The sequence below is a fragment of the Pseudomonas aestuarii genome, from assembly GCF_027988105.1.
Taxonomy (GTDB): domain Bacteria; phylum Pseudomonadota; class Gammaproteobacteria; order Pseudomonadales; family Pseudomonadaceae; genus Aquipseudomonas; species Aquipseudomonas aestuarii.
The window spans coordinates 112,919-168,286 of sequence record NZ_JAQJZJ010000008.1 but is presented as its reverse complement, the minus strand read 5'-3'; the positions used below and the strand labels follow the sequence as shown (position 1 = coordinate 168,286).

Sequence of the window (55,368 nt, the reverse complement as noted above, 5' to 3'; positions counted from 1 at the left end):
CGCTGGTGTTCCTCGACCTCGACAACTTCAAGAATGTAAATGACCTGTATGGCCATCAGGTCGGTGATGAGCTGCTGTGTCAGGTGGCCGAGCGCTTGCGCCATAGCCTGCGTGAGCGCGATACCGTGGCCCGCTTGGGAGGCGACGAGTTCGTCATCATGCTCGAAGGGCTGGAGGCCCGTACCGAGGAAGCCGCCTCCCAGGTCGAGCACCTCGGCGCCCAGGTGCTCGACGCCCTGCGCCAGCCCTATCTGGCTGGCGGCCATCGCCTGTTCAGCAGCGCCAGCCTGGGTGTGGTGCTGTTCAACGACGATCAGCATTCTGTGGATGAACTGATGCAGCGCGCCGACTTGTCGATGTACACGGCCAAGGCCGCGGGCAAGAACGCCCTGAGTTTTTACGATGCGCAGATGCAGGAAGCGGTCAGCGCTCGCCTGCAGCTGGAGGAGGACCTGCGCCGGGGGCTGCAGACCGGCGAATTTATTGTCTATCTGCAGCCGCAGGTGGATCAGCTGGGCTGCCTGAGTGGTGCCGAGGCACTGGTGCGTTGGCAGCATCCGCGGCGCGGATTGCTGGCGCCTGGCGCCTTCATCACCATCGCCGAGCGCTGTGGGTTGATCGAAACCCTGGATATGCAGGTGCTCGGCGCCGCCTGCGCGTTGCTCGCGCAGTGGGCACAACAGCCCTATAGCGCCGGCTTGAGTCTGTCGGTAAACCTCAGTGCGCGTCTGCTCTATCGGACGGACTTTGTCGACGCCGTGCAACAGACCCTGCGGCACAGCGGGGCCAACCCCCAGCTGCTCAAGCTGGAACTGACCGAGTCATTGCTGCTGACAGACATGGACGAAGCCATCGTGCGCATGCAGACGCTGAGAGACATGGGCATCCGTTTCTCCATCGATGACTTCGGCACGGGTTATTCGTCCATGGCCTATCTGCAGCAGTTGCCGCTGGATCAGCTGAAGATCGATCAGTCGTTCACGCGTGAGTTGCCGGACAATCCCAGCAGCCTGGCCATCGTCCGCGCGATTATCGCCCTGGCGCACAGCCTCAAGCTGGAGGTGCTTGCCGAAGGCGTGGAAACCCAAACGCAGCGCGACAGCCTGCTGAACAATGGCTGCCTGCATTACCAGGGCTACTTTTATGGCCGGCCCATGGCCGTGGCGGATTTCGCCGCCTCCGATCTGTTGCGATTCAGGCAGAACGAGGCGGTGTCCGAGGCTTGAGCGCTATCAGTCTCAGGCGCTGCTGGCGTCGGCCGGCCTGGGCCACTGCTCGAGCCTCTGTGCCGGTTCCGGTTTGCCGAACAGATAGCCCTGAAAGCGCTGGCAGCCCAGGCGCAGCAAGGCATCGCGTTGCGCCAGGGTTTCCACGCCTTCGGCGATCACCTGCAGATCCATGCCGGCGCCCAGGGCAACTATGGTGCGTACGATGGCCTCGTCGTCGGAGTCGCTGAGCAGGTCGCGGACGAAGGATCGGTCGATCTTCAGCTGGTCCAGCGGCAGTCGCTTGAGGTAGCTGAGCGATGAATAGCCGGTGCCAAAGTCGTCCAGCGCGAAACGCACGCCGCGCGCCTTGAGCTGATCCATCTTGACGATCATGGCTTCCACATCCTGCACCAGGTGGCTCTCGGTCAGTTCCAGCTCCAGGCGTTGCGGGTTGGCCCCGGTTTCATCGAGCACGGCGAGCACGTCGTTGACGAAATCAGGGTGGTGGAATTGCCGCGCGCTGACGTTCACCGCCATGGTCAATTGCTCGCGCCCGGAATCTGCGGCCCAGGTCACCAGTTGCTGGCAGGCGCTGTGCAGGATCCAGCGGCCCAGGGGCAGGATCAGGCCGGTGCTTTCCGCCAGCGGGATGAACTCGCCGGGGGCTACCAGGCCGCGACTGGGATGCTGCCAGCGCACCAGGGCTTCGGCGCCGAGCAGTTGGCCCTGGGCGTTGACCTGCGGCTGATAGTGGAGGACGAACTGGCGTGCGCTCAGGCTCTGGCGCAGGTCGTTTTCCAGGGTGGTGCGGGCGCTGACTTCGGCCTGCATCTCGGGGTTGAAGAACCTCAGGGTGTTGCGTCCGGCGGCCTTGGCCTCGTACATGGCCAGATCGGCGCGCTTGAGCAGTTCATCCATCGTGCCCTGGGCCTCGGAAAACAGCGCGATGCCGATGCTGGCGGTGCTGGTGTGGCTGCGCCCCTGCAGCACATAGGGTTCGCCCAGGACCTGGATCAGCTTGCTCGCCACCGTTTCGATCTGGGTGATCGACTCGGGGAGCTGCAGCTGCAGCCCTTCGAGCATGAGGACGAACTCGTCACCGCCGAGGCGGGCCAGGGTGTCCTCCTCGCGGACATGGCTGCTCAGGCGCAAGGCGACCTGTTGCAGCAGTTGGTCGCCCATGTCGTGGCCGAGGGTGTCGTTGATGTCTTTGAAGTTGTCCAGGTCGATGAACAGCAGGGCGCCGTCCAGTTGGCTGCGGCCACGCTGCGCCAGGGCATGCTGCAGGCGGTCGAGCAGCAGGCGGCGATTGGGCAGGCCGGTGAGCAGGTCGTAGAAGGCCAGGCGATGGATCTGCTCGAGGTTCCGCTTGTGCTCGCTGATATCGGTGGAGATGCCGCACAGGGCATAGATACTGCCGTCCGGGTGGCGCAACGGCAGCTTGACCGAGAGATAGGTCTGTTCGAGGGCGCCGTCCGGGCTGCGATTGATTTCCTCGGTCTCCACCCGCTCGCCGAGCAGCAGCACGCGGCGATCGTTCTCATGCAGGCTGGCCACAGTGGCGGCGTCGAAGAAGTCTTGGTCGGTCTGCCCCACCACCTGCGCCAGTGGCACGCCGAACAGTTCGCAGACCTTGCGGTTGGCGTACTGGTAACGCAGCTCATGATCCTTGATGTAGATATGGGCTTCGACGCTGTCGAGAATGGTGTTCAGGCGCTGCTCGCTGGCCTTCAGGTGGCGGGTCTTCTCGGCGACCTGGCGGCGCAGCAGCAGGGCGCCGCCGAGCGCGGTCAGCAGCAGGCCGGCCAGGATGGCCAGGCCCCACCAGGCGGCGGTAGGTACCAACAGGCGGGGGCGTTCGCCGCCCCAGCGCTGCAGGGTCTGGTAGTAATAGGATGAGGGCGAGTCTCTCCACTCACGCAAATGGCGGTCGATGCTGCTCAGCAGCTCGCTGTTGGAGCCCTTGCGGGTGGCATAGAACAGCTGCACGGGCTGGAACATGATCGGTGTGCTGCGTAGCTGGTAGTGCGGCGCATGGAAGTCGCCGAATTGCTGGTTGGCCACTACCGCTTCGGCCTGCTGCTTGGTCACCAGTTCGAAGCCCTCGGCCAGGCTTTGCACAGGAATCAGCCGGGCCTGCAGGCCAAAGCTGTCGAGCAGCATTTGCAGGTAATTCTGTTGAATGGAGCGGTCCAGCACGGCGATACGTCGATCCTTGAGATCGAGGATCGACTGAAGGTTGGCCTCCTCGCGGCTATACAGCTGCGACCAGCTATAGAGTGAGGGCTGCTGGTGAAAGTCCAATAGCCGCGCGCGCGCTTCGCTGAAGGCCACATCCGGCAGCAGGTCGATGGTGCCGTTCTGTGCCAGATCCAGGCAGGTCTGCCAGTCGCAGGGGGTCGGGATCAGTTGCCAGCTTTCCTCACGGGCGATTTCATTCAGCAACTCGCCGAGGATCCCGGAGATTTGCCCGTCCTGGCCCATCAGGATCTTCGGCTCATTGGCGTAGACGCCGACGCGCACCTGGCGCTGCTGCGCCCAGATCGGTGAGGCGCAGACCATGCACAATGCCAGCAAGCCAGCCAGGCAGGTGTAGCGGGATGGGCGTGTTGAGGGTGGCTTCATGCGCTGACCGCTTTCGATCCAATGAAATGTTCCTGCAACCATGGACAGCATACGGGGTGATTGCCTCGCAGAGAAAGTACTAATGCCCTGGTGTGGCGGAGTCACTGCGCCCAGCCACGATCGACGAAAGTCATGGGCTGGGGCCCTTTCAGCTAGCCCGGCTGCATCTGGGCGATGGTGAAGGCGCCAGCCTTGAACAGCGCAGGAATGTCGCGATTGAGGTGACAGGCCTCGGCCAGGGGTTTCCTGTAGGGCGACAGGCGATTCTTCCGGCGCTCCACGGGGGTATCCGGGGCCAGGCCGAGTTCGCCGAACACCAGGCGGCCGCCGGGTTTCAGTACCCGCCGCGGCTCTTGCCGCGCGGCCACGGCGTCCGGGATGGTGCGCAGGGTAAAGATACAGACGATGCTGTCAAAGCTGGCCTCGGCGGCCTGAATCTGGCCCGGTTCGAGGGCGATCATCTCGACCGGGATGGCGATCCGCGCGATGCAAGTAAGGGCCAGGTGCTGCATGTCGGCAGCAGGGTCGACGCCGACGATCGCGCTGACTTTTTCAGCATCGTAGAACGCCAAGTTCCGTCCGCTACCGATGCCGATCTCCAGCACCCGTCACTCGGCCAGCGGGACGATTTGCGCGCGGACCTTCATCACTTCACCCAGGCCGCAGGCGAAGACGATCAGCTGCGGCAGGATGTAGCGATCATCGAGTCGCATGGCACGCTCCGCGGGGATCAGTCGTTGCTGGCTTCGGCGTCGTCGCTGTCGAGATTGTCGCCGCTGATCGCCGCGTAGCATTTGATCCGGTGCTCTGCGTCGCCATCGGTCAGGTGCCAGCTGTCCGTCTCGGCATCGAAGCGCGCCGCGCTTACTGCGGCAAGGGAGAACTGCCAATGGCGGCGAGCGCTGCCGTCGACGCAGTCGATGCTCAGCAGGGGCTGGTTCTTGCTGTCGGCACTGGCCGAGCCGGCGCTGACCTGGGCCAGCAGCTCCTTGTCCAGGTTGAAGTGCCAGGCGTAGAGGTCGTCGATTTCAAGCATGTCGGCGGCTTCGAGGGCTTCGATCAGGCTGCTGTGGGTTGTGCTCATGGGCTGACTCGCTAGGGGGTAAGGGGATCAGCGGCCGAGGCGGCGCAGCCGGTCGGACTCGATGACGCGCAGGCCGCGGCCTTCCTCCAGGGCCAGGCGCCAGAGGGCGCGGGCCAGCACGGTGGCTTCGATGCCGTGGTATTTGCCGGGTAGCCAGCGCGCCAGCGGCGCGGCCAGGCGTTCGCCGAGGCGGAATTCGTTGCGCGGGCCGAGCAGCAGGGATGGCCGTACCAGGGTCAGCTGCGGCCAGTCCTGGGCTTGCAGCGCTTGCTCCATCTCGCCCTTGACCCGGTTATAGAATACCGTTGACTTGGCCTCGGCACCGAGGGCGCTGACCACCAGCAGGTGACGGGCACCGAGCTCGCGGGCACGCTGGGCGAAGGTCACGACCAAGTGATGGTCGACGGCGCGAAAGGCCTCCTGCGAACCGGCTTGTTTGATCGTGGTGCCCAGGCAGCAGAAGGCCGTGTCGATGGGGCCGTTGAGCTGGGGCAAGAGGTCGAGCAGTTCACCCACCGGGTTTTCCAGGTGCGGGTGTTCGGCCAATGGCCGGCGGCTCGGCGCCAGCACGCGCGCGACCGTAGGTTCGTTGAGCAGGCGATCAAGCAGGTGTTCACCGGTCAGGCCGGTGGCACCCGCGAGGAGGATGTGCTGGGGCGTCAAATACATAATCGTGGGGTCTCCGCTGATATCAATCAGCTTAACAGGCCGTTGAAAAACTACTGCGTGCTGCGCTGGTTACTTTGTTCGATAGGCGGGGCAGGGCGAGCGGCGCTGTCGTCGCCGGGTGCTGCGCGCAACGCCTGGCGCGCCTGTTGCTCGCGCAGGGCGCGCCAGTGTCGCAGGACCGCCTTGGCTGGCCAGATTTGCGGCTCGGAGGCCTCGAAGCCTTCGGCTTGTTCGCGCTCGGCAACTTTTGCCTTGGCCAGCTCGAAGGCGCGCTGCAGGTCATCGGTCTCGTTGAGGGCTTCGGCGAACAGCGCTCGGCCAAAATAGGTGAAGTCGTTGTCCTCGGAACAGCCGAAGGACACCCGGTCGGCGCGGGCGGCGGTCATCACCAGGGTCTGGTCGTCTTGCAGCGGGGGGATGAAGCCGCCGGAGTAGCAGGCCGAGATCACCACCACCTTGTGTCGCGCGTGCAGCGGCTGCAGCAGCGCGGCCAGTTCGCTGGCCGGCAGGTCGCTGAGCTGCAGGCGCGGTTGATCGAGGCTCAGCTCATGCCGGCGCGAACCGTGACTGGTCAGGTAGATGAAGATCAGGTCTTCCGGCCCGCTGCGTTCGGCCAGGGCCTGCACCGCCCGGGTCAGGCTTTCACGGGTAGCCAGTGGGCGGTCGGCGAAGTGATCGCGGTGGTTGGTCAAGGTGATACGGCCATAGGCGGCGAAACGCTCGCCAAGCAGCTTGGCGACGTAATCGGCTTCGCGCAGGAACACGCTCTGCTCGCCGTCACCGGCCAGGGTCAGGGCGTACAGTTCGATGGCGGGGGTGGAGGCGGGCAGCTCGGCGATGGCCTCATCGAGCAGCCGGCCCTGGATCAGCAGGCCGAGCTCCAATGGGTCGGGCAGCATGCGACCCTGTTCGTCACGCAGGCGCTGGCCGTGCAGCCAGGTGCCGCTCTGCTGGTCACCTGAGGCGAGGGTCAGGGTGCCGTTACCCGAGTACTCGCCATTCTCGAAGTGACCCTCATAAAGGCTGCCATCAGCCAGCTGCAGGCGGCCTTGGCCGTGGTAACGCCAGTCGCGGAATTCGCCGCGGTAGCGCTCGCCGTCCGCGCCCTGGAACTCGCCCGCGCCGTTGAGAGCGCCCTCGACAAACTGCCCGCTCCAGACTTCGTCCTCGACACTCTGGTAGCGACCTTTGCCATGGAACTGGTTGTCACGGAAGTCGCCGCTATAGAGATCGCCGTCAGTGTTTTTGAAACTGCCGGGGCCTTGCAGCTGGCCCTGGTCGAACTGGCCGCTGAACTGGTTGCCGTACTCGTCGTGGCGCACGCCCTGGCCGTGCGCCACGCCTTTGCGGAACTGGCCGTGAAAGCTGCTGCCATCTGCGCGTTCGAGGGTGCCCAGGCCATCGAACAGGTCGTTTTTGAATGTGCCGCGATACACCAGGCCGTCCTGCTGGAGCGTGCCTTCGCCGGCAAACCGGCCGGCGGCGAAACCGCCCTGGTAGCTGCCGCCGTCAGGATAGTGGAGAGTGCCCTGGCCGTGAAAGGCGCCTTGCTCGAACTCGCCGACGTAGTGCTCGCCATTCGCGCCTTGCCATTCGCCGGGGCCTTGCCACTGGCCATCCTTGAAGGTGCCGACGAACCAGCCGCCATTGCGGTAATCCAGGCGGCCGGGACCTTGCAGCAAGCCGTCGATCACCTCGCCGCGATAGCGCGCGCCGTCGGGCAGTGTCGCATCCGCGGGTAGCAGGGGTTCGCCGTCGCCGCAGGCGGCAAGCAGCAGGGCGAGGCTCAGGGGAGCCAGGTTGGCGAGGCGGTGCATGGCAAACATCCAGATCCAGGTGTTGCCGGAGTATGCCGTAAACCATTGGCTCTGCGCTGCCGCGCCGCACAGTGCCAGTGCATAACCGGCGTTCGCTCGGTCGAACGAACGCCGGTTATGCCGGCGCAGATCAGACGAAGCAGAGGGTCAGGGGTTCGGCCACATAGGCCGGTTTGTCCTGGCCTTCGATTTCCAGTACCGCGCGGGCCTTGAGCAGCCACTGGCCGGGATTCTTCTCGGTGGCGTCGGTCAGGGTCACCACCAGGCGTACCCTGGAGTCGACCTTGACCGGCTGGATGAAGCGCACGCTGTCCAGGCCATAGTTGATCGCCATTTTCAGGCCCTCGGGCATGAGCATGATGTCTTCCATCAGCATGGGGATCAGCGACAACGACAGGAAACCGTGGGCGATGGTGCCGCCGAAGGGGGTGTGCTTGGCTTTTTCCGGGTCGACGTGAATGAACTGGTGGTCGCCGGTGCATTCGGCGAACTGATTGATGCGTTGCTGATCGATGATCAGCCAGTCGGAGCGTCCCAGTTCCTTGCCTACGTAATTGCTGAGCTCTGCTACGGGTACTGACGGCATAGTTCCTCCTTGAGGAGACGGTGGTGTTGTTTTTCGAGTCGAACCGCTTGGGCCCTAGATCATCATGGGGCGCATGCCGGGTCAAGTCTGCAATGGCTTGCTGAATAGTGGCTTATACAGACCGGGTGAGCACGGCTGCCCTCGGTGATGCGGCGTTGAACAACAGCTTGGACAAGCAGCGTGCTGTCTATGCGCTCAAGCGCGTCATGCCGCTTCCGCACTTGCGTGCGCGTCCGGTTCGTTTGACTCACTGCGCTCGCTTGGCCGGCCAGTGGCCGGCAGTCACTTCGTTGCACTACGGCTGGCAGCGGTGGTTGCCTCGCCTGACCTTTGCTCGCGGCCTTCTCACGCGGTCTTTTTCGGCGGGCGCTTTGCCTGCCTATAATGGCCGCGGTACGCCCTGGCCTGAGGCCATGGCGCTATGCTTGTGCGGTCACTGCTGGTCGCTTGTGCCGCCGCGACGCTGCTCGTCACTTCAATTGGAGATTCACCTCATGCTGTTACGCGGCTTGTCCTGGCTGGTGCTGTGCCAGTTGCTCGGCACCGGACTCAACGTCTTGTTACTGCCGATGTTGCCAGGGCCTATTATCGGCATGCTGTTGCTGTTGCTGTTCCTCCTGGTGCATGGCGAGGTCAGCGAACCCCTGAGCCTGGCCTCCAGCAACCTGCTCAAGTACCTGCCGCTGTTGCTGGTGCCGCCTGCGGTTGGCGTAATGGCCTATGCCGATGCGATTGCCGCGGACTTCTGGGCGGTGATCGGGGCGCTGGTGTTGTCACTGGTGCTGTCGGTGGTATTCGCCGGCTGGATGATGCAAAAGCTCATCGAGCGCCAGCAGCGTCGGCGGGGTGACCTATGAGCCTCGACTGGTACGGTGCCTGGCAGGCGCTCACCCATCATCCGTTGTTTGGCGCCGGGATTACTCTGGGTGCTTACCAGTTGTCCATCGCCGCCTACGAAAGGACCCGCTGGATGTTCCTGCAGCCGGTGTTGGTGTCGATGGTGATCGTTATCGGCGTGCTGTTGCTGTGCGGCCTGAATTATGCCGAGTACAAGGTCAGCGCTGAGGCCCTGACCCTGTTCCTCGGTCCAGCAACCGTGGCCTTGGCAGTGCCCTTGTTCCTCAATTTGCGGCGGATTCGCCAGTTGTTCTTGCCGACCGTGTTGACCTTGCTGGTCGGCGGGGTTGTGGCCACGGTGCTCGGCGTGTCCCTGGCCTGGTGGTTTGGCGCCGACTCGATCATGTTGATGAGCATGGCGCCGAAGTCGGTGACCTCGCCGATCGCCATGCTGGTGGCCAGCCAGATCGGTGGTATTGCCGCACTGGCAGCGGTTTTCGTGATGATGACCGGGGTGATCGGGGCGATGCTCGGCCCGTCGCTGTTGCGCCTGTGCGGTGTGCGACATCACGCGGCTGTCGGCATGGCCCTGGGCATGACCGCGCATGCGGTTGGCACTGCGCGGGCCATGCAGGAAAGCGAAGAGTGTGGCGCGTTCGCCGCGCTGGCGATGAGTCTGATGGGCATGCTCACAGCGGTGCTGTTACCGCTGGCGATCATTTTCCTGGTTTGAGAAGTGGTGAAAACCCTTCACCTGCTGCAATTGCTGCAACCATCGGTAGTCGGTTCGGGGCGTAAGGCGGTTCGGGCGGGGTTCGATTCGGCGCTCGAGCGGCTCGAGCGGCTTCGGCGCGGAGCGACAACCCGGCAGTTTTCGGCGGCGCCACTGAATCACGGCGGACTGCCTGCGGGCAGCCCATATAGACCTTACGGATCGCCCAGCCGTCAGCTGCGGCGTTGCGCTCGATCTTTTCACAACCTCTGAGGACGGCCCCATGAAACTCCCGCTGTTTCCGCTCAATACCGTGTTGTTTCCGGGTTGCCTGCTCGATTTGCAGATATTCGAGGCACGCTACCTGGACATGATCAGTCGCTGCATGAAGCAGGGTGAGGGCTTCGGCGTGGTATGCATTGTCGAGGGCCGGGAGGTCGGCGAGGCCGCCGGCCACTTCTCGGCGATTGGTTGCGAGGCGCGGATCTGCGATTTTCAGCAACGGCCCAACGGCTTGCTGGGGATTCGTGTCGAAGGTGGTCGACGCTTCAAGGTTGGTCACGCCCAGGTGCTGCCGGATCAGCTGACCATCGCCGAGGTCGAGTGGTTGGAGGAGGCGGCGGATCAGCCCCTGGGAGCCGAGCATGCGGATCTTGTCGCGTTGCTCGAGGCCCTGGCCGAGCACCCGCTGGTCGCCGCCTTGGGCATGACTGATTCGGTCAGCGGTCAAGCGGCCCTGGCCAATCAACTGGCCTATCTGTTGCCATTGGCGCTCGAGCAGAAACTCCAGCTGCTCGAGCTCGACACGCCGCAGGCGCGCCTGATCCAGCTGCAAGCCTGGCTTGAGCAGATTCAGGGCGAGAGTGGCGTCGCTCAATAGCGATAGAGCAGCAAGCCTTGCGACAAGTGCCGGGTGGCAATGGCCCCGAGCAGTGCCAGGCACGCCGGCAGGATCAACCACCACACCTTGGCGGCTAACCCCGGCTGTGGCATGCGCCATTGCGTCAGGCCCAGGCTGAGCGCGCACAGGCCGCCCGCCAGCAAGGCGCCAGCGATGATGTCGCTCGGCCAATGCACGCCCAGGTAGACCCGCGACAGGGCGACGGTCATGGCCGGCAGGCTGGCCAGCAGCAGCCAGGCCAGGCGCAGGCGCGCCGGTTGGCCGCGCCCGGCCAGTACGCCGAGTACCAGGAAGAACGCGAAGGCCGCCGAGCTGTGGCCGCTGGGCAGGCTGAAGCTGTGCAAGGGTTCGAGCAATACCTGTGGGCGATGGCGGGCGAGCAGGGCTTTCAGCGCGCCGTTGGCCAGCGCGGTAGCGAGCAGGGTGCCGCCGGCAAAGGACAAGGCTCGCCATTGTCGCGTCAATAGCAGAAGCAGGCAGAGCAGCAACCCGGCGGCCAGTTGGCTGGAAAAGTCGCCGAGGCGGGTGATCAGCACCATTAGCGTGTCGAGGCTGGCACTCCGCTGTTCCTGAATCAGGGCGAGCAAGCCCCGATCGAACTGATCGAGGCGCGGCCAGCCGATCAACAGGCCGAACAACAGCAACAGGCTCAAGCCCGCAGCGATCCAGCTGGCGCGGCGTCTTTCGCGCAGGCTGTCATGTGCGCTGAGCAGCAGCAAGGCGGCCAGGCCGGCGGCAAGTACCGCGGCTTCGGGCCAGAAGCCTGCGGGCAGTGGCAGGCGCAATGCCGCGCCAGTGGCCCAGCCCGGCAACAGGTAGGCGAGCGCCCAGCCGGCCGAAGCGAGCAGGCTGACCAGCACGAAACGCCCGAACGGCATGCTGAGCATGCCGGCAATCATCGGCAGCATCGGCCGTAGCGGGCCGATAAAGCGGCCCACCAGCAGGCTGGCGATGCCGTAGCGCTGAACATAGAGTTCCGCCCCGGCCATCCATTGCGGGTGATGGCGCAGCCCCGGCAGGCGGCGGATGTCCTGGTGGAAGTAGCGACCGGTGGCATAGGACAGCAGATCGCCGAGCAGTCCGCCGCAGTAGGCCAGGGCCAGGGTTTCACTGAGCGTCAGGGCACCGTGGCCGGCGAGCACGGCGACGGCGAACAGCAAGACGGTGCCCGGCACCAGGATCCCGGCAATCGCCAGGCACTCGAGAAAGGCAATCAGGAAGATCGCCAGGCCGAGCCACTTGGGGCTCGCCGTGAGCCAGAGGGTCAAGCTGTCGAGCCACTGGCTCATCGATGTGCATCCGTGGGCCCGAGTAGATAAAAGTCGCGACCTTCGACCTGGCCGCGACGCAGTGGGTTGCGTGTGCAGTGCCGGGCAAAGGCGGCGTCGACGAAGCGGTAGGGCAGGTGTTCGTCGCGCCCGGCGGGAATGCCCAGGCGCGTGGTCTGGACGATCTGCGCCGGGCATTCGCCGAGGTCTTCGACGAACAAGCGCTGCGGATCGAAACGCCGCCCATCCCAGTCCGGTACTTTCAGGCCCAGGGCCTTGCACAGCAAGGTTTGTCCGCCACAGAGTTTTTCCGCCGGGCGTGGCCGACCCTGGTCATCCGGATTGTTGGCCTGCATCTGCGCCAGGCTGGCGCTGGGCGAAACCGGGTCGAGCCAGGGGTAGGCGGATTTGATCAGTACCGCGTTACCCGGCCCGCAGGCGCTGAAATTCAGCGAGTCGCCGCCGCGGGCGTAATACATGTAGATGTGCCCGCCGCCGAGGAACAGGGCCTGGCGTTTTTCCGTGTAGCCGAGCGAGGCGTGGCTGCCTTTTTCCTCCAGGTAGTAGGCTTCGGTCTCGATGATCCGTGCGCTCAGCCAGAGCGGGCCGCAGCGGTGGCGGATCACCTTGCCGAGCAGCTCGCGGGCGAGTAGGCGCGCGTCGCGCTCGAAGAAGCTGGCGCTCAGGGGGCGGGCTTGAGGCCAGGGCAGGCTGTGGGCGGGTTCGGCAGGCATGAGAGTTCCCTGGTTGAAGGCAGGCCTCAGGTGGATCGCGATGATACCAACAAGAGCCGTATCGATGCCTGAGCCGGTCTTGGTCGACAGGTTATTGCTACTGCTTGTCCACTATCCGCCAGGCGCCGCTGTGCGTGGGGCGGTGGCACCGCTATAATCAGCCGCTTTAGTTATTGCCAGGCTACCGAGACCATGACCGAGTCCGTGCTCGACTATATGACCCGTCTGGGCCGTGCGGCCCGCGCCGCCTCGCGCGTGGTCGCCAGCGCCAGCACCGCGCAGAAGAACCGTGCCCTGCAGGCCACCGCCGAGGCCCTGGATGCCGCGCGCGCCGAGCTGACTGCCGCCAACGAGCTGGATCTGGCCGCCGGCCGTGCCAATGGCCTGGAGCCGGCGCTGCTGGACCGTCTGGCGCTGACCCCGGCGCGGATCGACGGCATGATCGAAGGCCTGCGCCAGGTAGCCAGCCTGGCCGATCCGGTCGGCGCGATCCGCGACCTGAGCTACCGTCCGTCGGGTATTCAGGTCGGCAAGATGCGCGTGCCGCTCGGCGTGATCGGCATCATCTACGAGTCGCGCCCCAACGTGACCATCGACGCCGCCAGCCTGTGTCTGAAATCCGGCAACGCCACCATCCTGCGTGGCGGCTCGGAAGCCATTCATTCCAACCGTGCGATTGCCGCCTGCATCCAGCGCGGCCTGGCGGCGGCCGATCTGCCGGCCGCCGCGGTGCAGGTGGTGGAAACCACCGACCGCGCCGCCGTCGGTGCGCTGATCAGCATGCCCGAATTCGTCGATGTGATAGTTCCGCGCGGCGGCAAGAGCCTGATCGAGCGGGTCAGTCGCGACGCCCGGGTGCCGGTGATCAAGCACCTGGATGGCATCTGTCATGTGTATGTCGACGCCCTGGCCGAATTGCCCAAGGCCCAGGGCATCGCCTTCAACGCCAAGACCTACCGCTACGGCATCTGCGGCGCGATGGAAACCCTGTTGGTCGATCAGGCCGTGGCTGCTGCGTTTTTGCCGGCCATGGAGCTGATGTTCGTCGAGAAGGGCGTCGAGTTGCGCGGCTGCGAGCGCACCTGCGCGCTGATCCAGGCAATCCCGGCGATGGAGGAGGACTGGAGCACCGAATACCTGGCGCCGATCCTGTCGATTCGCGTGGTCGACGGCCTGGATCAGGCCATCGAGCACATCAATCGCTACGGCTCGCACCACACCGACGCCATCGTCACCGAGCATCAGGGTCGCGCCCGGCGTTTTCTCGCCGAGGTCGACTCCAGCTCGGTGATGCTCAATGCGCCAACCTGTTTCGCCGATGGCTTCGAGTACGGCCTGGGCGCGGAGATCGGCATTTCCACCGACAAGCTGCATGCCCGCGGCCCGGTTGGCCTGGAAGGCCTGACCTGCGAGAAGTATGTGGTGATCGGCGACGGTCAACTGCGCGGGCAGAATGCCTAAACGCATCGGCATATTCGGCGGCACCTTCGATCCGGTGCATATCGGCCACCTGCGCAGTGCGCTGGAGGTGGCGGAGTTCATGGCCCTCGACGAGTTGCGCCTGATCCCCAGTGCGCGGCCGCCGCACCGCGAGGCGCCCCGGGTTTCGGCGCACGATCGCCTGGCCATGGTCGAGCTGGCGGTGGCCGGCTTGTCACCGCTGTGTGTCGACGATCGCGAGCTCAAGCGTGACAAGCCGTCGTACAGCATCGACACCCTGGAGTCGTTGCGCGCCGAGTTGGCGGACGACGACCAGCTGTTCCTGATCATCGGCTGGGATGCCTTCTGCGGGCTGCCCACCTGGCATCGCTGGAGCGAGTTGCTGGAGCACTGCCATATTCTGGTGCTGCAGCGCCCGGATGCCGACAGCGACGCGCCGGAAATCTTGCGCAACGTGCTGGCGGCCCGCAGCATCAGCGACCCGTTGACCCTGGAGGGACCCGGGGGACAGATTTCCTTCATCTGGCAGACGCCCCTGGCGGTGTCGGCCACGCAGATTCGCACGCTGCTGGCGAGCGGCAAATCGGTGCGTTACCTGGTGCCCGATGCGGTACTCACCTATATCCATGCGCACGGACTCTACCGTGCGTCGAACTGAACACAAGGCAAACGAGTTACTTATGAAGAAGCAAAAAATGCTCAGCGAAGACCTGGTCAAACTGGCCATCGCTGCCCTGGAAGACATCAAGGCGCAAGACATCACCACCATCGATGTGCGCGACAAGACCAGCATCACCGACTTCATGGTGATCGCCAGCGGTACCTCCAGCCGTCACGTCAAGTCGCTGGTCGACAACGTGCTGGAGAAGGTCAAGGAGAAGGGCGTGCGTCCATTGGGCAGCGAAGGCCTGGACACCGGCGAGTGGGCCCTGCTCGACCTGGGTGACATCGTCGTCCACGTGATGCTGCCAACCGCACGGCAGTTCTACGACCTCGAGCGTCTCTGGCGCGGCGCCGAACAGAGCCGTGCGCAGTTCAGCCCTGAGCCGGAACAAGAATAAGGACGCCGCGCTGTGCGGATCAAACTGATCGCCGTCGGCTCGCGCATGCCGCGCTGGGTCGAAGACGGCTGGCAGGAATACGCCAAGCGCATGCCGGCAGAGCTTGCCCTGGAACTGGTCGAGATTCCGTTGACCACCCGCGGCAAGAATGCCGATGTGGCGCGGATGATTCGCCAGGAAGGCGAAGCCATGCTGGCCAAAGTGCAGCCGGGGGAACGCATCGTCACCCTGGAAGTCGAAGGACGGCCGTGGAGCACCGAGCAGCTGGCCGTCGAACTGGACAAGTGGCGCCTGGATGCGCGCACCGTCAACCTTATGGTCGGTGGTCCTGAAGGGTTGGCGCCGGAAGTACAGGCGCGCAGTGAACAGCGCTGGTCGCTGTCGCCCTTGACCCTGCCGCACCCGCTGGTGCGGATTGTGATTGGCGAACAGATGTATCGGGCCTGGACCGTGTTGTCCGGACACCCGTACCACAAATGATTTCCCCGCAGATTTCCCACCCATAATCAGCAGTCATTAGATGCCGCAGCCGATTCGCCTCAAGGACCACGAAAAAGACGCGCGCCTGATTCGCCGGCGTGCCCTGGTTGGTGCCCTGGTGTTTCTGCTGCTGACCGCAGCCCTGATCGCCCGCATGTATTACCTGCAGGTGGTGCAGTACGAGTACCACTCGACCCTTTCGGAAAACAACCGGGTTCACGTTCAGCCGATTCCGCCCACTCGTGGGCTGATCTTCGACCGCAACGGGGTGATTCTCGCCGACAATCGGCCGAGTTTCAGCCTGACCCTGACTCGTGAGCGGGCGGGCGACTGGGAGCCGGTGCTGGATGTGATCGTCGAGGTGCTGGGGCTGAGCAGCGAGGAGCGGGCGTTATTCGAAAAACGCGTGCGCCAGGGGCGGCGGCCGTTCGAACCGGTGCCGGTGTTGTTCGAGTTGAGCGAAGAGCAAATCGCCACCATCGCGGTCAATCAGTTCCGCCTGCCCGGGGTTGAGGTGGTGGCGCAACTGGTGCGGCATTATCCCGAGGGCGAACACTTCGCCCATTCGGTGGGCTATGTCGGGCGGATCAACGAGCGAGAGCTCAAGGAACTCGATCCGGTGGGCTACAGCGGTACTCACCATATCGGTAAAACCGGTGTAGAGCGCTTCTATGAAGAGCAGTTGCACGGCGAGGTCGGCTACGAAGAAGTCGAGACCAATGCCCGTGGCCGGGTGCTGCGGGTGCTCAAGCGCATCGATCCGCTGCCGGGCAAGGATGTCATGCTGACTATCGATGTGCGCCTGCAGGAAGCCGCCGAGGCCGCGCTGGGCGGGCGCCGAGGTGCCATTGTGGCGATCCAGCCAAGCACCGGCGAGGTGCTGGCGATGGTCAGTCAGCCGAGTTTCGACCCCAATCCATTCGTTACCGGCATCAGCTTCAAGGCCTATGCCGAGCTGCGCGATTCGCTCGACCAGCCATTGTTCAACCGGGTCTTGCGTGGCCTTTACCCGCCGGGCTCGACCATCAAGCCGATGATGGCCGTGGCCGCCCTGGATGCCGGGGTGATCACCCCTGGTTCGCGAGTGTTCGATCCGGGCTTCTATCAGCTGGCCGGCAACAGCCACAAATACCGCAACTGGAACCGCAACGGCGATGGCTGGGTGAGTCTGGAGATGGCGATCATGCGCTCCAATGACACCTATTTTTACGATTTGGCACACAAGCTGGGCATCGACCGGATGCACGACTACATGAGCCGCTTCGGCCTGGGGCAGCGCGTGTCGCTGGACATGTTCGAGGAAACATCGGGGCTGATGCCGTCGCGCGAGTGGAAACGCGCGCGCTACCGGCAGCCTTGGTACCCGGGGGAAACCCTGATTCTCGGCATCGGCCAGGGCTATATGCAGACTACACCGCTGCAGTTGGCCCAGGCGGTAACCCTGATTGCCACCCGGGGAAAGTGGATTCGTCCGCACCTGGCCAAGACCCTCGAGGGAATACCACCGGTGGATGGTCAGCCGCCGCCGGATATCCTGTTGCACGATGGCAAATACTGGGATTACGCCCGTCTCGGCATGGAGCAAGTCATGCATGGGGCGCGCGGCACCGCGCGCAAGGTTGGCGACACGGCGGCCTATCGAATGGCCGGCAAGAGCGGCACGGCGCAGGTGGTGGCGATCAAGCAGGGTGAGCGATACGACCGCAACAAGATCCTGGAGCGCCATCGTGACCACGCCCTGTTCGTCGCGTTCGCCCCGGCGGACAACCCGCAGATCGCGGTGGCGGTGATGGTGGAGAACGGCGAGTCCGGCTCGGGGGTGGCCGCGCCGGTGGTCAAGCAGGTGATGGATGCCTGGTTGCTCGACGACAGCGGCCAGCTCAAGGCCGAATACGCGCAACCGGCGAGTGCAGAGGTCAGTCAGCGATGAACGGTAATTTCGATCGGGTGCTGTCCAGCGAGGATGTACTGCGCCGTCGCGCCAGTCTGCTGCAGCGCCTGCATATCGACGGCATTTTGCTATTGCTGCTGCTGATCCTGGCGGTCGGCAGCCTGTTCATTCTGTATTCGGCCAGCGGCAAGAATGTCGACCTGCTGACCAAGCAGGCCAGTTCCTTTGGCATCGGCCTGGTGGGCATGTTCATCCTTGCCCAGTTCGAGCCGCGTTTCATGGCGCGCTGGGTGCCTCTGGCTTATGTGGCCGGCGTCGGCCTGCTGGTGGCGGTGGATGTCATGGGGCACAACGCCATGGGCGCCACCCGCTGGATCAATATCCCCGGGGTGATTCGCTTCCAGCCCTCGGAGTTCATGAAACTGATCATGCCGGCTACCATCGCCTGGTACCTGGCCAAGCGCAGTTTGCCGCCGCGCTTCAAGCACATCGTAATCAGCATGGCGATGATTCTGTTGCCGTTCGTGCTGATTCTGCTGCAGCCGGATCTGGGTACCTCGATGCTGGTGATCGTTTCGGGGGTTTTCGTTCTGTTCATCGCTGGGCTGCAGTGGCGCTGGATTATCGGGGCACTGGGTGCGTTGGTCCCGATTGCAGTGGCGATGTGGTTCTTTGTCCTGCGTGAATACCAGAAGCAGCGCGTGCTGACCTTTCTCAATCCCGAGAGCGATCCGCTGGGCAGCGGCTGGAACATCATCCAGTCGAAGGCGGCGATCGGCTCTGGCGGGGTCTTCGGCAAGGGCTGGCTGCTTGGCACCCAGTCGCACCTGGACTTCCTGCCGGAAAGCCACACCGATTTCATCATCGCCGTGCTCGCCGAGGAGTTCGGTCTGGTCGGTGTTTGTTTGTTACTGCTGGTTTACCTGCTGTTGATCGCACGCGGTTTGGTGATTACCGTGCAAGCACAGACGCTGTTCGGTAAGCTTCTGGCGGGCGCGCTGACCATGACGTTCTTCGTTTATGTTTTCGTCAATATCGGCATGGTCAGTGGTCTGCTTCCAGTGGTGGGGGTGCCGCTGCCGTTCATCAGCTATGGCGGTACCTCGCTGATTACCCTGCTGGCAGGGTTTGGCATTTTGATGTCGATCCACACTCACCGTAAGTGGATTGCACAGGCTTAAATTGGGGTTATGAATTCAATGCACATATTGCGTGGCTGGGCTGCACGGCAAACACAGTGGCTCGGTCTGGCCGTCGCCTTGGGTGTGGTTCAGCCGGTGCTCGCCGCCGATTACCAGGATTCGCCGCAGGTCAGCGAGTTCATCGCCGAGATGAACCGCGACTATGGTTTTGCCTCGGAGCAACTGGGGCGTCTGTTCGCCGCAGTGCAGCGCAAGCAATCGATTCTCGATGCCATCTCGCGTCCGGCGGAGAAGGTCAAGCCCTGGAAGGACTACCGGCCGATCTTCATCACCGACTCGCGCATTGCCCGCGGTGTGGATTTCTGGCGTGAGCATCAAGCGACCCTGGCGCGCGCCGAGGCCGAATATGGTGTGCCGGCGCAAGTGATAGTGGCGATCATTGGCGTGGAAACCTTTTACGGTGGTAACACCGGCAGCTACCGGGTCATGGATGCGCTCTCAACCCTGGCATTCGATTACCCGGCTCGCGCGCCCTTCTTTCGCAAGGAGCTGCGCGAGTTCCTCATGCTCTCACGCGAGGAGCAGGTCGATCCGCTGACCCTCAAGGGCTCCTACGCCGGGGCCATGGGCTTGCCGCAATTCATGCCGAGCAGTTTCCGCGCCTATGCCGTGGACTTCGACGGCGATGGCCATATCAATATCTGGACCAATCCGGTGGATGCCATCGGCAGCGTGGCCAGCTACTTCAGTCGTCACGGCTGGCTGCCTGGCGAGCCGGTGGTCAGCGTTGCCACGGTCAGCGGCGACCAGGTCGAGCAAGGCCTGAGCGCCGGTCTCGACCCGCAGATGAACGTCGACGAACTGCGCCGCCTCGGCTGGTCGAGCAGCGCTGCTCTGGACGGTGAAATGCCGGTCACCGCCTTCCGCCTCGAGGGCGCACAGGGCGATGAGTACTGGCTGGGCTTGCCGAATTTTTTCGTCATCACGCGCTACAACCGCAGCGTGATGTACGCCATGGCGGTCAATCAGTTGGCTGAATTGCTGGTTGATGCGCGAGGGGCCAATTGATGTCGGGTCTGCCGTTCAAGTTTGTCGTCTGCACTGCGCTCGGCCTGTTGCTGGCCAGTTGCACCTCCACCCGCGCGCCGCAATCGGTGGCGCCGGGCAAGCCGAGTGCGACTATTTCCGGTCCTGGTGACTTCAGTCGCCCGCACAAGGACGGCGCGCCCTGGTGGGATGTCGATGTCTCGCTGATCCAGGATGCCGTGCCAATGCCGCATTATGGTCGGGTCAAGGCCAGCCCCTATGTGGTGTTTGGCAAGCAGTATTACCCGATCCCCGATGCGCGTCGCTATCACGCGATAGGTCCGGCGTCCTGGTACGGCACCAAGTTTCACGGTCAGGCCACCGCCAATGGCGAAACTTACGATCTGTATGGCATGACCGCCGCCCACAAGACCTTGCCGCTGCCGAGCTATGTGCGGGTAACCAACCTGGACAATGGCAAGAGTGCGATTGTGCGGGTCAATGACCGCGGGCCGTTCTATTCGGATCGGATCATCGACCTGTCGTTTGCCGCCGCGAAAAAGCTCGGCTATGCGGAAAAGGGTACTGCGCGGGTCAAGGTCGAGGGCATTGATCCCAACGAGTGGTGGGCCCAGCAAGGGCGCACGGTGCCACTGGTGCTGGCGGCGCAACCCGCGGCTCAGGTCAAGACCGTCGCCCAGCCGGTTGCAGCGCCGCTTGAGCAGTATTCGCCGCCGGTAGAGCAACATGCCGCGGCCTTGCTGCCGGTACTGATAGACGCAAAAAAAAACGCTTCAGTCGCAGTCTCTGGCCTGTATCTCCAGGTGGGAGCCTTCGCCAATCCGGACGCTGCGGAATTGCTCAAGGCCAAGTTGAGCGATACGGTGGCTGCCCCGGTGTTCATCAGCTCAGTGGTGCACAACCAGCAGATTCTCCATCGCGTGCGCATGGGGCCGGTGAGCAGCCGGGGTGAGGCTGAGCAATTGCAGCTCAGTGTGCGCTTGGCCAATCTCGGCGAGCCAAGGCTGGTCAAGGCGGATTGAGATGGCACTTTTGCGCCTCGTTCCGGACTAATTAAGCAGCACAATGCACCGCACGTGGTGGCTCCAAGCACTACCTGATTTGCCCCTTTGGGCCTGTTCGACCATTAGCAACCTAGAGAGACGGATGAATATCACCAGCTTTGCCCAACGCGTTTCCTTGTCACTCCTGCTGCTCACCGCACCGGCCGTCTGGGCCAGTCAGATGGCGATTCCATCGCCGCCACAGTTGGCTGCCAAGTCCTATGTGCTGATGGATGCCGCCAGCGGCAATGTGCTCATCGAGGAGAATGCTGACGAGCGCCTGCCGCCCGCCAGCCTGACCAAGTTGATGACCGCCTACCTGGCGACTCTGGACATCAACCGCGGTCAGATCAAGCAGACTGACATGGTGCGTATCAGCGAGAAAGCCTGGCGCATGGGCGGCTCGAAAATGTTTGTCGAGGTTGGCAAGGAAGTCTCGGTCGACGACCTGCTGCATGGCATCATCATCCAGTCCGGTAACGACGCCAGCGTGGCGATTGCCGAACATATCGCCGGTAGCGAAGAAGCCTTCGCCGACATGATGAACAGCACTGCCCAGCGTCTGGGCATGAGCAACAGTCAATTTCGCAACGCCACCGGCTGGCCGGACCCCGATCACTATTCTTCGGCCAAAGACATGGCCAAGTTGGCGCGCGCAATCATCTTCGAAGATCCGCAGCACTATGCCATCTACGCGCAGAAGGAATTTCTCTGGAACGGCATCAAGCAGCCCAACCGCAACCTGCTGCTGTGGCGCGACAAGACCGTCGATGGTTTGAAAACCGGGCACACCGACGAAGCCGGCTATTGCCTGGTGTCCTCTGCCGTACGTGATGGCATGCGCTTGATCTCCGTGGTATTTGGCACCAATAGCGAACAAGCCCGCGCCGCTGAAACCCAGAAGCTGCTGACCTACGGCTTCCGCTTCTTCGAGACCCGTACCTTCTATCAGAAAGGTGCTGAGTTGGCCAAAACTCAGGTCTGGAAAGGTGCCACCCGTCAGCTCAAGGCTGGCCTGGCCAGCGACCTGACCCTGACCATGGCTAAAGGTCAGCTGGACAAGCTGCAAGCCGGCATGACCCTCAACCCACAGCTGATCGCACCTATTCAGCAGGGTGACGTGATCGGCAAGGTCGAAGTCAAATTGGGCGATGAGGTGGTACACAGCGTCGATCTGATAGCCCTGGAAACGGTCGAGGAAGGTGGCCTGTTCCGGCGTCTGTGGGATAGCATTCGCCTGTTCTTCTTCGGGTTGTTCAACTGATTCTGCCCCAGGGGCGCCTTTACCCGGGGCGTCCCGTTCTGGACAGGCCACACGCCTGCTGATGCCATGACTGATACTGACGTTCAAGCCCCAAAAATTGAGTTCCCCTGCGAGCGTTATCCGATCAAGGTGATCGGCGATGCTGGCGAAGGCTTCACCGAGCTGGTGGTCGAAGTGATCCAGCGTCACGCGCCGGATTTCGATGAGACCTCGCTGGTGGTGCGCGACAGCCGCAACGGTCGTTTCCTGACGGTGCAGGTGCTGATCACCGCCACCGGGATGGAGCAGTTGCAAGCGCTTCATCTCGAACTGCGTGCCACTGGCCGCGTGCACATGGTGTTGTGATGAGCCTGGGCTTTCGCGAGCTCGGCTTGGTCGACTACGAGCCGACCTGGCAGGCCATGCAGCGCTTCACCAATGAGCGCGGCCCCGACACCGCCGACGAGATCTGGTTGTTGCAGCATCGGCCGGTGTTTACCCAAGGCCAGGCCGGCAAGCCCGAACACCTGCTGCTGCCCGGCGATATCCCGGTGGTACAGGTCGATCGCGGCGGTCAGGTGACCTATCACGGCCCCGGTCAACTGGTGGCCTACCTGCTGCTGGACTTACGCCGCTCCGGGCTTGGCGTACGCGAACTGGTCAGTCGCATCGAACGCAGCCTGATCGCGACCCTGGCCAGCTATGGGGTGAGCGCTAGCGCCAAGCCCGATGCGCCCGGGGTTTACGTGGCAGGGGCAAAGATCGCCTCGCTCGGCCTGCGCATTCGCAATGGCCGGTCTTTCCATGGCTTGGCGCTGAATGTGGACATGGATCTGACGCCGTTCCGGCGCATCAACCCTTGCGGTTACGCCGGCTTGGCCATGACCCAGTTGGCCGATCTGGTCGCTGGGCCAGTCGCGTTCTCCGAGGTCAGTGCCCGGCTGCGAGAGCAGTTGGTCAGTCATCTCGAATACGCGCAGCAGAAGACCCTGACGGGCGTCATGGACGGCTAAGCCGGGGAACTGCTTGGCTTATCCACCTTGCGCTGGATGTAGCGGATAAACAAACGCCTGACCCCAGGCAAAGCCCGGGGCCAGGCGTTGTGGCGGCCCGATCAGTTCAGATTGAGCGTCGGAATCAGGCTGTTGTCGAGCTGCTGCCCCGGCACCGGCACCGGGGCGGCCAGGCCCAGGTTGTTCTTCTCGAACACCTTGTCGGCGCGGTAGCTGGAGCGCACCAGCGGGCCGGCGGCCACTTCCATAAAGCCTTTCTGCAGGCCGAGGTCACGGAATCGATTGAACTCTTCCGGGCTGACCCAGCGCTTGACCGGCAGGTGGTTGCGGGTCGGCTGCAGGTACTGGCCGAGGGTGAGGATGTCCACGCCGATGGCGCGCAGGTCATCCATGGTCTGCAGAACTTCCTCGTCGGTCTCGCCCAGGCCCAGCATCAGGCTGGTCTTGGTCAGCATGGCCGGGCGATGGCGCTTGGCGTGCTCGAGTACGCGCAGGGTCTTCTCGTAGCCGGCGCGGGGGTCGCGCACTTCGCGGGTCAGGCGCTTGACCGTCTCGACGTTCTGCGCGAAGACCTCGAGGCCGGAGTCCACCACACGCTCGATGGCCTGGTGGTCGCCGTCGAAGTCCGGGGTCAGGGCCTCCACCACCACCTGCGGAGTGCGTTGCTTGATCGCGCGCACACAGGCGGCGTAGTGCGCCGCACCGCCATCGTCCAGATCGTCGCGGTCCACCGAGGTCAGCACGATATAGCGCAGCGCCATCAGCTCCACCGACTTGGCGGTGTTCTGTGGCTCCTCCAGATCCAACCAGCCGTTGGGGTTGCCGGTATCCACCGCGCAGAAGCGGCAGGCGCGGGTGCACACCGACCCCATCAGCATGATGGTAGCCGTGCCGTTGGACCAGCATTCGCCCATGTTCGGGCAGTGGGATTCCTGGCACACGGTGCTCAGGCGGTGTTCGCCCACATTGCGCTTGACCGCTTCGAAGCGGCTGCCGCCGGGTGCCTTGACCCGCAGCCACTTGGGCTTGGGTTCGTACACCTGAGGCTCGCTTGAGGCGCGGCGCTTCTGCCCGTCCTTGATCGCGGTGATGCCCTCGGTGGTGCGAAATTTTTCGCCGCTGGCAACGGTTTTGGGTTGGGGGGTATCGGACATCGGCTATCTGGGCTCCGTTAGAGGCTCCGTGGACGAGGCGGCTTGTGGCCGCCGCGAACTTTACCACAGAAGCTGACTGTTCAGTCCGGCGAGCGCCGTGCGGTGCCGGTCGTTGAAACGCGGGCTGCCATACAGCAACTCGCGCACCTGCAGTGGCGTCCAGCGCGCGCGCAGTGCCTCGGCGGCGCGTGCGACCGGACAGAATTGCCCGTAGCTGACATCCATCATGAACGCCCACTGTTGTGGCGTCTGGGGTGCAAGGCGCCGGTCTCAACATTGTAGATCTGGACTAGTCTGCTTGATACGCCAGGCTCAGGCTGAAGCTTCGATAGCGTCCACGCCCAGGAGAGCATCATGACCATGATTGCCATCATCCAGCGTCCCCCCGTTCTGCTCGATCGCGCCGCGACCTTGACGCGAGGCGTGCAGTCGGTTGCCGAGGCTGCCGCGGCGGGAGCCACGCTGGTGGTCTTGCCCGAGCTGTTCATTCCCGGCTATCCGTCGTGGATCTGGCGCCTGGCCCCAGGCCGTGATGGCGCGTTGCTGAGTCTGTTGCATGAGCGACTGTTGGCCAATGCCGTGGACCTCGCCAGCACGGATCTCGAGCCCCTGTTCCAGGCGGCCCGCGAGCATGGCGTTACCGTGGTCTGTGGGCTCAATGAGTGCGAGCGGCGCCAGGGTGGCGGCACCCTCTACAACAGCGTGGTGGTGATTGGCGCCGACGGTGAGCTGCTCAATCGACACCGCAAGCTGATGCCGACCAACCCCGAGCGCATGGTGCACGCGCCCGGCGATGCCGCGGGACTGCGCACGGTGGACACCCCGGTCGGCCGTCTGGGGGCGCTGCTGTGCTGGGAGAACTACATGCCGCTGGCACGCTACGCGCTCTATGCCCAGGGTGTGGAGATCTACATCGCGCCGACCTACGACAGTGGCGACAGCTGGATCGGCAGCCTGCGCCACATTGCCCTTGAAGGCCGCTGCTGGGTGCTCGGCAGTGGCACGGTGCTGCGCGGCAGCGACATTCCCGAGGACTTTCCCGGCCGCGAGCAGCTGTTTGCCGATCCGCAGGAATGGATCAATGACGGCGATTCGCTGGTGGTCGACCCCATGGGCCGGCTGGTGGCGGGGCCGTTGCACCGCGAGGAAGGCATTCTGTATGCAGACATCGATGTCGGCCGGGTAGCGCCAGCCCGGCGCACCCTGGACGTCAGCGGGCATTACGCCCGTGCTGACATCTTCGAGTTGCAGGTGCGGCGTACGCCTGCGACAAGCCTTCGGCAGATCGACGACAACCAGGACGTTGAAAAACATCGGTGAGGCAGTCGAGGCTAGACAACAGCAGGCGCCAGGTAGCAGGCCGCAGTGTATCTGTTGTGCAGGCGTATTTTTCGGGGACGCCCCCGAGCCAGTTTTTAACGACCAATCGACAACGTAGGTAGTGTTTCAACGGCCAGCAAGTCTGGCCAACGACAGAGGAGAGCAAGCATGAGTAGCGAACAGCTTTACCAGGGGCACTGTTTCTGCGGCGCGGTGGAATTCACGGTCAGCGGCGAGCCGGTGGCAATGGGCTATTGCCACTGTCAGTCATGTCGGCAGTGGTCGGCCGCACCGGTCAATGCTTTCACCCTGTGGAAGCCCGAGGCGCTGACTGTGACCCGCGGCGCCGACAACATCGGCAGCTACAACAAGACGCCGCGCAGTAGCCGCAAGTGGTGCAAGAGTTGTGGCGGTCACCTGTTCACCGATCATCCGCAAATGGGACTGGTCGATGTGTATGCGGCCCTGGTCCCGCAACTGGCATACACGCCAGGAGTCCATGTGCATTATCAGGAGGCGGTTCTGCCTATCAAGGATGGACTGACGAAACTGCAGGATGTGCCAACGGAGATGGGCGGTTCGGGCCTGACTATGCCCGAGTAGCCCGGCCAGCCTGCCTCAGAGTGGCGTGCGCAGCCGCACCAGCAGCTCCTGGGTCGGGTAGCCATCGGCTGGCCAGCCCAATTTCAGCTGAAAGGCGCGCACGGCCTTGCGTGTGTTGGCGCCAATGATGCCGTCGGCCGGTCCTGGTTCCAGGCCGTTCTGTGCCAGCAACTCCTGCAGTTCGATGCGCTCGCTGCGGCCCAGTTGACGCTCCTCGCGAGGCCAGGCGGCATGGACGCCATCGCCGCCGCGCAGGCCGTCGGACAGCAGGCCGATGGCCAGGGCATAGGCGGTCGAGTTGTTGTACTTGAGAATGCTGCGGAAATTGCTCAGCAGCAGGAAGGCCGGGCCGCGATGACCGGCCGGCAGCAGCAGGGTCGCCATGGTTTCGGCTGCCAGATGCTGGGCTGGCGGATTGAGCGCTTCGACGCCCAGTGCGGTCCATTCGGCCAGGGTGCGGCGTACTTCTGGATCGGCCAGGCTGTAGTCGAAGGCCTGCGGCAGGCGCGCCTCATACCCCCAGGGTTGGCCTTTCTTCCAGCCCGAAGCCTGCAGGTAGTGGGCTGCCGAGGCCAGGGCGTCGGCCGAGGAACTCCAGAGGTCGCGGCGACCGTCGCCGTCAAAGTCCACGGCATGTTCGTTGTAGGTGGTGGGCATGAACTGGGTCTGGCCCATGGCGCCGGCCCATGAGCCGACCAGGCGTTCCGGGGTAATGTCGCCATGCTGAAGGATCTGCAGCACGGCGAGCAGTTGGCTGCGCCAGAACACTTGGCGGCGGCCTTCGTAGGCCAGGGTGGCGAGCGAGCGGATCACGTTGTGATTGCCGATATTGCTGCCGAAGTTACTCTCCAGGCCCCAGATTGCCACCAGGGTTTGCCGGTCCACGCCGTAGCGGGCCTCGATGCGAGCGAGGGTGTTGCCGTGTTGCAGCAACAGGTTTTGGCCACGGGCAAGGCGCTGGGTGGAGACCGCGCCATCCAGGTATTCCCATACCGGACGGGTAAATTCCGGTTGGCTGCTGTCGGCGACCAGTACGTCGGGGTTGGGGCTGACGCCGGCGAAGGCGCGATCGAACAGTGCGGGGTCGATGCCGGCGGCAATCGCATCGCTGCGCAGTAAGGTGCGCCAGTCGCTGAAGCTGAGCGTTACGGCGGCGGCCGCCGCTACAGGCTGCTTGTTCGAGGCACTGCTCGGGCTGTTGACTGGAGTGGCCAGTGATTGCGCGGGCGCTTCGCTACAGGCCGTCAGGAGCAGAAGGAGGCAGGCCGAGGCGATGTGGCTCAGGCCGCGAAGTAGCAGGTTGGGCATGGTGGTCTCAAGGCGTTTTTTGCAGGTCGCTACCTTATCACGGTTAAGCCGTCAGGCGCGCTACAGCGGGGTTTCAGGCGGCCAGAAGGACTGAAGCCTCCCAGTTTTGCTGGGAGGCTTCGCGGCGGTAACTGCCTTTGCCTTTACCGGGTTTTTCCTGGCGACAGCGGAACAACGGCTGGGCAATCAGGGATTTGGCCTTGTTCGGGCGCTGTTTGCGGCTTTTGGCCATGCTGGGTCCTCATTGGCGGCCCGCGACCTGCGGGTGCGGGAATAATGATCCGCTGGTTAAAAAATGTCCAGCGGGTGGCCTGTGCTGAGTGGCTCGCATTTGCTCGCTTGAGTCTTGCCAGGGGGAAGCCTGGCCTCGGCGTGTCCTGCGCGGCGACGCCATCATCGACCATCGGGCCGCCCCGGGATTTACAGGCCGAGGTCGCCGGGCAGGCCCAGGCGTTGGCCGCACAGGCTCAGGGTCAGCATGCGCAAGCCGCTCCAGGGATCGCCCGCAGCTTGGCCCTTGATCTGTGCGTCGATGCGCTGGGCATCCTGCAGAAGCGAGGCCCAGCGTGCGGCGGAAAGACGTTGCAGGGCTTTGCTGACCAGTGGTCGGCGCTTGTCCCAGACCGGTGGGCGCGCCGAGCTGAAGGCCTTGTCCAGTGGCATACCCTGGCCGTATTGCTGGGCGATGGTGGCGAGCAGGCGGATTTCGCGGGCCAGAGCCCAGAGAATCACCGGCGGCTCGACGCCTTCGCCGCGCAGTCCTTCGAGGATGCGCAAGGCATGCGCAGCTTCGCCGTTGAGCGCTGCATCGATCAGGCCGAACACGTCGAACCTGGCACTGTCGGCAACTGCCGCATGCACAGTGCTGACCTCGATCTGGCCGCCTTCGGCGAGCAGCTTGAGTTTCTCGATTTCCTGGGCGGCGGCCAGCAGGTTGCCCTCGACCCGCACGGCAATCATTTCCACCGCTTCCTGGCTGGCGCTGAGGCCGGCCTGGGCCAGGCGCTGGCGAATCCATTGCGGCAGCTGGTGGGCGTCGACCGGCCAGATCTGGATGAACTGGCAGTGCGGGTTGTCGATCAGGGCCTTGGCCCACTTGGTTTTCTGCGCACTGCCATCGAGCTTCGGCAGGCTGATCAGCAGCACGGTGTCTTCCGGCGGCCGTGACAGGTACTCGAGCAGCGCTGCTGCGCCTTTGTCGCCGGGTTTGCCGGAGGGCAGGCGCAGTTCCAGCAGGCGTTTGTCGGCGAACAGCGACATGCTGGCGCCGGCCTGCAGCAAGTTGCCCCAGTCGAAGCCGGCGTCGGCGTTGAATACCTGGCGTTCGCTGAATGCCTGCTCACGGGTGGCGGCACGAATCGCGTCGCAGGCTTCCTGGCACAGCAGCGGTTCGTCGCCACTGACCACATACACCGCCGCCAGGTTGCCCTGGAGGTGTTTGCCGAGTTGTGCGGGGTTGAGTTTCATCAGGCGTCAGCCGGCGGGGCCGCGGCGGCGACCCCGGCAGGTCTACTGGCTGGGCGTCGGCAGTTGCACGGGCGACTGCTGCGGCTGTGCGGCTTCACGCTGGCGTGCGGCTTCCAGGGCATCGGCTTCGACTTTGGCCTTGGCTTCGGCGGTCTGCTGCAGTTGGTCGAGCTGGGTCGGGGTGACCTGTTGCAGGCGCTGGACCAGTTGCTGCACCAGCTCGCGGCGCATTTCGCTGCGCAGTTGGGTCGCTTCCTGATCGGAACCGACCAGGTTGTTGCCGTCCTGCGCATAGAAGCTCTGCGCTTCCAGCTGATTGCTGGTCAGCAGCAGGTTCTGTGCGCCACGAATCTCATAATCGAGGGTCATAGTCAGTTCGTATTCGGCAGTCCGAGCAGAGCTGGTGTAGCTGGCGGTGCGCTGGTTTTCCTGCTCGTTGCTCAGCACCAGGCGATAGGGGGCGCCGGAGTGGACGCGCACGCCGTTGTCCTGCAGTACCTCACGCACCTGCTTGAGCGTATCGCCATAGGCGTTGCGCGCGCTGACATCGAGTTCCTTGAGGGCGAATTCGACGTCACCGGTGCCGCGCAGCTGGAAGCCGCAGGCGCCGAGCAGCGCCGCGAGGCCGATTACCAACAGATTCCGTTTCATCATCTTTGCTATCCCCTTGGCGAACCTCTCGACGCGCCGCCTTGCGGGCGCATCGAGCTTTGTCGGTTGGCGACTATTTAGTTGGCTTAGTTGGCGACTATGTTGACCAGCTTGCCCGGCACCACAATCACTTTGCGGATGCTCAGGCCTTCGGTGAAGCGCACTACGTTTTCGTTGGCCCGCGCCGCTGCTTCGACTTCCTCGCGGGTCGCCGAAGCGGGCATCTCGATATGACCGCGCAGCTTGCCGTTCACCTGGATCACCAGCTGCAGGCTGTCCTGCACCAGCGCCGATTCATCCACTGCCGGCCACTGGGCGTCGATGATCGCGCCCTGGTGGCCGAGTTCCAGCCACAGTTGGTGGCTGATGTGCGGGGTGATCGGGGCCATCAGCAGGGCCACGCTTTCCAGGCCTTCCTGGAGCAGGGCGCGATCCTGGGCGGTCTCTTGGTCGGCCTTTTCCAGCACGTTCATCAGGGTCATCACCTGGGCGATGGCGGTGTTGAATTTGTGGTGCTGGCCGATATCGACGCTGGCCTGTTTGATGGCCAGGTGAATGGCGCGGCGTACGTCTTTCTGGCGGTCGCTCAGGGCATTCCTGTCCAGCCCGCTGGGCAAGCCCTGGCTGACATGGGCCTGAGCCAGGCGCCAGACGCGGCGCAAGAAGCGGCTGCCACCCTCGACGCCGGAGTCCGACCATTCCAGGCTCATGTCCGGCGGGGAGGCGAACATCATGAACAGCCGGCAGGTGTCGGCGCCATAGGCATCGATCATCGCCTGGGGGTCGACGCCGTTGTTCTTCGACTTGGCCATCTTCTCGGTGCCGCCGATTTCCACGGCCAGACCATCGCTCTTCAGCTTGGCGGCGATGACCTTGCCCTTGGCATCGCGCTCGATTTCCACGTCGGCCGGGTTGAACCAGTCTTTGCCGCCATTATCCAGGGTGCGGTAATAGGTATCGGCGATGACCATGCCCTGGGTCAGCAGGTTCTTGAACGGCTCGTCGGAGTTGAGCAGGCCTTCGTCGCGCATCAGCTTGTGGAAGAAGCGCGCGTAGAGCAGGTGCAGGATGGCGTGTTCGATACCGCCGATGTACTGATCCACCGGCAGCCAGTGGTCGGCGGCGGCCGGGTCGACCATGCCTTTGCTGTACTGCGGCGAGGCGTAGCGGGCGAAGTACCAGGACGACTCGACGAAGGTGTCCATGGTGTCGGTTTCACGCTTGGCCGGTGCGCCGCACTTGGGGCAGCTGCACTCATAGAACTCCGGCATCCGCGCCAGCGGGCTGCCGGCGCCATCCGGCACCACGTCTTCAGGCAGCACCACCGGCAACTGGTCTTCCGGCACCGGCACGTCGCCGCAGCTGTCGCAGTGGATGATCGGGATCGGGCAGCCCCAGTAGCGCTGGCGGCTGATGCCCCAGTCGCGCAGGCGGAACTGGGTGCGCGATTGGCCGAGATTTTTCTTCTGCAGGGCGACTTCGATGGCGTCGAAGGCACCCGGGAAATCCAGGTCGTCGAAGTCCCCGGAGTTGATCAGGCTGCCGTGCTCGCCGTAGGCGTCCTGCCAGGGCGCCGGGGTTTCATCGCCGGCACTGGTGCGGATCACCGGCTTGATTGGTAGGTCGTACTTGTGGGCAAACTCGAAATCGCGTTCGTCGTGGGCGGGAACGGCCATAACCGCGCCATCGCCGTAATGGATCAGCACGTAGTTGGCGACCCATACCGGCAGCTTTTCGCCGGTGAGCGGATGCTCGACGAACAGGCCGGTGGGCAGGCCTTTCTTTTCCTGGGTGGCGATGTCGGCTTCGGCCACGCTGCCACTTTTGCACTCGTGGATAAAGGCCTGCAATTGCGCGTTGTTCTGTGCGGCAAGCGTCGCCAAGTGGTGTTCGGCGGCCACCGCCACGTAGGTGGCGCCCATCAGGGTGTCGGGGCGGGTGGTGAAGACCTTGAGCGTGCCGCTCTCGCCGATGCTGGCGGTGTCATAGGGGAAGCTGACTTCCATGCCGCGCGATTTGCCGATCCAGTTGCGCTGCATGGTCTTGACCTGTTCCGGCCAGCCATCCAGGTCGTCCAGGCTGCTCAAGAGCTCTTCCGCGTAGGCGGTGATCTTGAAGTAGTACATGGGGATTTCGCGTTTTTCGATGACCGCGCCGGAGCGCCAGCCGCGGCCGTCGATGACCTGCTCGTTGGCTAGTACGGTCTGGTCCACCGGGTCCCAGTTGACGGTACCGTTCTTGCGGTAGATCACGCCTTTCTCGAACAGGCGGGTGAACAGCCATTGTTCCCAGCGGTAGTAGTCCGGCTTGCAGGTGGTCACTTCGCGCGACCAGTCGACGGCCAGGCCCAGGCTTTTCAGCTGGGTCTTCATGTACTGGATGTTTTCGTAGGTCCACTTGGCCGGTGCGACCTTGTTCTTCATCGCGGCATTTTCCGCCGGCATGCCGAAAGCATCCCAGCCCATCGGCTGCAGCACGTTCTTGCCGAGCATGCGCTGGTAGCGGGCAATCACATCCCCGATGGTGTAGTTGCGCACATGGCCCATGTGCAACTTGCCGCTGGGGTAGGGGAACATCGACAGGCAATAGAAGGTGTCCTTGCCTGGCTGTTCGCTCACTACAAAGGATTTTTGCGAGTCCCAGTGGGACTGCGCGGCGGCTTCGATTTCGCGTGGCTGATACTGTTCGTGCATGGCTACCGGCGCTAAAAATAGGGGCTTGCGGAAAACGCCGTAGCATACATGACCCCCCGCAACTGAGGGAAACCCTGATTGCAGCGCAAGGCCGGCGCCAAAGCGACGCACCGCCGTTTGTCGCGGCGCTGGGCCGGTTCAAAGCCTGCCGCTAAGCTTTAAATAAGAGCTGGACGATTGAGTCCGGCATGAGGTGATTGGATGGGTGAGTTGCGACGAGCAGAGGCGTCAGGGGCCGGGGGGCTTTATGAGCGGTTGCTGCAGCGCCTGTCAGTGGCGCTGGATGAGGCCGACAGTTTGGCTCGCCTGTCTCCCGCGTCGCCGGATGAGTTGGAATTGCGTGACCTGACCTCCGCGGAGCTGGAGTTTATTCGTGCCTATATGGATCATGACCTGAACTGGTTGCGGGGTTGGCATGCGGCGGCCGAGGAGCTGGCGGTGATAGAACGCTGGCCCGCGCGCGCCGCCAAGATCAGCCGGGCCACGACGAGGTCGGTGGGTAAACCCCTTGGCAAGATCAAGCCGCTGCTCAAGCGGCGGGTACAGCTGTGCTGTGCGCTATGCGGGGCGGTTGTCAGATGGCGGCCAGGGCAGGGCGTGCAAGCCTGCTCTTCGTGTGGTTCGCAGCTGTTCCGGGCGAGCGATCAACGTTAGGCTGGCGGGCGCCCGGGAGGTGTCCGATGCCTATTCGTTACCTGTTCAAACAACTGTTGCTGCCGCCGGGCGTATTGCTGCTCGCGTTGCTTGTCGCCTGGTGGTTACGCAAGCGTTTCCCGCGTATGGCTGGTGCCTGTTTCGGCCTGGCGCTCGGCGGGCTGTGGTTGCTGAGCCTGCCCGTGGTGGTGGAGTGGTCGGCGCATGTGCTGGAGCGTGAACCGGCGCTGGCCGAGGCGCACTGGATCGATCTGGCACAGCAGGTGGATGCGATTGTCGTGCTCGGCGCTGGACGCGAACAGGGCGATCCGGCCTGGGGTGATGATCAGCCCAGTCCGATGGCGCTGGAGCGTCTGCGCTATGCCGCGCGCCTGGCCAAGGCCTCGGGGGTGCCGCTGGCGATCACTGGTGGCCTGCATTTTGGTCAGCCGCCCAGCGAGGCTGCCCTGATGACTGAGGTGCTGGCGCGTGATTACGGCGTGCCGGTGCGCTGGCAGGAGGAGGCGAGTCGCACGACTTGGGAAAACGCGACCCTTAGCGCCGAGTTACTGCATCGGGATGGGGTCAGGCGTGTGCTGCTGGTCACTCAGGCCTGGCACATGCCGCGGGCGCGCTGGTGTTTCGAGCAAGCGGGGTTTCAGGTTCTAAGCGCGCCGGTTGGCTTTCTCGGCGTGGCCAACGGCCGCCCAGGGGGCGGCTGGCTGCCGGAAAGCAAGGCGCTGTGGCAGAGCAGCCTGTTGCTCAATGAGGCGCTGGGCTTGCTGCTCTATCCCCTGGTATACGGCCAGCCATAAGCTGCAGATCCTAGATTCAGGGTGTGCGCCTGCTCAGGCTGGATGAACAGGCCGTCATCGACCCGGCTCGGTTCCCATCGTCCAATGGCAGTTGCTGGCCGGCAAGGCAGGGCGCCGAGGGCGCTGCCTGCCTGCGCTGGCCGAGTAGCCACTGCGCAGTTACAGCGTCCTGGCCATGCGCCCAGCGAGTAACGCCCAGGCCAGCAGCAGGCTGCAGAGGATCAACAGCGGCCAGCCGCGCCAGTACAGATAAGGCGTCAGCCGGTGCATGGGTACCACCTCGCCATAGAGCACGCCTTGTTCGAACTGCGGCAGTTGTTCGGTGATCCGGCCGAAGGGGTCGATCAGCGCGGTCATGCCGTTGTTGGTCGCGCGGATCATCCAGCGTCCGGCTTCGAGGGCGCGCATCTGGGCCATCTGCAAGTGCTGCAGCGGGCCGATCGAGCGGCCGAACCAGGCGTCGTTGCTCACCGTCAGCAGCAGTTCGCTCTGGGCGGCGAGCCCGGCGGCAAACTCCGGGTAGACCACTTCGTAGCAGATGAAGGTGGCGATCTGGTAGCCCTTGGCCTGCAGCAGCGGCTGGTCGGGCGAGCCGCGGGCGAAGTCTGACATCGGCAGGTTGAAGAAGGCGATCAACCCGCGCAGCACCTCCTGCAGGGGGACGTACTCGCCGAAGGGCACCAGTTTCTGCTTGAGGTAGTCACCACTGCCCTGGCCTACCACGCTGACCGCGTTGTAGTAGCGCGGCTCACCACGCGCGTTGGCCTGGCGAATGGGCACGCCGGTGATCAGTGCGGCCTGGCGCTCGCTGGCGAAGCGACCCATGACCTCGAGGTAGCCGGCCGCCTGCTCCTTGAGCACCGGTACCGCGGTTTCCGGCCAGATGATCAGGTCGGTCGGCTGGGCGCTGAAGCTCAGGTCGCGGTACAGCGCCAGCTGGGCGTTGAGTTGGGCGGGATCCCATTTCAGGTTCTGCTCGATATTGCCTTGCATGGCCGCGACCTTGAGCGGTGCGCCGGCCGGGGCGGTCCAGGCGTGGCCCTTGAGGGCGAGGCCGGCGATCCAGGGAACGGTCAGCAGCAGTATGCCGCTGGCGAGAAAGACCTTGCGCGCGCGCAGTCGTGCCAGGTTGACCAGCAGCGTCGCGCTCAAGGCCAGGACGAAGGACAGCAGCCATACTCCGCCGACGGGGGCGAGCCCGGCCAAAGGGCCGTCGAGTTGGCTGTAGCCGGCATAGAGCCAGGGGAAACCGGTGAGAAACCAGCTGCGGAAGGCTTCCTGGGCCAGCCACAGGGCTGCGAAGGCCAGGGTGTCGGCCAGTGGCGCCTCGCTGCGGCGCAGCCAGCGCGCCCACAGCCAGGCGGTCAGGGCCAGCAGCAGGCCCAGGCCGGCGACGAAGCCGAGGGTGAGGAGGGCTGCCAGGGCCGGTGAGGCGGCGCCGTAGTCATGGATGCTGACGTAGACCCAGCTGGTGCCGGCGGCGAACAGGCCGAAGCCGTAGTACCAGCCACGCCACGCCGCCTGGCGCGGGTGCAGGTCGCGCAGGCCGAGATAAAACAGGGCGATCGAGAGCAGTGCCAACGGCCACAGGTCGAACGGCGCCAGCGCCAGCGGGGTGATGGCGCCGGCCGCCAGGGCGATCAGGTTGCCCGGCCAGCCGGGGCGAGTTATCCAGTGCATTGAATGCAGGTCCTTGGATTGGGGGTGGCGCAAGGGTAGAGAGGAATGTGGAGGGGGGGAAGGTGTGTCGGGAGTAAGGGTTTGGGTATGAGGCCGCCTGTTCCCCGTGCCTTGCCCCTTATCTCCGCGATCAGGCCGCGCTTCAGCGCACCAGCGGGGTCAGGCGCAGCAGGTGGATGCGGCGGCTGTCAGCGTTGAGCACGCGGAAGCGGAACTCGCCGATTTCGGTCACTTCGTTGCGCTTGGGCAGGTGGCCGAAGGCGCTCATCACCAGGCCGCCGACGGTGTCGAACTCGTCGTCGGAGAACTGGGTGTCGAAGGATTCGTTGAAGCTGTCGATCGGGGTCAGCGCCTTGACCAGGAAATCGCCGCTGGGCAGCGGTTTGACGTAGCTGTCTTCCTCGACATCGTGCTCGTCCTCGATGTCGCCGACGATCTGCTCGAGTACGTCTTCGATGGTCACCAGGCCGGCCACGCCGCCGTATTCGTCGATCACCACGGCCATGTGGTTGTGGTTGGCGCGGAACTCGCGCAGCAGCACGTTGAGGCGCTTGGACTCGGGGACAAAGGTCGCCGGGCGCAGCACATCCTTGATGTTGAAGCTCGGCTGCTGATCCAGCAGCACCAGCGGCAACAAATCCTTGGCCAGCAGGATGCCGATCACATCGTCGAGACTTTCGCCCACTACCGGATAACGCGAGTGAGCGGCGTCGATGATCGAGGGCAGGAATTCCTTGGGCGTCTGGTTGGCTTTGATGCTGATCATCTGCGAGCGCGGGACCATGATGTCGCGAACTTGCAGGTCGGCGACCTGGATGGCGCCTTCGACTATGGCCAGTGCTTCGCTGTCGAGCAGCTTGTTCTGGTGTGCTTCGCGCAGTACTTCCAGCAGTTCCTGGCGGTTTTTCGGCTCATGAGCAAAAGCCTGGGTCAGTTTGTTTAACCAGGACTTTGGCTCGTTGCTCGATCGGTCTTCGCTCATGGGGGTTACTCGGGATCCTTGCTGGTGGGCAATAAGTTGCTATTTGTCGTCGGCATACGGGTCGGGATGACCCAGCTCGGCGAGCAGTGTGCGTTCTAGCGCTTCCATTTCTTCGGCTTCGGCATCGTCGATGTGGTCGTAGCCGAGCAGGTGCAGGCAGCCATGGATCACCAGGTGCGCCCAGTGCGCCTCCGGGGGTTTTTCTTGCTCGAGCGCCTCGCGCTCGACCACCGGCACGCAGATCACCAGGTCGCCGAGCAGGGGGATGTCCAGCATGCCGTCCGGTATATCGGCGGGAAAGGACAGGACGTTGGTGGCGTAGTCGCGCTGGCGATAGGTGTGATTGAGCTCGAGGCCTTCGGCTTCGTCGACCAGACGGATGGTCAGCTCGGAGTCGGCCGTGCGCTGGCGCAGGGCTATATCGCACCAGGCGCGAAACTGCGCCTCGCTGGGTAATCCGTTGGCCTGGGTGGCGATCTGCAGATCCAGCTCAAGCATGGCCGTTGTCCTGCTCGTCGATCAGCTTGCCATGGACCCGGTTGTCGTAATGCTCGTAGGCTTCGACGATGCGCTGCACCAGGGGGTGGCGCACCACGTCCTTGGGCTTGAAGTGGGTGAAGCTGATGCCCGGCACGTCGCGCAGCACGTCGATCACGTGAGTCAGGCCGCTCTTGGTGCCGCGCGGCAGGTCGACCTGGGTGATGTCGCCGGTGATTATCGCGGTGGAGCCGAAGCCGATACGGGTGAGGAACATCTTCATCTGTTCCAGGGTGGTGTTCTGGCTCTCGTCGAGGATGATGAAGCTGTTGTTCAGGGTGCGCCCGCGCATATAGGCCAGCGGCGCGACCTCGATCACCTGTTTCTCGATCAGCTTGGCCACCTGCTCGAAGCCGAGCATCTCGTAGAGTGCGTCATACAGCGGACGCAGATAGGGGTCGATCTTCTGCGACAGGTCGCCGGGCAGGAAGCCGAGCTTCTCGCCGGCTTCGACGGCCGGGCGCACCAGCAGAATGCGCCGGATCTGCTCGCGCTCCAGGGCGTCCACTGCGCAGGCCACCGCCAGATAGGTCTTGCCGGTGCCGGCCGGACCTATGCCGAAGTTGATGTCGTGCTCGAGAATGGCTTTGACGTAGCGCTGCTGGTTGGCCCCGCGCGGACGCACCATGCCTTTGCGGGTGCGCAGGGCGATGCTGGGCTCGGCGGTGGGGTTGGCCAGCTCCTCGACACCGGATTCCTGCAGGAACAGGTGCACCATGTCCGGTGACAGCTCCGTGCTTTTGGTTTCACGGTAGAGGCGGCGCAGCAGTTGCTCGGCGGAAGCGGTCTGCTCCGGTGCGCCGATCAGCTCGAACTGGTTGCCGCGGTTGCGGATCTCGATGTCCATGCGCTGTTCGATCAGGCGCAGATGCTCATCGAATTGCCCGCAGAGGCTGGCAAAGCGGCGAGCTTCAAAGGGTTCGAGGATGAAGCGATGAGGTTCTATGGGTGCGTTCAAGGTCGTTTGATGGCCGCCAGTCGGCTGGGGTAGTGAGGCGAAGAATACCGCTAGCAGTGCGCGCGGGAAAGCGCGGACTGCTGCGACTTTAGCATCGCCTGAGGTTGGCCTGGGAAGGGGGGGGCGTGCGCGTCACGGGGCCGAAGCCAGTGGTGCGCTCGCATGATGGTTCAGGGCGCGCTGGCAAAGGCTCCCGCCGCTCACTCGCCAAGCAGGCTGCCGCGCAATGAGTTGGGCAGCGCGTCGTCGATATGGACGTCGACGAACTGGCCGATCAGGCGTGGATTGTCGGTGCGGAAGTTGACCACCCGGTTGCTCTCGGTACGGCCCTGGAGCATGCCGGGGTCTTTCCTCGAGTAGTCGCTGACCAGGATGCGCTGCACCGTGCCGACCATGCGTCGGCTGTTTTCGGCACCTTGCTGGCTGATGCGCTGTTGCAGGATCGCCAGGCGCTGCTTTTTCAGTTCTTCCGGGGTGTCGTCGGCCAGGTCTGCCGCCGGGGTGCCGGGGCGTGCGCTGTAGACGAAGGAGTAGGAGAAGTCGAAGCCGACCTCCTCGACCAGTTTCATGGTCTGCTCGAAGTCTTTCTCGGTTTCGCCGGGGAAACCGATGATGAAGTCCGTGCTGATCAGGATGTCCGGCACCGCGGCGCGCAGCTTGCGGATGCGCGATTTGTACTCGAGGGCGGTGTGGTTGCGCTTCATGGCCGCGAGAATGCGATCGGAGCCCGACTGCACTGGCAGGTGCAGGTATTTCACCAGTTCGGGGATCTCGGCATGGGCCTGGATCAGCGCGTCGGAGAATTCCAGCGGGTGGCTGGTGGTGTAGCGAATGCGGTCGATGCCGTCGATGGCGGCCACGGCATAGAGCAGTTCGGCGAAATCGGCGAGCTGGCCCTCCGGGGTGTCGCCGCGGTAGCCGTTGACATTCTGGCCGAGCAGGGTGACTTCGCGTACGCCGTTTTCGGCCAGGTGCAGCACTTCGGCGAGCACGTCGGCCAGTGGTCGACTGACTTCCTCGCCGCGGGTATAGGGCACCACGCAGAAGGTGCAGTACTTGCTGCAGCCTTCCATCACCGAGACATAGGCGCTGGGGCCGTCGACCCGTGGTTCGGGCAGGCGGTCGAATTTTTCGATCTCGGGGAAGGAAATGTCCACCTGCGGCAGCTTGGTGCTGCGCGCGGCGGCGATCATTTCCGGCAGGCGGTGCAGGGTCTGCGGGCCGAAGACCACGTCGACATAGGGCGCGCGGTCGCGGATTGCCGCCCCTTCCTGGCTGGCTACGCAGCCGCCGACGCCGATCACCAGTTCCGGATTGGCCAGCTTCAGCTCGCGCCAGCGGCCAAGCTGGGAGAACACCTTGTCTTGAGCTCTTTCGCGAATGGAGCAGGTGTTGAGCAGGATCACGTCGGCGTCTTCAGCGCGTGCGGTGACTTCCAGGGCTTGATGTTCGCCCAGCAGGTCGACCATGCGCGAGCTGTCGTACTCGTTCATCTGGCAGCCGTGGGTTTCGATATAAAGCTTCTTGGTCATGCGCGCTCAAAAGGGTGATTCGAAGAACCGCGCATTATAGGGCGAGGCTAGAGCCGAGAAAAGCACTGGGCGCTGGAAGGCGAGATGAAAAAGCTTGAGATGGGTCCGCCAGCCGCAGATCGGCCTATCCTTGCAAGAGTGGGCATCGGGCCGATGTGCTGCTCAGGGCGTTGCGGCGCAGCGGGCTGCCGTCGGTCCGGTGGTGAAGTCAATATTCGTTAATGGAGGATGGTGTAATGGCATTAACTCCCTCGACCATGATGCCCCTGGGGACTTCGGCCCCGGACTTTACCTTGCCTGACCCGCTCAGCCAGGAGCCGGTGATTCTCTCCTCCGTGCAGGGCGCAAAGGCTACGCTGGTGATGTTTATCTGCAACCACTGCCCCTTCGTCAAGCACGTGGAGGATGCCCTGCTCGACCTGGCCAGGGAATACATGCCGAAAGGGCTCGGGGTGGTGGCCATTTCGGCCAACGATGCGCAGAGTTATCCCGAAGACAGCCCGCGCAAACTGGCGCAAAAGGCCCGCGACAAAAACTATCCGTTTCACTACCTCTACGATGAAACACAGCAGGTGGCGAAAGCCTACGGCGCGGCCTGCACCCCCGATTTCTTTCTGTTCGACGAGCAGCTGCACTGCATCTATCGCGGTCGGTTCGACGACTCGCGCCCGGGCAGCAACATTCCGGTTAGCGGAAAAGATCTGCGACAAGCCCTGGAGCGGCACCTCGACGGACGGCTCGTCGATATCGCCCAGGTGCCCAGTATCGGCTGCAGTATCAAGTGGAAGGCGGAGTCGGATAGCAGCGGTCACGGCTGAGCAGGGGCGGGCATGGGGGCGCTGTCCCGCATGCGCTTAGGCCAGGGCTGGGGGCGCGTCAAAGCGGACTTGCAGTCCTCAGTCTTATGCTATGATTTGCGCCCTCTTATTTCCCCTCCAGTCCAGACTTTCATCCATGAGCAAGCGCGAACCCATCTATAAGGTGATTTTCCTCAACCAGGGTCAGGTGTACGAAATGTATGCCAAGCAGATCTTTCAGAGCGATCTGTGGGGCTTTCTGGAGGTGGAGGAGTTCGTCTTCGGTGAGCGCACCCAGGTGGTGGTCGATCCCAGCGAAGAGAAACTCAAGGCCCAGTTCGACGGCGTGGTGCGCAGCTTCTTGCCGATGCACGCGATCATCCGTATCGATGAGGTCGAGCGCCTGGGCACGCCGAAAATCAGCGAGGCCAAGGGTGGTGGCAATGTCATGCCGTTCCCCATGCCGATGCCGGATAAATAACTCGGCAAGCGAGCCTGGTGTAGTCGGGCGGGATGGGTTGAGCGAAGCGCTACCCAGGCTGTTTGATGATGGGTGTATCGGGCTCAGCCTGCGCGGCTTGGCCCATCGTGCGAGTCAGACCCAGCTATGGCAGTGGCGCGAACGGCGATTGGCCGTCGGCCGCCTGTAGTTCGAGCAGGTAGTTGCGGAATATCTCACCGAGTACCTGGCCGGCGATTTCCAGTTCCTCGCGCTGCATGCGTGCCGAGACCAGGTCTGCACTGTCCATGGCTTCGTCCGAGCCATTTACCGCGGCCATCTTCAGCACTATATAAGCCTGCAGGTTGTTCGCCGGTACGCCTTCGCCACGAAAGAACATCATGCCCAGGCGGTATTGTGCCTGGGCATGACCTTGCAGCGAGGCCTGCTCGAACCAGCTCAGTGCTTGCGCCAGGTCGCGCGGCGTACGCTGGCCATCGTAATAGAATTCGCCCAGTTCATATTCGGCTTGCGGGTCACCGTTCTGCGCCGCTTGTTGGCAGGCGACCAGCGCGTCGGGCAGGTCTTCGGGCGCAGTGTCCAGCGAGCAACTGCCGGTTGCGGGGATCAGCAGGGTATTGCCGCCTGCGAACGCAAGCAGCGGCAGAAGAAGCAGCAGGCAGCCCAGCGATAGGGTGCGGCCGGTGCAGTTCATGGAAATCCGTATACCTCGGGAAGCGGTGCGGGGTCGAGCCCGGCCGACAAGGTGCGTCGGCGTTGGCATTATGAAATAAGCAGTGGCGTTCTTACAAAGTCTTTACGGGCTTTTCTCGATTGGCGCAATCCTCTGCATGGCCCGGCAGGGTCAGAAGCAGCCAGGCCAGCAGCAGGTAGGCCGGCGTCAGCAGGGCTTGCAGCAGGTCGAGGCGGCGCAGCGGACCGATAAAGCCGTCGCTGCCGACTGCCAGTGTGGCCAGCAAGAACAGGCCGACAACTGCCGTTGCCGCGCCTGTCGGCGTGCGTCGCGGCCACTGGATGGCGCCGGCATAGACAATCAGCAACAGGGTCGCCAGGTTGAGCAGCAGCTGGTAGTCCTCAAGCAGGTTCATTTGTCGGAACAGCTCAAAGAAAGCGCACAGCCCCAGGACCACGCGCCCCCAGTTCGGCCGGCTCCAGGCCCAGCCGCGGCCCAGGGTCAGCGCGGCCACGCCCAGCAGCGGCTGGCCGAGAAAGCTGCTGGTCTGGCTTAGCCACAGGTGCGCAGCCTGCCAGTCCGGGTCGACGGCGAAGCGCATGACGCCAACGCTGGCGGCGGCGGCCGCCAGGAGAAAGCCGAGCAGGGCGCAGAACAGCGCCGGTTGATCGGCTTCGCCATAGCCCTTGCGTGCCTTGCCGATGGCCACGGCGCTAGCCAGGCAGGCCAGGGCCAGGAGAGCGCCGGACAGGGCGGTGCTGTACTGCATCAGATTTTTTTCAGCTCGGCGAAGGCGCGCTCGGCCGCGTCGAGGGTGATCTGCAGCTCCGTCTGGCCGTGGGCGATGGAGGTGAAGCCGGCTTCGAAGGCGCTCGGCGCCAGGTAGACGCCGCCTTCCAGCATCAGGTGGAAGAAGCGCTTGAAGCGCTCGGCGTCGCTGCTCATGACGTCTTCGAAGGTGACGATGGCCTCGCACTCGCTGAAGTACAGGCCGAACATGCCACCGGCCTGAGTGGTGACGAAGGGGATACCGGCGGCATCGGCGCGATCCTGCAAGCCTTGCAGCATGCACGCGGTGTAGTCGCTCAGCTCGGTATGGAAGCCCGCGCGACTGATCAGCTTCAGGGTGGTCAGGCCGGCGGCCATGGCCAGTGGGTTGCCGGATAGGGTGCCGGCCTGGTAGACCGGGCCAAGCGGAGCGATGCATTCCATGATGGCGCGCTTGCCGCCGAAACAGCCGACCGGCATGCCGCCACCGATGATCTTGCCGAAGGTGGTCAGGTCCGGGGTGACGCCGTAATGCGCCTGGGCACCGCCGAGGGCCACGCGAAAGCCGGTCATCACTTCGTCGAAGATCAGCACCACGCCATGCTTGTCGCACTGTGCGCGCAGGCCTTCGAGAAAGCCCGGTGCCGGCGGTACGCAATTCATGTTGCCGGCCACCGGCTCGACGATGATGCACGCCACGTCCCGGCCGACTTCGCCGAGCATCTGCTCGACCGCGGCCAGGTTGTTGAACGGCAGGGTCAGGGTGTGTTGGGCGAAGGCCGCCGGTACCCCGGCGGAGCTTGGCACGCCCTGGGTCAAGAGGCCGGAGCCGGCTTTAACCAGCAAGCTGTCGGAATGCCCGTGGTAGCAGCCTTCGAACTTGATGATGCTGTCGCGGCCGGTGAAACCGCGGGCCAGGCGGATCGCGCTCATGGTCGCTTCGGTACCGGAGCTGACCATGCGCACCATCTCCATGGACGGCACCATGGCGCAGACCAGATCGGCCATCTCGGTTTCCATGGCGGTAGGCGCGCCGTAGGACAGGCCGTGTTCCAGCTGGCGGCGCACGGCATCGAGCACGTCCGGGTGGCTGTGGCCGAGGATCATCGGACCCCAGGAGCCGACGTAGTCCACGTAGCGCTTGTCATCCTCGTCCGTGACATAGGCGCCGGCTGCGTGCTTGAAGAACAGCGGCGTACCGCCGACGCTCTTGAAGGCGCGCACCGGCGAGTTGACGCCGCCGGGGATGTGCTTCTGGGCGTGGGCGAAGAGGATTTCGGAGCGGGACATGGCAGGGCCTCTCAAATATCGAATCGAATCGGGGCGAGTCGGGCCGCCCCGCAAATCAGTTAATCGGTGGCGAACAGGGCGCTGAAGGCGCGGGCGCGGCGTTCGACTTCGGCGGTCGAGTCGGCGGCGAATAGCGCGTGGATCACCGCCACCATGCTGGCGCCTCGGGCGATCAGCAGGGCGGCATTGTCCAGGGTCACGCCGCCGATGGCGACGATTGGCAGGCTGATGCGACTTTTCGCCTCATCCAGCAGCTCGACCGTGGCGCTGGGGGCGCCGGGCTTGGTGTTGGAATCAAAGAAGCGACCGAAGGCGACATAGCTGGCACCCTCCCGGGCGGCGGCTTCGGCCAGCCCAAGCTGTGCATGGCAGGTGCCTCCGATGATCGCCTGGCGCCCGAGCAGGGCGCGGGCGGCGGACAGCGAGCCGTCGGTCTGGCCCAGGTGCAGGCCGACGCCGAGGCGTGCGGCCAGTTCGGCGTCGTCGTTGATGATCAGGCCCGCACCGTAGCGATTGCACAGCTCGCGCAGGGCTTCGGCCTGGCGCAGGCGGCGCGCCTCGTCGCTGGATTTGTCGCGGTATTGCAGCAGGGTGGCGCCGCCTTTCAGCGCCGCCTCGGCGTAAGGCAGCAGCTTGCCGCCAGCCAGCAGCTGGCTGTCGGTGATGGCATACAGGCCACGCAGTTTCATCGACGGCTCTCCATCAGCAGAAATCCAGGGGCAGGCGGCGCGGGATGTACTGGCCGTGGCCAGGTTGCTCGGCGTCGCGCAGGGTGCGCCAGGTGTAATCGAGGGCGAACTGCACGGCGCTGACCAGCTCCTGGCCGAGGGCCAGGCGACCGGCCAGGGCGCTGGCCAGGGTGCAACCTGAGCCGTGGTAGCTGCCCGGCAGGCGCTGGCAGGTGAAGGTGTGGCGGCTGCCGTCGCGGCAATACAGGCGATTATGAACCTGGTGCTCGTCGCCATGACCGCCGGTGATCAGCAGGTGCTGGATATAAGGCAGCAGCTTCTCCGCGCATTCATCGGCGGTGCCGTCCGGCAGTTCGGCGAGGATGCGCGCTTCCGGCAGGTTTGGCGTGGCGATGGTGGCGACGGGAAACAGGCGTTCGCGCATGGCGTAGCCGACTTCATCCTTGCCCAGCGCGCCACCGCCGCCGGCGCGCAGAACCGGGTCGCAGACCAGCGCAATGCCCGGCAGCTTGTGCATGATCTGCAGCACGGTCTCGACCATCTCGACCGAACCGAGCATGCCCAGTTTGACGGCCTCTACCGGCAGGTCGGCGATCACCGCATTGGCCTGGGCCAGCACCCACTCGCGATCGAGCACGCGGAAGTCGGAGACATTGACCGTGTCCTGCACGGTCAGCGCGGTGACTGTCGGGGCGGCGTGGCAGCCTTGCGCGAGCAGGGCTTCTATATCGGCTTGCAGGCCGGCACCACCACTGGGGTCGTGGCCGGACAAGCAGAGCACTACGGGGCGGGAAGTAGGCGTTTTCATGGTGCGCGAGCTTAGCATTAAATGGCCCCGATTGAACCGCGGGGCATAGGCTGCGCATAACTCGGGCTGTGGCGATTGGCGTAGGGCATCCAGATCGTATCGGCGGTGTTAGCCAGCCGGTGCATGAGGGCTGCCTGCCTGGCTCGTAGCGCTGATTTCAACGCCTGCATGGCCTGCCCGGGATGTTTGCGCCAGCCGCCGTTTCCACCCGTAAAGCCTGTGCTAGAGTGACGGCCACTCAAAAAACCGGGTAACCGGGTAGGCGAGGCGGTGCCAGTCAGGAGAGCAGGGCTCTCCGGCGCACCCCCGACATACCCCGATTTCGCCTTCGTGGGTCCGCATGCGCTACCTCCTGATTATTCTGTTCGCCGTCTGGCCGCTATGCGCCTCTGCCGTGGTGTTCGATGAACATACCCGCGAGCTGCCACTGGGCAAGGCCATGCAGGTGTTCGAGGATGTACGCGGCGATGCGACTATCGACGAGGTCACCTCGCCAGCGTTGCAGGCGAGCTTTCGCCAGCATGACCAGCCGGTACTGAATGCCGGCTATTCGCGTTCGGTATTCTGGCTGCGCCTGGATCTGGAATATCGACCGCAGTGGCCGGACGGATCCAGGCTGTGGTTGCTGGAGCTGGCCTATCCGCCGCTGGATCAGCTGAACCTCTATCTAGCGGATGCCCAGGGCAAGTTCCAACTGGCCCAGCGCACCGGCGACGCATTGCCATTCGCCAGCCGGCAGATCAAGCATCACAACTACCTGTTTGAACTGAGCCTGCCGCCGAACCAGCCGCAGCGCGTCTATCTGCGCCTGCAAAGCCAGGGTTCGATCCAGGCGCCGCTGAGTCTGTGGGCACCCAATGCCTACCTGGAAGAGCAGCCCGCGCGCATCTATGTGCTCGGCATCATCTACGGCGTGTTGCTGGTGATGCTGATCTACAACCTGTTCATCTTCCTCAGCGTCAGGGATGCCAGCTACCTCTATTACATCCTCTATATCGCCTCGTTCGGCCTCTATCAGGTCTCGGTCAACGGTGCCGGCATCGAGTATTTCTGGCCCGACAACCCTTGGTGGGCGAATGCCTCAACACCCTTTCTGATTGGTTCGGCCGCGCTGTTCGGCTGCCAGTTCGCGCGCAGCTTCCTGCATACCGCCGAACACAGCCCCTGGGTCGACCGCACCCTGCTGGCGCTGATGGCCAGCGGTGCAGGGGTGATGCTGCTGGCGCTGACCGTCAGCTATGCGCTGTCGCTGCGGCTGGCCACCTACCTGGCGCTGCTGTTCACCGTGGTGGTCTTTGCCGCGGGGATCATCGCCTGGCTGCGCGGCATGCGCGTGGCGCGTTACTTCATCATCGCCTGGACCACCTTTTTGCTCGGCGGCGTAATCAATAGCCTGATGGTGCTCGGCTACCTGCCCAATATGTTCCTGACCATGTACGCCAGTCAGATCGGTTCGGCGCTGGAGGTCGGCTTGCTGTCGCTGGCCCTGGCCGACCGGATCAACGCGATGAAGGAGGAGCGCGCACGGATTCTCCAGGATAGCGGACGCAAGCTGGAGACGCTGAACCAGGAACTGGCCAACAGCAATCAGCTGAAGGACGAATTCCTCGCCACCGTCACCCACGAGTTGCGTACGCCGATGAACGGGGTGATCGGCTCGCTGGAACTGATGCAGACGGTCAGTCTGGACGCCGAACTGGCGCAGTACCAGAAAACCGCCGCCAGTTCGGCGCGGGACATGATGCGCATGGTCAACGACATTCTTGCCCTCAGCGAGCTGCAGGCCGGCAAGCTGTATCCGCGGCGCGAGCCATTCAGCCTGCGCGGGATGCTCGACGGCTTGCGTGCGCAGTACGCGCGGCATGCCGAGGACAAGGGCCTGCGGTTTGTCCTGGAACTGGACGAAAGCCTGCCCGATACCCTCGAAGGCGATGTCGGCAAGCTGGCGCAGTGCCTCGGCTACCTGCTCGACAACGCCATCAAGTTCACCGCCCAGGGGGAGGTTCGCCTGCGGGTCAGGCGCGCCGGTACGGCGCCCGATAGCCTGCCGCTGAGCCTCGAGGTGATCGACACGGGCGTGGGCTTCACTGCGCCTGAGGACACCTCGCTGTATCAGCGCTTCCACCAGTTGGACGGCTCGATGACGCGCGAATACGGTGGTCTGGGTATCGGCCTGGCAATCTGTCGACAGCTGGTCGATCTGCTCGGTGGTAGCCTCAGTCATGAGTCGCAGCCGGGCCAGGGCAGCCGCTTCCAGTTGCAGGTGCCGCTGGCCTTGCCGCTGGCGACGGCGGCAAGGCCCGTCCCCGTACGCCGCGCCGGCACCCAGGCGTTGCGCCAGCCCGAGCAGTGCACGGTGTTGATCGTCGAGGACAATGCGATCAACCAGTTGGTGACCCGCGGCATGTTGCTCAAGCTCGGTTACCGCGTGCGCACCGCCGACAATGGCGCCGAAGCCCTTGCGGTGCTGCGGGGCGAAGCGGTCGATGCGGTGCTGATGGATTGCCAGATGCCGGTGATGGACGGTTTCGCCACCTGCCGGGCGCTGCGTGCTTTGCCAGGTTGCCTGGAGCTGCCGGTACTGGCGATCACCGCCCACAGTCACAGCGGCGACCGCGAGCGCTGTCTGGCGGCCGGAATGAATGATTATCTGGCCAAGCCGGTGAAATTCGAGGCGCTGCGCGGCCTGTTGCACGACTGGGTGTTGTGCGCCCTCGGCTGAAGCGCACGCATAGGCCGAATAGGCGCTTGTGCCTGGGCTCTATCCGCCTGCAAGCCTGATTGCTCGAAGCCGGACGACCAGGCGCAATCAGTTTCGAGGTGGTTCCTGAGCGGCCTGGCTTTCACCCTGTCTCTTGGCCGAAATGCCCCTTTGCGCAAACTCTGAAGCATGATTCACTGAATTCAATTAATGAATCAGGATTCAGATCATGGCTTATCGGACCAGCGCCCTGCGTATCGACCGCGATCAGGCGCTGCGTGAGCAGATTCTCACCCGCGCCCTGGCCCGGGTCGTCGAGGGTGGTTTCGCCGCCCTGACCATGCAGGCGCTGGCCGAGGACGTCGGCATCGCCACCGGCAGTCTGTACCGTCATTTTCACAACAAGGGCGAACTGGCCGCCGAAGTCTTCGCTATCGCCAGCCAGGGCGAGCTCGAGGCGCTGCTGCAGACCCTGCGTGCCCCGGGCCACCCGGCCGAGCGCCTGGCCGCCGGCTTGCAGCAGTTCGCCGCGCGGGCCTGGCACAGCCGCCGCCTGGCCTTTGCCTTGATCGCCGAGCCGGTCGAGCCGCAGGTCGACGAGCAGCGCCTGCTTTACCGCGAGGCCTATGCCGAGTTGTTCGGCGAGCTGCTCGAGGAAGGCGTTGCCTGCGGCGCCTTTCGTGTCCAGCACGTCGGCCTGGTCGCCGCCTGCCTGGTCGGCGCGATTGCCGAAGTCCTGGTCGGTCCCTTGTCACCGCCTGCCCGCGCTGCCCGAGACGCGGGCCATTCCAGCCTGGAACTGGTTGAAGTCAGCCAGAACCTGGTCACCTTCTGTCTGCGCGCCGTCGGCGCCGAGGACTCATTGTCATGAACCTGAACCTGCAAGCCGAAACCCATGAGGTGTTCAACCAGGTGCCGCCGCTGGACGGGATTAACCTGTACCGTGCCGACCTGCCCTTGCAGGAGTGGAACAAACGCTTCGGCGGCGGCTGGGCCGAGGCGCGCATCGACGCCTATGGTGCCCTGGCCGGTGGCGAGTTGATGGCCGCCGGCTTCCTCGCCAACGAGAACAAGCCGGTGTTCAAGAGTCACGACCGCTATGGCCAGCGCATCGATCTGGTCGAGTTCCACCCGGCTTATCACCAGCTGATGAGCGCGGCCATCGAACACGGCATCCCCTCGCTGCCCTGGACCGACCCGCGTCCCGGCGTCCAGGTCGCCCGCGCCGCCATGAGCTACCTGCACAGCCAGGCCGAAGCCGGCAGCGGCTGTCCGCTGACCATGACCTACGCCAGCGTGCCGGCCTTGAAACTGCAGCCGGATATCGCCGAAATCTGGCTGCCGAAGATCCTCTCGACCCAGTACGACCCGCGCAACCTGCCGCTCGAACAGAAGAGCGGCGCCACCATCGGCATGGCCATGACCGAGAAGCAGGGCGGCACCGACGTGCGTGCCAACACCACTCGCGCCTACCCGGTCGGCGCTGGCGGGCCCGGCCAGGCCTATGAGCTGGTCGGCCACAAGTGGTTCTGCTCGGCGCCCATGTGCGACGCCTTCCTCACCCTGGCCTATACCGACAAGGGCCTGACCTGCTTCCTGCTGCCGCGCCACCGCCCGGACGGCACGCGCAACGAGCTGTATATCCAGCGCCTGAAGAACAAGCTGGGCAACTGGTCGAATGCCTCCAGCGAAGTCGAGTACCGCGGCGCCCTGGCCTGGATGGTCGGCGAGGAGGGGCGCGGCGTGCCGACCATCATCGAGATGGTCGCGCTGACCCGCTTCGACTGCATGGTCGGCTCCAGTGCCCTGATGCGTCAGGCCCTGACCCAGGCCGCCCATCACTGTGCCTACCGCCAGGTCGGCGGCCGCGTGCTCAGTGAACAACCGCTGATGCAGAACGTCCTGGCCGACCTGGCCCTGGAAAGCGAAGCCGCCCTGGCCCTGACCCTGCGCATGGGCAAGGCCCTGGACCACGCCGCAGACCCGCAGGAAGACAAGCTCGCCCGCCTGGTCATAGCGGTCGGCAAGTACTGGATCTGCAAGCGCGCGCCGGCCATGATCAACGAGGCTGCCGAATGCATGGGCGGCGCCGGCTACGTCGAAGACAGCATCCTGCCGCGGCTGTACCGCGAGGCCCCGGTCAACTCCACCTGGGAAGGCTCCGGCAACGTGCAGTGCCTGGACGTGCTGCGCGCCCTGTCGAAGGAGCCGGGCGTGCTCGATGCACTGTTCGCCGAGCTGGGCGACGGCCACGGCGATGCCCGGCTGAAGCGGCATATCGACAAACTCCAGGCGGATTTTGCCGACAGCGCCGACATCCAGTACCGCGCCCGCCAACTCACCGAAGACGTGGCCGTCGCGCTGCAGGCCAAGCTGCTGCTGGAGGCCGGCAATGCCGCGGTCAGCGACGCCTTTAGCGCCAGCCGCCTGGGCGACGGCGGACGGGTCTACGGCACCCTGCCGCGCGGCGTGGATGTGGCGGCGCTGCTGGCGCGCAGCACACCGCAGCTCATTTGAGTCGTCGTTCCTGGCAGGGGACGCTTGACCTGCAGGCCGCCCCTCGGTTGCAGACTGAGGGCCCTTGCCATAGGAGTGAGTGAGATGACCCGCAATCAAGCCTTCCAGCACGAATATCACCAGGCTCGCGCGCTGCGTGGCGTCGATCCGCAGGCCGAGCTGCGCCATCTGGAGCGCGCCCATATCCTCGGCCAGCCGCTGTTCGTCGATCACCTGCGCAGTCACCTGTGGCTGCTGGCCTGGGCCTGGCGCCAGGGTGACTGGGCGGAGTTGGCCGCGCAGATGCTGCGTGTGCCCGGTAGTCTGGGTTCGTTGCTGGGCTGGTATCCGCTCGGTAACCCCGGCACCAGACGGGCCGGGGCCTTGACTGCGCAGCCGTTGCCGGAGGATCTGCGGCGACTGCTGGGGTAGCCACGCCGCGCTATGCCAAGGCGCGGCGATCAAGGCAAGATAGGCACGTGTATTCAGCCAGGAATATCTGCCGTGACCCTCAGTTCAGAAGACTTCGTCGTCGCCACTACTGCCGAAGAGGCCGTGGATCGCCTGGCCGCCCTGCATCAGCAGGCCACCGCAGCGCTGAGTCGGGCGCTCAAGCGCTATGTCAAGGAAGGCATCAAACCGGACGCCGAGCAACTGCGCCAGTTCCATTACCCCGAACTGCGCCTGACCTACCGGTGCCAGGGCGAGGCGCCCGCGACGGTGCGTGCCTATGCCAAGGTCCAGGTGCCGGGCACCTACAGCATCACGGTGACTCACCCCGAGGCGTTTCGCAGCTACCTGCTGGAGCAACTGCAGCCGCTGATGCACGACTTTACCGTGTGTGTTGAAGTGGGTACCAGTCAGCAGAATATTCCCTATCCCTATGTGGTCGAGCATGGCGATGAGCTGGCCGGCTCGGGGGTTACCGCCGCCGAACTGGCGCGGGTCTTCCCCAGCACCGACCTGTCTGCCGCCACCGACGGCACGGCCGATGGCCTGTACGACTGGGAGGGTGCGGAGCAATTGCCGCTGGCCCTGTTCGACGCCGCCCGGGTCGATTTTTCCCTGCGCCGCCTGGTGCATTACACCGGCAGCGACTGGCGCCATGTGCAGCCGTGGATCCTGCTGACCAACTATCACCGCTACGTCGACCAGTTCATTCGCCATGGCCTGGATGTGTTGCAGGCTGATTCGCGTTTCATGCGCATGGTGTTGCCGGGCAACGTGGTGATCGAGCGCGGCATGGCCGAAGGCGAGATGCAGGCGATCATCGAGACCGTGGTCTGGCACCGCTATCAGATGCCGGCCTACCACCTGCAGGGTGCCAGCCCTGGCGACGGCATCACCTTGGTCAACATTGGCGTGGGGCCGTCCAACGCGAAAAACATCACCGACCACCTGGCCGTGCTGCGCCCGCACTGCTGGCTGATGATCGGCCACTGCGGTGGCCTGCGCCAATCGCAGACCATCGGCGATTACGTGCTGGCCCACGCCTACATGCGCCGCGACGGGATTCTCGATCGGGTGCTGCCGCCCAACATTCCCCTGCCGGCCCTGGCCGAAGTGCAGATGGCCTTGCAAGCGGCAGCCGCGCAAGTCACCGGCGAGCATGGCGATGCGCTCAAGCGGCGCCTGCGTACCGGCACCGTGCTGACTTACGATGATCGCAACTGGGAGTTGCGCTGGGCCCAGGAACGACCGCTGATTAACCTGTCGCGCGCCGTGGCGGTGGACATGGAAAGCGGCACCATCGCCGCCCAGGGCTATCGTCTGCGGGTGCCCTACGGCACCCTGCTGTGCGTCTCGGACAAACCGCTGCACAGCGAGATCAAATTGCCCGGTGCCGCCGGCGCCTTCTACGAGCGCGCGGTGACCCAGCACCTGCACATCGGCATCACCGCCCTCGACCTGCTGCGCGGCCAGCTCAACTCGCTGCACTCGCGCAAGCTGCGCAGCTTCGACGAGCCGCCGTTTCGCTAACAGCCAAGGGCACCTGCATGAAAAAGCCCGAGGTGCGAGCCTCGGGCTTTTGCGTCGCGGGGTTTGCTTACTTGCTGGCGTCCAGCACCACCCGGTAGCGCGCCTTGCCGGCGCGCAGGTGGTCGATGGCCTCGTTGACCCGGCTCATGGGGAACATCTCGACCTGCGGCAGGATCTGGTGACGGGCGCAGAACTCGAGCATGGTCGCCATATTGGCCGGTGAACCGACCGGCGAACCGGACAGGCTGCGCTGGCGCGGGATCAGGTTGAACACATGCACCGGGATGGCGCTCGGCACGATGCCGACGAAGTGCAGGCGGCCCTTGCCGCCGAGGGTGCCGATCAAGGCATTCCAGTCGAGGTCGGCACTGGCGGTGACCAGGAGGAAATCCAGGCTGCCGGCGATGGCCTTGAGTGCCGCGCTGTCGGTCGAGGCGACGACCTTGTGCGCGCCCAGGCGCTTGGCTTCTTCCTGCTTGTTCAGCGACGAGGTGAAAGCGGTGACTTCGCAGCCCCAGGCATTGAGAAAGCCCAGGGCCAGATGACCGAGGCCGCCGATGCCGACCACGCCGACCTTGTCGGTGGGTTTGACGTCGAACTCCAGCAGCGGGCTGAATACCGTCGAACCGGCGCAGAACAGCGGGCCGACCAGGCTAGGGTCCAGCCCGTCCGGCAGCGGCACGGCCCAGGCCCAGTGGCTGCGCAGGCGGTCGGCGAAACCGCCGTTGCTGCCGACGATGGTCGGTTTGACCGAACCGCAGAGCTGGTGCGCGCCCTCCATGCAGGAGTGGCAGTGCATGCAGCTGCCCTTGTACCAGCCGATACCGACCCGCTGGCCGAGTTCGAGGCCGCGCACCTGCTCGCCGACCCGGACGATGCGGCCGACCACCTCGTGGCCGGGGATGAAGGGATAGCGGGCGTTGCCCCATTCGTTGTCGATCATCGACTGGTCGGAGTGGCAGATGCCGCAGTACTCGACCGCCACCTCGACCTCCTCGCCGCCCAGCGGGCCAGGGTCGTAGCTGTGCGGTTCGAGTGGCGCGCCGGGCGCCTTGGCGGCCCAGCCGGTGAAGGTGTCGAGAACGGATGCGGACGAGCTCATGCGGATTCCCTCTGTGCGGATAACAGAACCTAGCCAGCATAGACGCCCGCACGCGCGAAGGAATCCCCCATAAGCCGGAGTGATGGTCCAAGGGTGGCCTCGGTTACACTGGTCACCCCGTTTTCTGCTCCCGGAGCCTGCATGTCACGCCCGCCCCGTTCTGCCGCACCCTCGCATGCCACCGGCAAACCCGCCATTCGCCGGGTGGCCAAAGCGCCGCCGGCCGAGCCGCGCCTGCTGCTGCTGAACAAGCCCTTCGATGTCCTGACCCAGTTCAACGACGAGCAGGGGCGCGCCACCCTCAAGGACTTCGTCGCGGTGCCCGGGGTCTATCCGGCCGGGCGCCTGGATCGTGACAGCGAGGGCTTGCTGCTGCTGACCAACGACGGTGGCCTGCAGGCGCGCATCGCCGACCCCAAGCACAAACTGGCGAAAACCTATTGGGTGCAGGTGGAAGGCGAGCCGACGACCGAACAGCTGCAGCGCTTGTGCGCTGGCGTCGAGCTGAACGACGGGCCGACCCTGCCGGCCGAGGCGCGCGTGCTGGATGAGCCGCCGTTATGGCCGCGCAATCCGCCGGTGCGTTTTCGCAAGAGCGTGCCGACTACCTGGTTGGAGCTGGTGATTCGTGAGGGGCGCAACCGTCAGGTCAGGCGCATGACCGCGGCGGTGGGCCTGCCGACCCTGCGCCTGGTGCGCGTGCGTATCGGCCCCTGGAGCCTGGACGGCCTGCAGCCCGGCGAGTGGAAGGAGGTCGAGGCGCGGTTGTAGGGCGTTCCGTTCGGAGCGAAGCGACAGCCCGCCAGCGTTGTGCCGCGTCGGTGATCCACGCTGTACTGCCTGCGGCGAGTGACACCCTACAATGCGGATTGCTCCCGGCGCAGGGCTTTTCAACTACGCCTCAGACGCCTTCCAGGCTGGCGATCACCACGGTCTTGATCAGGAAACCGAGTACGCCCAGGCCCAGGGCGAGGAACAGGATCATGCTGCCGAAACGTCCGGCCTTGGACTTCTTCGCCAGGTCCCAGACGATGAACGCCATGAACAGCACCAGGCCACCGACCAGTACGGTCATCATCAATTCTTCGAACACTTGCGGATCCATGGTGACCTCAGTTGGCTGACATCGGGCTGCCAGGGGCAGGGCAAAACGCCGGCGATTATACGTCAGTACCTGAGGTTGTCAGCGACCGTCGGTAAGTGCCGCTCAGCTGCGCAGGTGCTGCAGTGGTAGCTGGGTGCTGGAGAGGATCTGTTGCAGGACGAAACTCGAGCGCACGCTGGAGACGCCCTCGATGCGGGTCAGGGTGCCGAGCAGGAATTGTTGGTAATGATCCATGTCCGGCACCACCACCTTGAGCTGGTAGTCGGCGTCCATGCCGGTGACCAGGCTGCATTCGAGCACCTCCGGGCATTGGCGGATCATCTCCTGGAAGTGCTCGAAACGCTCGGGGGTGTGTTTGTCCATGCCGATCAGGATATAGGCGGTGAGGGTCAGGCCGAGCTTCTTGCGATCCAGCAGGGCCACCTGGCCGAGGATGTAGCCGTCGTCCTCCAGTTGCTTGACCCGCCGCGAGCAGGGTGAAGGCGACAGGCCGATACGCTCGGCCAGGTCTTGATTGGACAGGGTGGCGTCGCGCTGCAATTCGGCGAGGATATTCAGGTCGTAGCGATCGAGTCTGGTCATGTTTGACGCTCTTTCATCTATTGGTTGCGATGAATCATGCGCTGTTAGCTAAAAATTGCGCAAGTGGTGCGTTAATCAGCAATATTCGCAATCTTTAACTGCGCCGGTATCGGTAATCTTTACCTCAGTTTCACGGCCCGGACGACACGTCCACCCGGTTCGCCCAATCAGGCGAACCGGCGCCGCCGGCCTTACCAGGCCGTCACGGCACCCGGGTCCGCACTGCCCAACCAGGCGGGCGACGAAAGCGGCAACAGAATTGCCAGTAGCGGACACTTGCCCAGGCAAGAAAAAAGGGAGGCCGCATGGCCTCCCTTTTTTCTGCGCGCGCTCCCCATTTCGTGCAGCGCAGCTTTTGTCGGCGGGGTTGGCGGCAGGTTGCAGTCGAGCCGAACCACAGAATTCGCGCGCCGGGTAAGCCGTGATTGCGCCGCAACCCGGGGTCGCTTGCGCTGGCTCAGGGCGCGCAGCGCATCTAGCCCACCCTGCGCTTTGTCGCGTCCCGGGGCATCAAGCCAGACCCTGGCAACAGGCGGATGTTTGCCGCCGCGTGGCGAGCATCAGGGGGTATCCGGATCGAGTGGGTCGGCATGCACCAGCACTTCGGCACGGGAGAATTCGGCGCGAATTGCGTACTCCACTAGCTCGCACAGTTCATGGGCTTGCAGCAGGCTCAGCTCGCCGGACAACTCCACATGCAGCTGGACGAACCAGCGGGTGCCAGACATGCGCGTGCGCAGGTCATGCACGCCGAGCACGCCGGGGATGCCGCAGGCCAGCAGG

General features: G+C 64.2%; 54 protein-coding genes and 2 pseudogenes (2 of these 56 only partly in view). 27 read left to right on the top strand and 29 right to left on the bottom strand.

Going from position 1 to position 55,368, the window contains the following annotated elements:
• On the top strand, positions 1-1,226 hold the end of the coding sequence (locus PH586_RS17210) for an EAL domain-containing protein (protein WP_271348991.1). 1,426 nt of this gene lie to the left of the window's left edge; 1,226 of the gene's 2,652 nt are visible here — the last part of the coding sequence; its start codon lies beyond the left edge, outside the window; the stop codon is at positions 1,224-1,226.
• A gap of 12 nt (positions 1,227-1,238) precedes the next feature.
• Here PH586_RS17210 and PH586_RS17205 read toward each other — a convergent pair whose 3' ends face one another.
• The 6 genes and pseudogenes from PH586_RS17205 to PH586_RS17180 all read right to left on the bottom strand — a co-directional run bounded on the left by PH586_RS17205 (position 1,239) and on the right by PH586_RS17180 (position 7,989).
• Positions 1,239-3,833: an EAL domain-containing protein gene (locus PH586_RS17205; protein ID WP_271348990.1), complete on the bottom strand. Its 2,595-nt coding sequence runs from the start codon at positions 3,831-3,833 to the stop codon at positions 1,239-1,241.
• A gap of 152 nt (positions 3,834-3,985) precedes the next feature.
• Positions 3,986-4,546: pseudogene (locus PH586_RS17200) on the bottom strand (class I SAM-dependent methyltransferase).
• A gap of 17 nt (positions 4,547-4,563) precedes the next feature.
• Positions 4,564-4,917 carry a DUF5629 family protein gene (locus PH586_RS17195; RefSeq protein WP_271348989.1) on the bottom strand — a complete coding sequence of 118 codons (354 nt, stop codon included), beginning with the start codon at positions 4,915-4,917 and terminating at the stop codon, positions 4,564-4,566.
• Positions 4,918-4,944: 27 nt separating this feature from the next.
• Positions 4,945-5,586, bottom strand: a complete 642-nt coding sequence (locus tag PH586_RS17190; RefSeq protein WP_271348987.1) for an oxidoreductase — start codon at positions 5,584-5,586, stop codon at positions 4,945-4,947.
• Positions 5,587-5,636: 50 nt separating this feature from the next.
• Positions 5,637-7,403, bottom strand: a complete 1,767-nt coding sequence (locus PH586_RS17185; RefSeq protein WP_271348986.1) for a C13 family peptidase — start codon at positions 7,401-7,403, stop codon at positions 5,637-5,639.
• A gap of 130 nt (positions 7,404-7,533) precedes the next feature.
• Positions 7,534-7,989 (bottom strand): MaoC family dehydratase, encoded by a 456-nt coding sequence (locus PH586_RS17180; RefSeq protein ID WP_238042598.1) that lies wholly within the window; start codon positions 7,987-7,989, stop codon positions 7,534-7,536.
• 494 nt (positions 7,990-8,483) lie between these two features.
• Here PH586_RS17180 and PH586_RS17175 point away from each other — a divergent pair, with 494 nt between their 5' ends.
• The 3 genes from PH586_RS17175 (at position 8,484) to PH586_RS17165 (ending at position 10,418) form a co-directional block, all read left to right on the top strand.
• Positions 8,484-8,846, top strand: a complete 363-nt coding sequence (locus PH586_RS17175) for a CidA/LrgA family protein (protein ID WP_271348985.1) — start codon at positions 8,484-8,486, stop codon at positions 8,844-8,846.
• Positions 8,843-9,559: an LrgB family protein gene (locus PH586_RS17170; RefSeq protein ID WP_271348984.1), complete on the top strand. Its 717-nt coding sequence runs from the start codon at positions 8,843-8,845 to the stop codon at positions 9,557-9,559. The genes PH586_RS17175 and PH586_RS17170 overlap by 4 nt, the downstream gene beginning before the upstream one ends.
• Positions 9,560-9,821: 262 nt before the next feature.
• Positions 9,822-10,418 (top strand): LON peptidase substrate-binding domain-containing protein, encoded by a 597-nt coding sequence (locus tag PH586_RS17165; protein WP_271348983.1) that lies wholly within the window; start codon positions 9,822-9,824, stop codon positions 10,416-10,418.
• Here PH586_RS17165 and PH586_RS17160 read toward each other — a convergent pair.
• Positions 10,412-11,728, bottom strand: coding sequence for a bifunctional DedA family/phosphatase PAP2 family protein (locus PH586_RS17160; protein WP_271348982.1), 1,317 nt, complete (start codon positions 11,726-11,728; stop codon positions 10,412-10,414). The genes PH586_RS17165 and PH586_RS17160 overlap by 7 nt on opposite strands.
• The gene (locus PH586_RS17155; RefSeq protein WP_271348980.1) at positions 11,725-12,441 is read right to left on the bottom strand and encodes a DNA-3-methyladenine glycosylase; all 717 of its coding nucleotides are present in this window, start codon (positions 12,439-12,441) and stop codon (positions 11,725-11,727) included. Before PH586_RS17155 ends, PH586_RS17160 begins: the two co-directional genes overlap by 4 nt.
• 192 nt (positions 12,442-12,633) lie before the next feature.
• On the opposite strand from PH586_RS17155, the gene PH586_RS17150 reads away from it, so the two are divergent.
• The 11 genes from PH586_RS17150 to lipB all read left to right on the top strand — a co-directional run bounded on the left by PH586_RS17150 (position 12,634) and on the right by lipB (position 22,801).
• Positions 12,634-13,902, top strand: a complete 1,269-nt coding sequence (locus tag PH586_RS17150; RefSeq protein WP_271348979.1) for a glutamate-5-semialdehyde dehydrogenase — start codon at positions 12,634-12,636, stop codon at positions 13,900-13,902.
• Positions 13,895-14,539 carry a nicotinate-nucleotide adenylyltransferase gene (nadD, locus tag PH586_RS17145; protein WP_271348978.1) on the top strand — a complete coding sequence of 215 codons (645 nt, stop codon included), beginning with the start codon at positions 13,895-13,897 and terminating at the stop codon, positions 14,537-14,539. Before PH586_RS17150 ends, nadD begins: the two co-directional genes overlap by 8 nt.
• A 37-nt stretch (positions 14,540-14,576) precedes the next feature.
• Positions 14,577-14,942 (top strand): ribosome silencing factor, encoded by a 366-nt coding sequence (gene rsfS, locus PH586_RS17140; protein WP_271349084.1) that lies wholly within the window; start codon positions 14,577-14,579, stop codon positions 14,940-14,942.
• 12 nt (positions 14,943-14,954) lie between these two features.
• Positions 14,955-15,422 carry a 23S rRNA (pseudouridine(1915)-N(3))-methyltransferase RlmH gene (rlmH, locus tag PH586_RS17135; RefSeq protein ID WP_271348977.1) on the top strand — a complete coding sequence of 156 codons (468 nt, stop codon included), beginning with the start codon at positions 14,955-14,957 and terminating at the stop codon, positions 15,420-15,422.
• 40 nt (positions 15,423-15,462) lie between these two features.
• Positions 15,463-17,352 carry a penicillin-binding protein 2 gene (gene mrdA / locus PH586_RS17130; RefSeq protein WP_271348976.1) on the top strand — a complete coding sequence of 630 codons (1,890 nt, stop codon included), beginning with the start codon at positions 15,463-15,465 and terminating at the stop codon, positions 17,350-17,352.
• 38 nt (positions 17,353-17,390) lie between these two features.
• On the top strand, positions 17,391-18,494 hold the full coding sequence (gene rodA, locus PH586_RS17125; protein ID WP_271349082.1) for a rod shape-determining protein RodA: 1,104 nt from the start codon (positions 17,391-17,393) through the stop codon (positions 18,492-18,494).
• 18 nt (positions 18,495-18,512) lie between these two features.
• Complete coding sequence (gene mltB, locus PH586_RS17120) at positions 18,513-19,523, top strand: lytic murein transglycosylase B (RefSeq protein ID WP_271348975.1); 1,011 nt, start codon at positions 18,513-18,515, stop codon at positions 19,521-19,523.
• Positions 19,523-20,524, top strand: coding sequence for a septal ring lytic transglycosylase RlpA family protein (locus tag PH586_RS17115; RefSeq protein WP_271348973.1), 1,002 nt, complete (start codon positions 19,523-19,525; stop codon positions 20,522-20,524). Before mltB ends, PH586_RS17115 begins: the two co-directional genes overlap by 1 nt.
• Before the next feature lie 124 nt (positions 20,525-20,648).
• Entirely contained in the window at positions 20,649-21,809 is a 1,161-nt protein-coding gene (locus PH586_RS17110) for a D-alanyl-D-alanine carboxypeptidase family protein (RefSeq protein ID WP_271348972.1), read from the top strand.
• Between the two features lie 66 nt (positions 21,810-21,875).
• Complete coding sequence (locus PH586_RS17105) at positions 21,876-22,154, top strand: DUF493 domain-containing protein (RefSeq protein ID WP_271348971.1); 279 nt, start codon at positions 21,876-21,878, stop codon at positions 22,152-22,154.
• Positions 22,154-22,801, top strand: coding sequence for a lipoyl(octanoyl) transferase LipB (gene lipB, locus PH586_RS17100; protein ID WP_271348970.1), 648 nt, complete (start codon positions 22,154-22,156; stop codon positions 22,799-22,801). The genes PH586_RS17105 and lipB overlap by 1 nt, the downstream gene beginning before the upstream one ends.
• 101 nt (positions 22,802-22,902) lie before the next feature.
• On the opposite strand, the gene lipA is transcribed toward lipB, so the two are convergent.
• Together lipA and PH586_RS17090 are read right to left on the bottom strand one after the other, a co-directional pair.
• Positions 22,903-23,955, bottom strand: a complete 1,053-nt coding sequence (lipA, locus tag PH586_RS17095; protein ID WP_271348969.1) for a lipoyl synthase — start codon at positions 23,953-23,955, stop codon at positions 22,903-22,905.
• Between the two features lie 99 nt (positions 23,956-24,054).
• Positions 24,055-24,180 (bottom strand): annotated as a pseudogene (locus PH586_RS17090) (winged helix-turn-helix transcriptional regulator); the annotation flags it as partial.
• Between the two features lie 129 nt (positions 24,181-24,309).
• Here PH586_RS17090 and PH586_RS17085 point away from each other — a divergent pair.
• Both PH586_RS17085 and PH586_RS17080 read left to right on the top strand, forming a co-directional pair.
• Complete coding sequence (locus PH586_RS17085; protein WP_271348968.1) at positions 24,310-25,275, top strand: carbon-nitrogen hydrolase family protein; 966 nt, start codon at positions 24,310-24,312, stop codon at positions 25,273-25,275.
• 168 nt (positions 25,276-25,443) lie between these two features.
• Complete coding sequence (locus tag PH586_RS17080) at positions 25,444-25,878, top strand: GFA family protein (RefSeq protein WP_271348967.1); 435 nt, start codon at positions 25,444-25,446, stop codon at positions 25,876-25,878.
• Positions 25,879-25,893: 15 nt separating this feature from the next.
• Here the strand turns inward: PH586_RS17080 and PH586_RS17075 are convergent, their stop codons facing one another.
• From PH586_RS17075 to leuS, 5 genes are all read right to left on the bottom strand, one after another.
• Entirely contained in the window at positions 25,894-27,186 is a 1,293-nt protein-coding gene (locus PH586_RS17075) for a lytic murein transglycosylase (RefSeq protein ID WP_271348966.1), read from the bottom strand.
• A gap of 73 nt (positions 27,187-27,259) precedes the next feature.
• Entirely contained in the window at positions 27,260-27,418 is a 159-nt protein-coding gene (gene arfA, locus PH586_RS17070) for an alternative ribosome rescue factor ArfA (protein WP_271348965.1), read from the bottom strand.
• A gap of 188 nt (positions 27,419-27,606) precedes the next feature.
• Positions 27,607-28,653 (bottom strand): DNA polymerase III subunit delta, encoded by a 1,047-nt coding sequence (gene holA, locus PH586_RS17065; protein WP_271348964.1) that lies wholly within the window; start codon positions 28,651-28,653, stop codon positions 27,607-27,609.
• Positions 28,654-28,695: 42 nt separating this feature from the next.
• Positions 28,696-29,307, bottom strand: coding sequence for an LPS-assembly lipoprotein LptE (locus tag PH586_RS17060; RefSeq protein WP_271348963.1), 612 nt, complete (start codon positions 29,305-29,307; stop codon positions 28,696-28,698).
• 83 nt (positions 29,308-29,390) lie between these two features.
• On the bottom strand, positions 29,391-31,997 hold the full coding sequence (gene leuS, locus PH586_RS17055) for a leucine--tRNA ligase (protein WP_271348962.1): 2,607 nt from the start codon (positions 31,995-31,997) through the stop codon (positions 29,391-29,393).
• 201 nt (positions 31,998-32,198) lie between these two features.
• Here leuS and PH586_RS17050 point away from each other — a divergent pair, with 201 nt between their 5' ends.
• Together PH586_RS17050 and PH586_RS17045 are read left to right on the top strand one after the other, a co-directional pair.
• Positions 32,199-32,651 (top strand): hypothetical protein, encoded by a 453-nt coding sequence (locus PH586_RS17050; RefSeq protein ID WP_271348961.1) that lies wholly within the window; start codon positions 32,199-32,201, stop codon positions 32,649-32,651.
• A 26-nt stretch (positions 32,652-32,677) separates the two neighbouring features.
• Positions 32,678-33,445 (top strand): YdcF family protein, encoded by a 768-nt coding sequence (locus PH586_RS17045; protein WP_271348960.1) that lies wholly within the window; start codon positions 32,678-32,680, stop codon positions 33,443-33,445.
• 159 nt (positions 33,446-33,604) lie between these two features.
• Here PH586_RS17045 and lnt read toward each other — a convergent pair whose 3' ends face one another.
• The 5 genes from lnt to miaB all read right to left on the bottom strand — a co-directional run bounded on the left by lnt (position 33,605) and on the right by miaB (position 39,134).
• Positions 33,605-35,125, bottom strand: a complete 1,521-nt coding sequence (gene lnt, locus PH586_RS17040) for an apolipoprotein N-acyltransferase (RefSeq protein WP_271348959.1) — start codon at positions 35,123-35,125, stop codon at positions 33,605-33,607.
• Between the two features lie 142 nt (positions 35,126-35,267).
• Positions 35,268-36,107, bottom strand: coding sequence for an HlyC/CorC family transporter (locus tag PH586_RS17035; protein ID WP_238042572.1), 840 nt, complete (start codon positions 36,105-36,107; stop codon positions 35,268-35,270).
• 39 nt (positions 36,108-36,146) lie between these two features.
• Positions 36,147-36,605, bottom strand: coding sequence for an rRNA maturation RNase YbeY (gene ybeY / locus PH586_RS17030; RefSeq protein ID WP_271348958.1), 459 nt, complete (start codon positions 36,603-36,605; stop codon positions 36,147-36,149).
• Positions 36,598-37,602, bottom strand: coding sequence for a PhoH family protein (locus tag PH586_RS17025; protein WP_271348957.1), 1,005 nt, complete (start codon positions 37,600-37,602; stop codon positions 36,598-36,600). The genes ybeY and PH586_RS17025 overlap by 8 nt, the downstream gene beginning before the upstream one ends.
• A 200-nt stretch (positions 37,603-37,802) precedes the next feature.
• A complete protein-coding gene (miaB, locus tag PH586_RS17020) occupies positions 37,803-39,134 on the bottom strand; it encodes a tRNA (N6-isopentenyl adenosine(37)-C2)-methylthiotransferase MiaB (RefSeq protein ID WP_271348956.1) in 1,332 nt (443 codons plus the stop codon).
• A gap of 221 nt (positions 39,135-39,355) precedes the next feature.
• On the opposite strand from miaB, the gene PH586_RS17015 reads away from it, so the two are divergent.
• Both PH586_RS17015 and PH586_RS17010 read left to right on the top strand, forming a co-directional pair.
• The gene (locus PH586_RS17015; RefSeq protein ID WP_333908332.1) at positions 39,356-39,952 is read left to right on the top strand and encodes a thioredoxin family protein; all 597 of its coding nucleotides are present in this window, start codon (positions 39,356-39,358) and stop codon (positions 39,950-39,952) included.
• A gap of 136 nt (positions 39,953-40,088) precedes the next feature.
• Entirely contained in the window at positions 40,089-40,412 is a 324-nt protein-coding gene (locus PH586_RS17010) for a DUF1820 family protein (RefSeq protein ID WP_079204654.1), read from the top strand.
• Between the two features lie 124 nt (positions 40,413-40,536).
• On the opposite strand, the gene PH586_RS17005 is transcribed toward PH586_RS17010, so the two are convergent.
• The 5 genes from PH586_RS17005 to PH586_RS16985 all read right to left on the bottom strand — a co-directional run bounded on the left by PH586_RS17005 (position 40,537) and on the right by PH586_RS16985 (position 44,619).
• A complete protein-coding gene (locus tag PH586_RS17005) occupies positions 40,537-41,085 on the bottom strand; it encodes a tetratricopeptide repeat protein (RefSeq protein WP_271348955.1) in 549 nt (182 codons plus the stop codon).
• 91 nt (positions 41,086-41,176) lie between these two features.
• Positions 41,177-41,833 carry a hypothetical protein gene (locus PH586_RS17000; protein WP_271348954.1) on the bottom strand — a complete coding sequence of 219 codons (657 nt, stop codon included), beginning with the start codon at positions 41,831-41,833 and terminating at the stop codon, positions 41,177-41,179.
• Positions 41,833-43,122, bottom strand: coding sequence for a glutamate-1-semialdehyde 2,1-aminomutase (gene hemL / locus PH586_RS16995; RefSeq protein ID WP_271348953.1), 1,290 nt, complete (start codon positions 43,120-43,122; stop codon positions 41,833-41,835). Before hemL ends, PH586_RS17000 begins: the two co-directional genes overlap by 1 nt.
• Before the next feature lie 59 nt (positions 43,123-43,181).
• The gene (gene thiE, locus PH586_RS16990) at positions 43,182-43,811 is read right to left on the bottom strand and encodes a thiamine phosphate synthase (protein WP_271348952.1); all 630 of its coding nucleotides are present in this window, start codon (positions 43,809-43,811) and stop codon (positions 43,182-43,184) included.
• Between the two features lie 13 nt (positions 43,812-43,824).
• The gene (locus PH586_RS16985; RefSeq protein WP_271348951.1) at positions 43,825-44,619 is read right to left on the bottom strand and encodes a hydroxymethylpyrimidine/phosphomethylpyrimidine kinase; all 795 of its coding nucleotides are present in this window, start codon (positions 44,617-44,619) and stop codon (positions 43,825-43,827) included.
• Positions 44,620-44,959: 340 nt separating this feature from the next.
• Between PH586_RS16985 and PH586_RS16980 the strand changes: the two genes are divergently transcribed.
• From PH586_RS16980 to amn, 5 genes are all read left to right on the top strand, one after another.
• Entirely contained in the window at positions 44,960-47,341 is a 2,382-nt protein-coding gene (locus PH586_RS16980) for a hybrid sensor histidine kinase/response regulator (RefSeq protein WP_271348950.1), read from the top strand.
• Positions 47,342-47,549: 208 nt separating this feature from the next.
• The gene (locus tag PH586_RS16975; RefSeq protein WP_271348949.1) at positions 47,550-48,191 is read left to right on the top strand and encodes a TetR/AcrR family transcriptional regulator; all 642 of its coding nucleotides are present in this window, start codon (positions 47,550-47,552) and stop codon (positions 48,189-48,191) included.
• On the top strand, positions 48,188-49,837 hold the full coding sequence (locus PH586_RS16970; protein ID WP_271348948.1) for an acyl-CoA dehydrogenase family protein: 1,650 nt from the start codon (positions 48,188-48,190) through the stop codon (positions 49,835-49,837). The genes PH586_RS16975 and PH586_RS16970 overlap by 4 nt, the downstream gene beginning before the upstream one ends.
• A gap of 84 nt (positions 49,838-49,921) precedes the next feature.
• Positions 49,922-50,248 (top strand): DUF3703 domain-containing protein, encoded by a 327-nt coding sequence (locus PH586_RS16965; RefSeq protein ID WP_271348947.1) that lies wholly within the window; start codon positions 49,922-49,924, stop codon positions 50,246-50,248.
• A 72-nt stretch (positions 50,249-50,320) separates the two neighbouring features.
• A complete protein-coding gene (amn, locus tag PH586_RS16960) occupies positions 50,321-51,796 on the top strand; it encodes an AMP nucleosidase (RefSeq protein WP_408636974.1) in 1,476 nt (491 codons plus the stop codon).
• A gap of 67 nt (positions 51,797-51,863) precedes the next feature.
• Here the strand turns inward: amn and ahr are convergent, their stop codons facing one another.
• Positions 51,864-52,898: an NADPH-dependent aldehyde reductase Ahr gene (gene ahr / locus PH586_RS16955; protein ID WP_271348946.1), complete on the bottom strand. Its 1,035-nt coding sequence runs from the start codon at positions 52,896-52,898 to the stop codon at positions 51,864-51,866.
• 204 nt (positions 52,899-53,102) lie between these two features.
• On the opposite strand from ahr, the gene PH586_RS16950 reads away from it, so the two are divergent.
• On the top strand, positions 53,103-53,669 hold the full coding sequence (locus PH586_RS16950) for a pseudouridine synthase (RefSeq protein WP_271349078.1): 567 nt from the start codon (positions 53,103-53,105) through the stop codon (positions 53,667-53,669).
• A gap of 130 nt (positions 53,670-53,799) precedes the next feature.
• Here PH586_RS16950 and PH586_RS16945 read toward each other — a convergent pair whose 3' ends face one another.
• The 3 genes from PH586_RS16945 to PH586_RS16935 form a co-directional block, all read right to left on the bottom strand.
• Complete coding sequence (locus tag PH586_RS16945; protein WP_238042555.1) at positions 53,800-54,003, bottom strand: DUF2788 domain-containing protein; 204 nt, start codon at positions 54,001-54,003, stop codon at positions 53,800-53,802.
• A gap of 102 nt (positions 54,004-54,105) precedes the next feature.
• Positions 54,106-54,585, bottom strand: a complete 480-nt coding sequence (locus PH586_RS16940) for an Lrp/AsnC family transcriptional regulator (protein ID WP_271348945.1) — start codon at positions 54,583-54,585, stop codon at positions 54,106-54,108.
• 560 nt (positions 54,586-55,145) lie between these two features.
• Positions 55,146-55,368 carry the end of a cation diffusion facilitator family transporter gene (locus tag PH586_RS16935; RefSeq protein ID WP_408636983.1) on the bottom strand. 632 nt of this gene lie beyond the right edge of the window, so the window shows 223 of its 855 coding nt (coding positions 633-855); the start codon falls outside the window, past its right edge; the stop codon is at positions 55,146-55,148.

Excerpts from the sequence above, each read along its gene's own strand:
- ybeY (WP_271348958.1), bottom strand. The coding sequence starts at position 36,605 with ATGCTTGAGCTGGATCTGCAGATCGCCACCCAGGCCAACGGATTACCC.
- PH586_RS17050 (WP_271348961.1), top strand. The coding sequence starts at position 32,199 with ATGGGTGAGTTGCGACGAGCAGAGGCGTCAGGGGCCGGGGGGCTTTAT.
- lipB (WP_271348970.1), top strand. The coding sequence starts at position 22,154 with ATGAGCCTGGGCTTTCGCGAGCTCGGCTTGGTCGACTACGAGCCGACC.
- PH586_RS17205 (WP_271348990.1), bottom strand. The coding sequence starts at position 3,833 with ATGAAGCCACCCTCAACACGCCCATCCCGCTACACCTGCCTGGCTGGC.
- PH586_RS17155 (WP_271348980.1), bottom strand. The coding sequence starts at position 12,441 with ATGCCTGCCGAACCCGCCCACAGCCTGCCCTGGCCTCAAGCCCGCCCC.
- PH586_RS17165 (WP_271348983.1), top strand. The coding sequence starts at position 9,822 with ATGAAACTCCCGCTGTTTCCGCTCAATACCGTGTTGTTTCCGGGTTGC.
- hemL (WP_271348953.1), bottom strand. The coding sequence starts at position 43,122 with ATGTCCCGCTCCGAAATCCTCTTCGCCCACGCCCAGAAGCACATCCCC.
- mrdA (WP_271348976.1), top strand. The coding sequence starts at position 15,463 with ATGCCGCAGCCGATTCGCCTCAAGGACCACGAAAAAGACGCGCGCCTG.
- PH586_RS16945 (WP_238042555.1), bottom strand. The coding sequence starts at position 54,003 with ATGGATCCGCAAGTGTTCGAAGAATTGATGATGACCGTACTGGTCGGT.
- mltB (WP_271348975.1), top strand. The coding sequence starts at position 18,513 with ATGCACATATTGCGTGGCTGGGCTGCACGGCAAACACAGTGGCTCGGT.
- PH586_RS16965 (WP_271348947.1), top strand. The coding sequence starts at position 49,922 with ATGACCCGCAATCAAGCCTTCCAGCACGAATATCACCAGGCTCGCGCG.
- holA (WP_271348964.1), bottom strand. The coding sequence starts at position 28,653 with ATGAAACTCAACCCCGCACAACTCGGCAAACACCTCCAGGGCAACCTG.
- PH586_RS17075 (WP_271348966.1), bottom strand. The coding sequence starts at position 27,186 with ATGCCCAACCTGCTACTTCGCGGCCTGAGCCACATCGCCTCGGCCTGC.
- PH586_RS17185 (WP_271348986.1), bottom strand. The coding sequence starts at position 7,403 with ATGCACCGCCTCGCCAACCTGGCTCCCCTGAGCCTCGCCCTGCTGCTT.
- PH586_RS17060 (WP_271348963.1), bottom strand. The coding sequence starts at position 29,307 with ATGATGAAACGGAATCTGTTGGTAATCGGCCTCGCGGCGCTGCTCGGC.
- arfA (WP_271348965.1), bottom strand. The coding sequence starts at position 27,418 with ATGGCCAAAAGCCGCAAACAGCGCCCGAACAAGGCCAAATCCCTGATT.
- PH586_RS17110 (WP_271348972.1), top strand. The coding sequence starts at position 20,649 with ATGAATATCACCAGCTTTGCCCAACGCGTTTCCTTGTCACTCCTGCTG.
- PH586_RS17115 (WP_271348973.1), top strand. The coding sequence starts at position 19,523 with ATGTCGGGTCTGCCGTTCAAGTTTGTCGTCTGCACTGCGCTCGGCCTG.
- PH586_RS17085 (WP_271348968.1), top strand. The coding sequence starts at position 24,310 with ATGACCATGATTGCCATCATCCAGCGTCCCCCCGTTCTGCTCGATCGC.
- PH586_RS17105 (WP_271348971.1), top strand. The coding sequence starts at position 21,876 with ATGACTGATACTGACGTTCAAGCCCCAAAAATTGAGTTCCCCTGCGAG.
- leuS (WP_271348962.1), bottom strand. The coding sequence starts at position 31,997 with ATGCACGAACAGTATCAGCCACGCGAAATCGAAGCCGCCGCGCAGTCC.
- ahr (WP_271348946.1), bottom strand. The coding sequence starts at position 52,898 with ATGAGCTCGTCCGCATCCGTTCTCGACACCTTCACCGGCTGGGCCGCC.
- PH586_RS17180 (WP_238042598.1), bottom strand. The coding sequence starts at position 7,989 with ATGCCGTCAGTACCCGTAGCAGAGCTCAGCAATTACGTAGGCAAGGAA.
- thiE (WP_271348952.1), bottom strand. The coding sequence starts at position 43,811 with ATGAAACTGCGTGGCCTGTATGCCATCACCGACAGCCAGCTGCTGGCT.
- PH586_RS17005 (WP_271348955.1), bottom strand. The coding sequence starts at position 41,085 with ATGAACTGCACCGGCCGCACCCTATCGCTGGGCTGCCTGCTGCTTCTT.
- PH586_RS17000 (WP_271348954.1), bottom strand. The coding sequence starts at position 41,833 with ATGCAGTACAGCACCGCCCTGTCCGGCGCTCTCCTGGCCCTGGCCTGC.
- PH586_RS17175 (WP_271348985.1), top strand. The coding sequence starts at position 8,484 with ATGCTGTTACGCGGCTTGTCCTGGCTGGTGCTGTGCCAGTTGCTCGGC.
- PH586_RS17015 (WP_333908332.1), top strand. The coding sequence starts at position 39,356 with ATGGAGGATGGTGTAATGGCATTAACTCCCTCGACCATGATGCCCCTG.
- PH586_RS16980 (WP_271348950.1), top strand. The coding sequence starts at position 44,960 with ATGCGCTACCTCCTGATTATTCTGTTCGCCGTCTGGCCGCTATGCGCC.
- PH586_RS16970 (WP_271348948.1), top strand. The coding sequence starts at position 48,188 with ATGAACCTGAACCTGCAAGCCGAAACCCATGAGGTGTTCAACCAGGTG.
- lnt (WP_271348959.1), bottom strand. The coding sequence starts at position 35,125 with ATGCACTGGATAACTCGCCCCGGCTGGCCGGGCAACCTGATCGCCCTG.
- rsfS (WP_271349084.1), top strand. The coding sequence starts at position 14,577 with ATGCTCAGCGAAGACCTGGTCAAACTGGCCATCGCTGCCCTGGAAGAC.
- miaB (WP_271348956.1), bottom strand. The coding sequence starts at position 39,134 with ATGACCAAGAAGCTTTATATCGAAACCCACGGCTGCCAGATGAACGAG.
- PH586_RS17035 (WP_238042572.1), bottom strand. The coding sequence starts at position 36,107 with ATGAGCGAAGACCGATCGAGCAACGAGCCAAAGTCCTGGTTAAACAAA.
- PH586_RS17150 (WP_271348979.1), top strand. The coding sequence starts at position 12,634 with ATGACCGAGTCCGTGCTCGACTATATGACCCGTCTGGGCCGTGCGGCC.
- PH586_RS16940 (WP_271348945.1), bottom strand. The coding sequence starts at position 54,585 with ATGACCAGACTCGATCGCTACGACCTGAATATCCTCGCCGAATTGCAG.
- PH586_RS17010 (WP_079204654.1), top strand. The coding sequence starts at position 40,089 with ATGAGCAAGCGCGAACCCATCTATAAGGTGATTTTCCTCAACCAGGGT.
- PH586_RS17160 (WP_271348982.1), bottom strand. The coding sequence starts at position 11,728 with ATGAGCCAGTGGCTCGACAGCTTGACCCTCTGGCTCACGGCGAGCCCC.
- lipA (WP_271348969.1), bottom strand. The coding sequence starts at position 23,955 with ATGTCCGATACCCCCCAACCCAAAACCGTTGCCAGCGGCGAAAAATTT.
- PH586_RS17045 (WP_271348960.1), top strand. The coding sequence starts at position 32,678 with ATGCCTATTCGTTACCTGTTCAAACAACTGTTGCTGCCGCCGGGCGTA.
- PH586_RS17080 (WP_271348967.1), top strand. The coding sequence starts at position 25,444 with ATGAGTAGCGAACAGCTTTACCAGGGGCACTGTTTCTGCGGCGCGGTG.
- PH586_RS17195 (WP_271348989.1), bottom strand. The coding sequence starts at position 4,917 with ATGAGCACAACCCACAGCAGCCTGATCGAAGCCCTCGAAGCCGCCGAC.
- PH586_RS16975 (WP_271348949.1), top strand. The coding sequence starts at position 47,550 with ATGGCTTATCGGACCAGCGCCCTGCGTATCGACCGCGATCAGGCGCTG.
- PH586_RS17190 (WP_271348987.1), bottom strand. The coding sequence starts at position 5,586 with ATGTATTTGACGCCCCAGCACATCCTCCTCGCGGGTGCCACCGGCCTG.
- nadD (WP_271348978.1), top strand. The coding sequence starts at position 13,895 with ATGCCTAAACGCATCGGCATATTCGGCGGCACCTTCGATCCGGTGCAT.
- PH586_RS16985 (WP_271348951.1), bottom strand. The coding sequence starts at position 44,619 with ATGAAAACGCCTACTTCCCGCCCCGTAGTGCTCTGCTTGTCCGGCCAC.
- PH586_RS17170 (WP_271348984.1), top strand. The coding sequence starts at position 8,843 with ATGAGCCTCGACTGGTACGGTGCCTGGCAGGCGCTCACCCATCATCCG.